Raw genomic sequence first — 55900 nt, 5'->3', positions numbered from 1 at the left:
TCTCATGCCAGTTGGCCGCGTCCCGGGCCCCGAAGAACTCGCCGATCCCCGCGACCACGAAGGCGGTGGTCACCGTGTCGCTGGTGATCACGGTACGGCGGTACCGCTGCTCCCAGCCGTTCGCCGACTGGCCTGCCGCCCCATCCGTCAGACGCTCGTGCGCCGACGGAAGGGGCCTGACTATTCCCCCCTCCCGCACAGAATCCCCCCGGTCCCCAGTGGTACGACGTGGTTGCCAGACACCGTTCCTCCCCCCGGGAGGCCCCCGCCTCCCGCAAAAAGTTCCTCCCCTTGCGGGACCCCCGCCCCGCGCCGCGCTGTTCCTCTCCCGGGAGACACCGCCCCGCGCATGACATGCCTACGTCAACGCCGCGTAAGCAACTCGCCCCTGGCAGCAGCAGACTTACACGTTTCGCCAGACACTTGAGTTGCGCGGGAACTCACTGAAACCTCGGATGCTCCCCGCACCCGAAGCCCCCCTCGGCTTCGAAGAACTGATTACCCCCGAGCCTGGCGCCGAGACGTTTCTGCTCAGTGTCCGCAGCGCCGGACCCATAGATCACTATTTGTCGCCCCGTGTCCCACCATGGGCAGCAAGGTCAATCTAGACCATCGAGACCCGTCTGCAAGGGGGGATGTGTGGAATATGTGCTTACGATTTGAAGATGGGGCAGCGGAGCCATCACTTCAGCGTGTGTTTCGGCCACAAAGACGGGCCTGGTGACCTGCGATGACGCGAGTTTCGTTTGCAGAGATGGTGTCCCGCGGGGGTGACCGCCGGGTGGCACAGCCGATCAAGACGGCCGGAATCCGCAAGCCGGGTCGGGCGGCTCTCCGCTGGGTGGACTTGTCCAACTCGCCTCAGCGGGGGGCCTCGTGGACGGCTTCACACGACTCGGGCTGCGTAGGTCGGTCTGGCGCAGCCGGCCGCCGGAGCGCGCGACGAGGCCGACCTTGGTCCCGCCGGGCACAAACAGGTCGAGCCCCTCGAAGAGCAACTCCGCGCCGCGTTGGAGTAGTCGGTGAAGGCGCGAGAGTTCGCGACGCGAGAGCGGCGCTCGGCGCCGAACACCGCAGCCTCGACGATCAGGCCACCCGGTTCGGCAACAGGACCGTCGCCTACGCCCTCCCCGCCGAGGGCAAGGCCGGCATCAGCGACCTGTGAAGCGCCCCGGCCGACGGCACGGGCAAGCCCCGGCTGCTGATCGCGGGGCCGTCTTCTCCGGCACCGCTGTGACGGACGGCTACCTGTCGGTCGGGGCGGCTGCGGCCGGCAGCTCCACCGTGATGCGGAGACCGCCGCCGGAGCGCGGGGCGAGAGCGAGTGTTCCGTCGTGTGCCTGGGTGATGGTCTTGACGATCGCCAGGCCGAGGCCGACGCCCGCGTGGTCGGTACGGATGCGTTCGGTGCCGCGCCGGAACGGTTCGGTGAGAGTGGCCACCAGTTGGGGGGCGAGTTCTTCGCCGGTGTTCTCGACGGTGAGCAGCACGGTGCGTGGACGGATGCCGGTACTGACCCACACCGTGCCCGGTCCGGGCAGGTTGTGGACGATCGCGTTGTGCACGAGGTTCATGGTCAACTGCAGCAGAAGCGCGGGCGATCCGGTCGTCGAAGCGATGTCGCCGCGGGTCTCGATGGTGACGCCGTGCTTTTCCGCGAGCGGGAGAAGTGTCTCGGTGGCCTCCTCCGCCAGGAGGGACAGATCGACGTCTTCGCGACTGAAGGACCGCTGGTCGGCGCGGCTGACCAGCAGCAGGGCCTCGGTGAGATCGATCGCCCGGGTGTTGACGGCGTGAAGGCGTTCGACGAGTTCGCGCGGGTCGTGGTCCGGATCGGCGCGGGCCACGTCGAGAAGTGACTTCGAGACCGCCAGCGGGGTGCGCAGTTCATGGGAGGCGTTGGCGGCGAACCTCCGCTGTTCGTCGACGTGTGCTTCCAGCCGGGCGAGCATCTCGTCGAAGGCGTCGGCCAGTTCGCGGAACTCGTCCTTACGGCCCGACAGCCGGATCCGGTGGGAAAGTGATCCGTTCGCGGCGATGCGCGTGGCGTCCGTGACACGGGTCAACGGGGCGAGCATCCGGCCGGCGAGAACCCACCCTCCGACAAGTCCGAACACCAGCAGAAACGCCAGGACCGCGGCCGCCCTCGGAGCGAAGACCTGCAGAAGGACGGACCGGATGGGAAAGACACCGCCCGTGGGCCTGTCGTCGGGGTTGATGAGCATCGCGCGGTCGGGGACGTAGCGCAGGAGGAACGCCCACACCGCCGCGAGCAGCAGAACACCGGCGACCATGAGGAATCCGGCGTAGCTGAGGGTGAGCCGGAAGCGCACGCTCAGCCCGGGCTGCCTATCCACGCCCTCCTCCTCCGTGTCCGGCCTCCGGTTGCGTGTCGATGCGATAGCCGACGCCCGGCACGGTGGCGATGAGCCCGGGTTCGCCGAGGCGTTTGCGCAGTGCGGAGACGGTGATGCGCACGGCGTTGGTGAAGGGGTCGGCGTTCTCGTCCCACGCGCGTTCCAGAAGTTCCTCGGCGCTGACGATCCCGCCCTCGGCCGCGACGAGTACGTCGAGCACGGCGAACTGCTTCCTCGTCAGCGCGACATAGCGGCCGTCCCGGTAGACCTCTCGGCGGAACGGGTCGAGGCGCAGCCCCGCGATCTCGCGTACGGGAGGCCTGCTGTGGGCACGTCTGCGGTCCAGTGCCCGGAGCCTGAGCGCCAGTTCCCGGAGTTCGAAGGGCTTGGTGAGGTAGTCGTCGGCGCCCAGTTCGAACCCGGAGGCCTTGTCGTCGAGACGGTCGGCCGCCGTGAGCATGAGGATCGGCATGCCGCTGCCGGAGGCGACGATGCGTTCGGCGATCTCGTCACCGGAGGGCCCGGGGACGTCACGGTCGAGGACGGCGATGTCGTAGGCGTTGATGCCGAGCAGTTCCAGAGCGGTGTCGCCGTCCCCTGCCAGGTCGGCCGCGATCGCCTCCAGCCGCAGGCCGTCGCGGATGGCCTCCGCCAGATAGGGCTCGTCCTCGACGATCAGCACACGCATGTCATCGATGCTACGAGTCGGCGCATATCGTCGGCATATCGAAAACCGCATACACGCGGGCAACACCTCGCTGCCTTGACTGGCGGAATGACTCGAATCCCACCGTCGACACGGACGGGTTCCCGCCGAATCCACTACCTCTTAGCCGTCGGACTGGTCGCGGTCCTGGCAGCGATCGTCGTCACCCTCGGCCCCCAGGTGCTGAAGTCCGCCTCGGCCCCGGCGACCTTGAACTCCCTTCCGCTCGGCAAGGCCGACGGCGTCGTCCCCGAAGGCGTGACGGTCTTCGACGACGACTTTCCGGCTGTCGCCGGACTCGACCAGGATCTCCTCGAAGCCCTCCGCGAGGCCGCGACGGACGCCGGAGTCGAGTTCCACGTCAACAGTGGCTGGCGTTCCCCGGCCTACCAGAACCAGCTTCTTCGCGAGGCGGTCGCCAAGTACGGCTCGGCACAGGAGGCCGCCCGCTGGGTGGCCACCGCGACGACGTCACCTCATGTGTCGGGGGACGCGGTCGACCTCGGCCCCTCCGCGGCGACGGCGTGGCTGTCCGACCACGGTGCCGAGTACGGACTCTGCCCGATCTACCGCAACGAACCCTGGCACTACGAACTGCGCCCCGCGGCGATCGCCCACGGCTGCCCGCGGATGTACGCCGACCCCACCCAGGATCCCAGGATGCACCAGTGACCGACTGTGAACGAGGACGGACGATGACGCAGGTGAAGCCCGCGGAGACCGGACAGCTGGGCGCCGACCGCCGGGACACCGGCTCCGGGACCCTGCGCGCAGGCATCCACCGGGCGGTCCGCGTCGTCTCCCGGCCGGAGCCCTGGAAGCGCGGCCCGGTGCCCGCGGCGCTGGCGCTGCTGCTCGGCCTGCTCATACTGCTGCACGCGCGGATCCCGGACGGGTCCAAGAACCTCGGCAGTCTGGTGGAGACCTTCCTCCCGTGGTTCGGCGCCTTCGTCCCGCTACTGCTGGCCGCCGCACTGTGGCGGCTCTCCGCCTCGGCGCTGGTCGCGCTGCTGCTGCCGGTCACGGCGTGGCTGAACCTCTTCAGCGGTCTGCTCACCGACAAGTCCCACGCGGGCGGCGACCTGACCGTGGTCAGCCACAACGTGGGCGCCGACAACCGGGATCCGGTCGGCACCGCACGCGATCTGACCGCTTCCGGGGCGGATGTGCTGGCCCTGGAGGAGATCACCACGCAGGCAGCGGTCACGTACGAGAAGACGCTGGCGAAGGCGTACCCGTATCACGTGCTGCGGGGCACGGTCGGGCTGTGGAGCAAGCTGCCGCTGTCGGACACGCGGACGGTCGACGACGGAATGCGGGGCATGGCCGGACCGCTGGCGGCGCACCTGTCGGCCGAGGAGAGAGCGGGCACACCCCGCGCGCTGCGCACGACCGTGGCCACGGACCAGGGGCCGTTGGCGGTGTACGTGGCCCACCTGGGATCCGTACGCGTCAATCCGAGAGGGGGCATGTCGTCGGGCGAACGGGACGCCGGCGCACTGGCCCTCGGCAAGGCCGTGGCCGCCGAGAAGAACGAGCGGGTGGTGCTGCTCGGCGACCTGAACGGCACGATGGACGACCGCAAGTTCGACAGCCTCACCTCCCAGCTGGACTCGGCCCAGGTGGTGGCCGGGGACGGCTTCGGGTTCACCTGGCCGACGGAGTTCCCGGTGGCACGGATCGACCAGATTCTGGTCAGGGGCGTGCGGCCGGACAGCGCCTGGGTACTGCCGGCCACCGGCAGCGATCACCGGCCGGTGGCCGCCCGCATCAGTTGGTGAACACCCCGTCATCCACTCACCGATAGCGCTGTACCGATGTCTCCCCGAGGCCGATCACCTCGTCCTCCACCGGGTCGTCGTCGAGGAAGCCCCCCGACTGGTGGTGCCACAGCTTCGCGTACGGGCCTTCCAGCGCGAGCAGTTCCTGGTGACTGCCCTGCTCGACGATCCGCCCGCGGTCGAGGACGACGAGCTGGTCCATGCCCGCGACCGTGCTCAGCCGGTGCGCCACCACGAGCGCCGTCCGCCCCTCCATGAGCCGCCACAGCGCTTCCTGGACCAGGAGTTCGCTCTCCGAGTCCAGGGCGCTGGTCGCCTCGTCGAGCAGCAGGATCGGCGCGTCGCGCAGGATCGCCCGGGCGAGCGCGACGCGCTGGCGCTGCCCGCCGGACAGCTTGACGCCCCGCTCGCCCACCAGGGTGTCGAAGCCGTCGGGCAGGGCGTCGGCGAACTCGGTGACATGGGCCGCCTCGGCCGCGCGACGGATCTCGGCGTCGGTGGCGTCCGGCCGGGCGAAGGCGATGTTGTCCCGCAGGGTGCGGTGGAACATGGCCGGGTCCTGCGGGACGTACGCCATCAGGCTGCGCAGGTCGGTCTGGCGCAACCGGCTGATGTCCTGGCCGCCGACGAGGATCCGGCCGCCGTCGATGTCCTGCATCCGCAGCAGCAGCCGGGTGAGCGTGGTCTTGCCGCCGCCGGAGCGTCCGACGAGGCCGACCTTGGTCCCGCCGGGCACGAAGAGGTCGAGCCCCTCGAAGAGCAGTTCCGCGCCCGCGTGGGCGAAGTTCACCTGCTCGAAGCGGACGTCGGCGGCCCCGGGCAGCAGTGGCTCCGGCGACGGCGGGTCGAGTACGGTCGGCGGGGTCAGGAGCAGTTCGGTGAACTGCGCGGCCTCCGTCATCGAGCTCTCCAGACGACGGTAGATCTGGTTGAACTCGAACATGATCCGGGTCGCGTTGGAGTAGTAGGTGAAGGCGACCACGACCGCCTCCACGCCGTGCTCGCCCCCGCCGAGGGTGACCGCGAGCAGCAGGCCGAGCGCGTTGGTCAGCACGGACATCGGCGCGACGAAGGTGTCGATGCGCAGGTTGCCGTAGTCCCACGACCGGAGCATGAGCCGGCGCGAGGTCGCGACACGGGAGCGGTGCTCGGCGGCCTCGCGTTCCTCGGCGCCGAACGCCCGGACCGTGTCCATGTTCATCAGGCTGTCGGCGACGTGCCCGGACACCCGGGCGACCGCTGCCTCGCGCTCGGCGACCAGCCTCTGGCGGTGCCGGATGAGGGGAGCCGCGCACAGCGCCGTGACCGCGATCATCGTCAACAGCCCGACGACGAGCAGCGGTTCGTAGCGCCACAGCACCACCGAGCCGAACAGCAGCGGCACGACGTTGCCGACGACCTGGAAGCACAGGGTGTCGACGAACGGCTCGAAACGGGTGGCGAAGCTCAGGACGCGCTTGGTGAGCGACCCGGCGAAGTTGTCGTGGAAGAACGTGGCGTCCTTGGCGAACAGTTCGTCCATACCGATGACGTAGAGGTGCTCGATGCCGAGGGCGTCGAGGCGGTTCATGCAGTGGAGGGCGACCCGCCACAGTGTCTCCGCGAGCAGCAGGACACCGGCGAAACCCAGGACGTACGGCAGTGCCGACCTGACGGTGAGTTCGCCGCCGTCGGCGATGTCACCGGCAAGCTTCGCGACGATCAGCGGGGCGATGTAGTTGAGGCCGATGCCGCCCAGCGCGAACAGCAGCATGGCGGGAGCCGTCAGCCGGCGAAGCCGGGCCAACTCCCGTCCGTAGTAACGGAGTGCGAGGAGCACCGCGCCCTTGCGCGGCGTGACTTTCTCTAGCTCAGGCGTCTGCATCCTAACCCTGTGTGTATGGGGAGTAGCGGTCCGGGTTCGGCAGTGTCCCGTGACGGCGGCCTCGCGGTCCACGTGTTTTTCGGCAGGTCACGCCTATCGAGGACCGTCAAATCTCAAGTGACGCAAGGGGATTGACGTAGAAAGCGCTTGCCACCTACGGTCCCCCGAATGGGTATGCAGCGAAGACTCGGCTGGGCGTCGCTCGCCGCGGCGACCACGATGGCACTGGCGGCAGGAGTGATCACGGCACCGGCCGCGCACTCCGCGGACGAGCCCGTGACCGTCGTGGTCGACGGTGACGACGTACGGGCCGACAACGTGAACGGCCTCACCTACAAGGGCCTCGGCCTGCTCAGCTGCAACAGCACGAGCAATCTGCTGATGGACTACAAGGCGGAACATCCCGACCGCTACTGGCAGCTCGTCAGGGTGCTGTTCGGCGGCAGGAACCCCCTCATCAACCACGTCAAGGTCGAGATGGGGTCGGACACCAACACCTCGACCGGTTCCGATCCGGCGACCATGCGCACGGCGGACGAACTCGCCGACGCGTCCCGCTCCCCCGGCTTCCAACTCGCCGCCGACGCCAAGACGGTGAACCCGGACCTCAAGGTCTCGATCCTGCGCTGGGTCATGCCCCAGTGGGTGCAGACCGAGTGGAACAAGGGCACCGGCACCGACGAGATGTACAAGTGGTACAAGGAGACGATCCTCGACGCGTACGAGAAGTACGGGTACATGGTCGACTACGTCAATCCGGACACCAACGAGACCACGAAACCGGACATCTCCTTCGTCAAGTGGTACAAGAACGCCCTGGCGAACGACACCGAATTCGCCGACCCCCGTTACGGTCTGACGCCCGCTCAGCAGAAGGCGGCCGCGAAGGCGTACCACGACATCAGGATCGTCGCCTCGGACGAGAACACCACGAAGAACATCGGCCCGGCGATGCTCACGGACACCGAACTCTTCGGCATGGTCGACGCGGTGGGCTACCACTACACCACCGAGGACCGGCTCGACGGCGCTCCCGACAGCGCCACCTACCAGCCGTACACGAAGCTGGCGACCGGTGACAACGCCCGGGGCCAGGACAAGGAGGTCTGGTACAGCGAGGGCGTCGGCTCCTTCGGCTGGACGGACTACCGGGTGGCCAACACCGAGGGGCCGGGCGGCGCGAGCACCGGGATCGGCGGTGTGCAGAGCGCGCTCGACCTCGCCAACCGTTCCGTGAAGAGCTACGCCAACTCCAAGCGGACGCACTACATCTTCCAGCCGGCGATCGGCTCCTTCTACGAGGGCGCCCAGTACAGCCACAAGGAGCTGGTCAGCGCCCGCGACCCGTGGTCCGGGAGCATCCACTACGACGCCGCCGTGTACGTGATGCAGCACTTCACCCAGTTCGCGAGGACCGGCTGGGAGAACGCCACCAACACGGCCGGCATCTGGCGCACCGTGCCCGAGGCGAGCTACAGCGGGGTGAGCGGCACCGAGAACGTCGACGGCTCGAACGGCGCCCCCAGCTACATGACGCTCGCCGACCCGAAGAAGAAGGACTTCTCCACGATCGCCGTCAACGACAGCGACCGGACGAAGAGTTACCGGATCAAGGCCGAGAACATGGCCCTGGGCGCCGACCCCACCATGGAGGTCTGGGAGACCCGCGCGGCCGACCCCGGCCAGGCCTACGACGCCAACTTCAAGCACCTGGCCGCCGAGATCCGCCCCGACGGCGACGGCTACTACACCTACACCGTCCAGCCGCGCTCGATCGTCACGTTCACCACGCTCGACCGCAGCCACGACAAGGCGACGCAGCAGCGCCTGCCCGACTCGGCGGCCCGCACGGTGCTCGACACCGACGCGACCGGCAAGCGGCACGACACCCGCGACAGCGTCCTGTACGCCGACGACTTCGGGTACGAGGAGGAGGGCAGGGTCCAGGTCGGCACCGACAACGGCGCCCGCAAGGTCTCCCAGCCGTACCTCAAGTCCCGTGGCGACCAACCGCGTTACCTGGTCGACCAGACCGGAGCGTGGGAGGTCGGCGAGGACACGAGCGGTGACAACGTGCTGTACCAGTATCTGGACCAGTCCATGAAGGCCACCGGTGCCTGGAACCGGAACACCCCCAACACCACGGTGGGTGACTTCCGTTGGGAGAACTACCGGGCCTCGGTCGACGTGTCCTTCCCGGACCCGGCCGGCGGACTCGCCACCCTGGGCGTGCGTCAGCAGAAGGGGATGGCCGCGACGGACGCGGCGTACAGCATCGGCATCGACCCGACGGGGAAGTGGACCTTCTACCGTTACGGCACGGCGATCCGGACGGGGACGGTCGCCGCGGCGGACGGCTACCGTCTCGCCGTCGAGGCCAAGGGCGCGACCGTCACCGTGGACGTCGACGGACAGACTGTCGCCACCTATCAGGACCCGACACCGACGAGCGGGGGCCGCGTCAAGCTCGGCACCGACTTCCACACGACCGCGTTCGACAACCTGAAGGTCGAGAAGGTCGCCGGATACACCCCGTACGCCACCACGCTGACCGACAACATGGACAGCTCGGTCGGCTACGAGGGCACGTGGAGCCGGAACGCCTCCCTGGGCGACGCGATGAACTGGTACCGCTCGACGTCGACCAGCAGCACGGCCGGAGCGACCTTCACCGTCCCGTTCTCCGGTACGGGCATCGACGTCATCGGCGGCAACGACGGCAGCGCCGTCCTCGACGTCGAGGTCGACGGCCGGCCGGTCGCCCGGGACGCGAGGACCACCGCCACCGACAAGCGTCAGGCGACGTACTCCCTGCGCGGCCTGCGCGACGGCAGGCACACCGCGACCTTCACCCTGAAGTCCGGGAAGCTCGTACTGGACGCGTTCACCACGCTCTCCGGCGATGTGGACGGGCAGGTCGACACCACCCCGATCCGCAGCACCCTCAAGGCGATCGGCCGCCCCGCGGAGGCCGACCACACGGCAGACTCATGGGCCCTGTTCGCGACCGCGCGTTCGGCCGCCAGGTCTGCGGTGGGCGGCCAGAAGGGCCTCGACACGATCGGGGTCGAGCAGATCACGAACAGACTCGAGAAGGCGTACGGAGGGCTGGTGCGCAAGGAGGCCTGAACGACCGAAGGCCGTTCCGAGACACCTCGGAACGGCCCCGGGAGTCACGCGCCGCGGAGCTGAACGGTCTGGAGCCGTCGGCCCTGGTCCGACACGAAAAGGGCCCCCACAGGCTCTCGCCTGCGAAGACCCTTCGCACCGTCGGGACGACAGGATTTGAACCTGCGACCCCTTGACCCCCAGTCAAGTGCGCTACCAAGCTGCGCCACGTCCCGGCCGCGTCTCCCACGGGTGTTCCGTGTGATCGCGCAGGTAACCCTACCTCACGCGCGCGGCCGGACCGACTGGCGGGCGTCAGCCCCGGGTGACCACGGTCTCGCGGACCTCCGTCGCCCCCGCGACGACCCGGCGCGCGGCCCGCCGTACCGGAACGAGCAGGGCCGCCAGGGCCGCCGCGAGGCAGAGCACGGCCAGCAGGGTGAAGCCGTGCGTGTAGCCGGACTCGTACGGCAGTCCCGAGGGCTGCAGGTGACCGGTGACCAGGACGCTGGTGACCGCCGCGCCGATGGAGCCGCCGATCGTGCGGATGTTGGCGTTCATACCGGTCGCGGCGCCGGTCTGGTCGGCCGGGACACTGCCCACGATCAGGTTGGCCATGGAGGCGAAGGCGAGCCCGATGCCGAGCCCGAACAGGCCCGCGACCACGGCGATCTGCCATTGATCGTCGTGCCAGAGCGCGAGGAAGCCGCAGGCCACCGCGCCCAGCGCGGCCCCGGTCACCAGCAGCGGCTTGGCACCGACCACCGGCTCCAGCCGACCGCTGAGCACCCCGGAGAGGAACATCGCCACCAGCATCGGCAGCATGAGCAGTCCGGCCGCGGTGACGCTCGCGCCGAAGCCGTACCCGGCCGACGACGGCGTCTGGACGAAGCCCGGCAGGAAGGACCAGATCGAGTACATCCCGGCACCGAAGAGCAGCGCGACGGTGTTCGTGGTCCAGACGGCGGGCAGGCGCATCACCTTCAGGTCGATCAGCGGGGTGCGGGAGCGGGCCTCGGAGTAGAGCCACAGCGAGAACAGGACGACGGCCATGGCGAAGAGTCCGAGGACCCGGGCCGAGCCCCAGCCCCATGTGCCCGCCTGGCTGAGCGGCAGCAGCAGCGCGACCAGCCATGCGGAGAGCAGCACGGCACCGAGCCAATTGACGTTCCCCTGCGCCCTGTTGGGCGACTCGGGCACATAGCGTACGGCGATCAGGGTGGCGGCGATCACGATGGCGACCGGGATCCAGAACAGCCAGCGGTAGTCGAGCGCGGTCACGATGGGACCGGCGGCCACCATTCCGACGCCACCGCCGGCGGCGATCACGGCGGACAGGTTGCTGATGGAGCCGCTCACCTGGGACGCCTCGAACTCGTCCCGGATGATGCCGAAGGAGAGCGGGAGCAGGGCGCCGCCGACACCCTGGACGACGCGGGCGACGATCATGAGACCGATCGAAGGCGCCAGCGCGGCGAGGAGACAGCCGACCGCCACCGCCACCAGGACGGCGACGAGCGTGCGCTTCTTGCCGACCAGGTCGCCTACCCGGCCGAGGATCGGCGTGAAGATCGAGGCGGACAGCAGATACGCGGTCATCACCCAGGTCGCGGTGGACTGCGAGGTGTGCAGCGCGTGCTGGACGGTCGGCAGGGCCGGCGCGATCAGCGACTGCAGCATGGCGAACACGCCGGCACCGGTCGCGAGGACCGCGAAGGTGAGGCGGGTGGACTTGCGGGGCATGAAGAGCCTCTCCGAACGAACGGGGTGCGGCCGGGGCCTCGTGGGAAGCGGTCGCGGAAAGGAGGATGGGCACCTCGACTGCTAAAGTGGAGGTACGCCTCCACTCTAGCGGAGGCACACCTCCGCTTCAACGCGTACCGGAGGACTACCTCCGTTTCATCGTCCGGGAGGCAAATCGTGACCGCCCCGTCGTCGTTCCCCGTCAGCGAGATCGTCGCGTCCCGCCGACCGCACCGGAAGGACGCCGCCCGCAACTACGACGCGCTGCTCGCCGCCGCGCGTGAGGCGTTCGCCGAGCATGGGGCCGAGGCGTCCCTGGAGGACATCGCGCGGCGCGCGGGCGTCGGCATCGGCACGCTGTACCGGAACTTCCCCACCCGCCGCCATCTCTTCGAGAGCGTGTACGCGGACGAGGTGAACACACTGGTGGAGGCGGCCCAGGAGCTCGCCGACCAGGAGCCCTGGCAGGCCCTCACGGCCTGGCTCGACCGGTTCACGGGCTACATGGTGACCAAGCGGGCGGTGCGCGAGGCGCTCAACGACGAGTCGGAGATCTTCGCGGCATGCCGGGATTCCCTGTACGCGGCGGGCGGACCGTTGTTCGAGCGGGCGCAGGAGGCGGGGCAGGCGCGTCGGGACATGGACTTCGTCGATCTGCTGCGGATGGTTGCCGGTATCACCGCCACGGCGTTCGATGACGACGTCCAGCGCGATCGGGTGTTGTCGATCGCGCTGGACGGGGTGCGTGCCGTGCGCTGAAGGGGGAGCGCCTCCGAGCGCGGGGCGACCGGCCGTGGGGCGGGTGCGGGTCATGGGAGGTTGATCGCGCGGTCGGCCAGGTCCTGCCGGAGGACCTCCACGCCGAACGCCGGCCCCGCGTCCTCGCGGTGGCCGGCGTCCGCCCTGTTCTCCCGGGAGCAGGCCGCGATCGCGCCCGCGGTCAGCGCGCCGATCAGCATGCCGAAGGTGGCGTAGCCAGGTCTCCAGCAGGTGGGGCAGCTCAGGCCACCGGTGGCGTCCCGTGGGTATGGAACGACTCGATGGTCTTCAGACCCCAGGCCTGCCCCTTCTTCCGCTCCTCCTCGGTCCAGGTGATCAACGGCCAGTCGGGCGCGAGGACCAGCCGGGTCAGCGGGTTGCACAACTCGATGCGGTTGCCGCCGGGTTCGTAGACATAGAGGAAGAACGTCTGCTGGATGGCGTGCTTGTGCGGGCCCGTCTCGATGAACACACCGGTGTCGATGGCGAGATCGGCCGCGCGCAGGATGTCCTCACGTGTGTCCGTCGCGAAGGCGATGTGGTGCAGCCGGCCCTCGCTGCCGGTCCAGTCCGAGGTGTAGACGACGTCGTACGACTTGTTGGTGTACGTCAGCCAGCGCGCCGCGATCTTCCCGCTGTCCAGCCGGATCTGCTCGGTGGGCCGGGCACCGAGCACGTTCTGCTGGAACTCGGCGTTGGCGAGCACGTCGGCGGCGAGGAAGTTGATGTGGTCCAACCGCCGTACGCCGACTCCCCTGTTGGGCTTGGCCTGTGGCTGGTTCTTCAGCGCGGGCTTCAGCTCGTCCGGCGCCCGGTAGTGCTCGCTCTCCCAGTAGAGGGCGTGTTCGTGGCCGTCCGGATCGGTGGTGACGTAGAGCTTGCCGAGGCCGAGTTCGTCCTCGACCCACTTGCCGGTGCCGCCCGACTCCTCAACTGCCTTGATACGGCGGTGAAGTGCCTTCTCGCTTGAGGTGCGCAGGGCGAGCCGGCCGAGGCCGGGCTGTTCGCGGGCGGTGAGGACCAGGCTGTGGTGCTCGTAGTCGTCGTAGGTCCGCAGACAGACCGTGTCGCCGTCCTGGCCGTTGACCGTGAGGCCCAGGTAGTCGGTGAAGAAGGCGACGCTGGCGTCCAGGTCCGGGGTGTAGAGCTGGGTGTGGCCGATGTGGGCGATGTCGCCGAGCGGCGGAGTCACCGGTGACCTCCTGTGGGTCGGTCGGCGGCCCGGGGGAAGACGGTGCCGTCGAAGATCTTGCGGGCCGTACGGACCACGGCGGTACGGCGGGCGGACGGGAGGCCGTCGGGGGTGGCTCCGAGGCTGCTTTCGATGTCCAGGAATCCCGTGGGATGTTCTATGCGAATCCGGTCGCTTTCCGGATCGATCACCGCGAGCTCGGCGCCCACACCGCCCTCGATCCGCAGCCCCGCGGCCACGCCGGCCGCGCCCAGGACGCCGATGGAGGGGTGACAACGCACGGGGATGAAGGTGCGGGTGGTGACCGCGCCGCCGTCCCGGGGCGGGGCGAGCAGGGTGAGCTTGGGGACGGTGGCGTCGGACACGTCACCGAGGCCCATCAGCCGGCCCGCCTCCAGTCGGACGGTGCGCAGGCGGTCGGCCAGGGCCACGTCCTCCTCCAGGTCCCGGGGCGGCTCGTAGCCGGTGACCTTGAGCGAGGCCGCCGCCATGAGGACGGTCGGCATGCCGTTGTTCACGCAGGTCACCTCGACGCCGTCGATGACGTCGACGGCGTTGCCGGTGGGGAGCAACTGCCCCCCGCTCGGCGGGAACTCGATCACCACGGGCGCCGCCGTTCCCGGCACACCCGAGATCTCCGCGTTCCCCGTGTAGTCCACGCGGCCGCCCGGGGTCGGGAAGGTCGCGGTGGCGTGGTCACCGGAGTTGACCATGCGGATCCGGACGGCGGTCTCCTGCTCCCCCGCCGGGACGAGTCCGCGCTCGACGGCGAACGGGCCGACTCCGGCGAGGATGTTCCCGCAGTTCTGACGGTCGCTCACCTCGGGCCGGTCGACGACGACTTGGAGGAAGAGGTAGTCGACGTCGGCGTTCGGGTCGGCGGACGGGGAGATGACGGCGACCTTGCTGGTGAGCGGGTGCGCACCCCCCAGTCCGTCGATCTGCCGTTCGTCGGGGCTGCCCATGATGCGGAGCAACAGGTCGTCGCGCAGGGCGGGTTCGGCGGGCAGGTCGCCGGCGAGGAAGTAGGCACCCTTGGAGGTGCCGCCTCGCATCAGCATGCAGGGCACCTCCTCCGGAAGCGAGGTCACGACCGCTCCCTCTCGTACTCCTCGTACGTCCGGTACGCCACTCCGAGCCGCTTCAGCGTCTCCCTCAACCCGTAACGGTCCAGGCCGAGTTGGCCTTCGATGAAGGCGGCACGGGTGGCCGCCTCCTTGGCCTCGCGGGCCTCCGACTTCCCGACCGTCTCAGGCACGCGCTCGCGCGGGACGACCACGACACCGTCGTCGTCGGCGAGGACCACGTCGCCCGGGTTGATCACCTGGCCGTCGATGGCGATCGGCACGTTGACCGAGCCACCCGTGGCCTTGACGGTGCCCTGCGAGGAGACCGCGCGGGACCAGGCGGCGAAGCCCATCTCCCGCAGCTCCCGGGTGTCGCGGATACCGGTGTTGGTGACGACTCCGCGCACCCCGCGCTGCTTCAGAGCGGTCGCGAACAGCTCGCCGAACAGACCGTCCGTGCACGGGGAGGTGGTGGTGACGACCAGGATGTCGCCCTCGCCGCACTGTTCGACGGCGGCGTGGATCATGAGGTTGTCGCCGGGCCAGCTGAGCACGGTGACGGCGGTGCCGGCGACCCGTACGCCCTGCTGGACGGGACGGACGTCCGGGCCCAGCAGACCCGTTCGGCCCATCGCCTCGCTGACGGTGGCCACGCCGTACCGCGCGAGCGCGTCGACGTCCTTCAGCTCCGCCTTCGGCGGGTTGGTGACGATCACGCCGCTCACGCCAGCTCCTTCGCGATCTGCGGGTACGGGCGCATGTACGCCTCGGCCATGGTCTTGTGGGCCAGGCCCAGGTTCGGGCCCGCGTTGCGCTTGAGCTGGACGCCCCGGCGCACGGCGAGGTCGGTGTAGTAGTCCCACAGGTGCTGCTGGGCGCCGAGGCACTCCATGGCCTTGCGCTTGGTCTCCCAGACCTCGGTGATGTCGAGGAGGACCTCGGGCCTGAAGCCGCTCATCTCGGGCTGGTGCGGCTCGAAGTAGAAGACGGGCGGGGCGCCGATGATCTCGCCCTCGCCCGGATAGCCGATGGCCTGCGCGAGGACCCGGGCCTCCAGGGCCATGCGGTTGGCGGCCGGGTGGTCGCCGTTGTACGGGTCCTCGACCGGGTGGGTCAGCACCACGTCGGGCTGGGTGGCCCGGTAGACCTCGACGAGTTTGTCGGTCAGTCCGGCGGTGGCGACCAGCGGGTAGTCGCCGGCGTCGAAGAAGCGGACCTCGCCGCCGAGGGTGACGGCGGCCCGCTCGGCCTCGTCCCGGCGTATCGCCTTGATCTCGTCGAGTTTCTTCCCCTCCCGCCAGGCCTTGGCGGACTCGCCGCGCTCACCGAAGGTCAGACAGGCGATGGTGACCTTCTCGCCCCGGGAGGCGGCCAGGGCGATGGCACCGCCGGCGCGCCACACGAAGTCCCCGGCATGCGCGGTGATCACAAGGGTCGAACGTGGAGTGGCGGGCGCGCCTGACTGCGTCATTGCTCGAATCTCCTTGGAGTCGACACATGTGCGCCCACCCCGCGCGACTCAGTCGCGCAGCGCCTCGATCACGCTGGTGAGGTGGGCGCGGACGGCCTGTTCGGCCGCCTGCGGGTCCCTGGACCTGATCGTCTCGATCATCGCCAGATGTTCGTTCAGGGAGTGCTGCGGACGTCCCGGCCGCAGCGCCAACTGGAAGCGGTGCCGTACCAGTTGGGCGTTGAGCCGCTCCAGCAGATCCACGGCGGTCTGCTGGCCGGAGAACTCCCGCACCCTGGCGTGCAGCTCCTGGTTGAGCTCGGAGTAGGTCATCGGCTCGCCGTCGGCCACGGCCTTGGTCATCGCCGTGCCCAGTTCGGTGAGTTCGGCGAGCTGCTCGTCGCTGGCCAGGGTCGCCGCCTTGGCCGCGCACAGTCCTTCGAGAACCATGCGGCACTCGGTGATGGCGACCGCCTCCTCGACGGTCACCACCCGCACCCGGGAACCCCGGTTGCGGATCCGCTCGACGAGGCCCTGGGCCTCCAGATCGATGAGCGCGGCCCGGATGCTGGCCCGTGTCACACCGAACTGCTCGGCGAGCTCGTTCTCCACCAGCCGCTGTGCCGGTGCCATCTCGCCGTGCAGGATCGCCTGCCGCAGCTGCGCGAGCGCATGCTGCTTGGCCTGCTCTCCGGTGCTCGGACGGGCTTCTTTCGGCATCGTTGCCCTCCCTGAGTGAGTGCCTGTCGAACCTAAATCTAGCGAACAAGATTGTCAACAATTTTGTCTGCCGGACCCGTCAGAGGAAGGCGAGGGTCCAGGAGATCGCAGCCCGGGAGACGCCGAGCGGCGCCGCGGCATCGGTGAAGGTGCCCTCGTCGACGATCGCGACGAGACAGCGCAACCGCCCGAGACGGTGTTCTCTTCAGCCGTCCCCGCGGCCCAGCCGGTAGCCGAAGCCCCTGCGCGTGTGGATCAGCGCCGGGTTCTCCCGGTCGACCTTGCGGCGCAGGCGGGAGACCAGCTTCTCGATGGCCTGGTCGCCGCGGTACTCGCCCCAGACGTACCGGGAGATCTGCTCCTTGGACAGCACATGGTCGGCGTTGGCCAGCAGGTGGCGCAGCAACCGGTACTCGGCGGGCGTCAGGTCGAGCGGGCGGGCGCCACGACTGGCCCGGCAGGTGGCGTCGTCCAGGACGAGGTCGCCGTAGGACGGCCGTGTCGGGTGCCGCCCGGGACGGCCGCGCAGCAGGACCTGGGCCCTCGCCAGGACCTCGGCGATCCGCAGGGGCCTGGTGACGTAGTCCTCCGTCCCGGGACCGAGTTCGGGGAGGAGGGCCTGGAGCGCGTCGCAGGTGGTCAGGAAGAGCATCGGGGGCCGGTCCGCGGCGGGCAGTCTGCGACCGCGCGCGAGGCTCTCCTGGCCGGGCAGCCCGGCGTCCCAGACGATCAGGTCGAACCGGTGCCGGATGAGGCGGGCCATGCCCTCGGCGCCGGTGTCCGCCGTGCCGACCCGATAGCCGGCCAACCCGAGGGTCGTGGAGAGCAGTTCGGTCTCGCGGGGGTCCGAGACGACGACCAGGACGTGCTGTCCGGCGCCACGGGGCGACGAGCGGGGCTGGTCGATGACGTTCGCGTACAGGGCGTGATCGTTCATGCGGGGCTCGCTCCGGAGGCCGGGCCGGGAAGACCGAGCGGTGTCTCGGTGTGGGCGACGAAGTCGTCGACCAGCCTCCGGAAGAGCGCGGCGAGCTGTTCCAACTCGTCGGGCGCCCAGTCGGCCAGGGCCACTTCGACGCCGCGCCGGCTCGCCTCCCGTATCCGCTCCACCGCCGCCAGTCCGGCGTCCGTGAGCTGCACGCGCTGCGCCCGCCGGTCCTCCGGGTCCGCGACCCGGACCACGTAACCGCCCTGCTCCAGCTGTCGCAGCTGGCGGGTGACATGGGAGGCCTCCACGGAGAGCCGGACCGCCAGGACCCCGGGGCGCACCGGGTCGCTGGCCGCGATGTTGCGCAGGATGGCCACGGCGGCCCGGTCCAGGTCCAGGCCGGCCACCGCCATCAACCGCTCGTGCTGCCGGGCCCTCCCGGCCAGATAGGTCATGCGACTCAGGACGCGCTCGATCTCGATCACGTTCGCCGACACGCACGCTGCCGACGCGGGATTGTGTGCGGGCATGGCACCACCTTAGAGGTAGTTGCCTAACTTAAGCAATATGGGGATGATTGCTTGACTTAAGTAACTCGCACGTGCTTGCCTAAGTCAAGCAAGACGTCACCAGGCGAAGCGCCGCTGAGAGTGCCGCGATGCGTGGCTCGTCGCGCAGTTCCTCGCGCCCCTTCGGGGGCGCGGTAGTGCACGGGATTGAACAGGGACCCCCACCCCATGATCGACAAACCGGCGGATCTCCCCCGCATCCGTCCACGGTTCTCCGATACGGCACTCCCCCTCACCCTCTTCGTCTGCTCCGTTCCCGGAAGTCTCATCACGCTGCCAGGCGACGACCCCGCGGTCAGCTGGTGGCCCGGGGTGCTGTTGACCGGGTCGGCCTGTGTCGGGCTGCTGTGGCGTCGGAGTCGGCCCCGCCTCACGACCGCCGTGGCCATCGCCTGCGCGACCGCCGTGGCCGCGCTCGGCTACATAGTGACCGTTCTGTTGCTCGGCCCCCTGATGACCGCCCTCTACTGTCTGGCCCTGCGCACGGACCGCAGGACCGCGAACACCTTCGCCGCCGCAGGCATCGCGTGCCTGGTCTCGGCCACTCTGCTCGCCGGCCCCCGTGACGAACCCCTGGTTCTCAAGCTGCTGGAGCCCGCCGCCTGGCTGCTGCTGCCGGTCGCCCTCGGCACCACGACCCGGCTGCGCGGCGCCTACCTGGAGGCCGTGCAGGCCCGTGCCGAGCACGCGGAGCGCACCCGGGACGAGGAGGCACGACACCGGGTCACCGCCGAGCGCATGCGGATCGCCCGCGATCTGCACGACGTGGTCGCCCACCACCTCCTCCTGGCCCACATCCAGGCCGGCGCGGTCGGCCGGATGCTGCCCGAGCGACCCGACGACGCCGGGAGGATCGCCGCCGAACTGGCCGGCACCACCTCCGCGGCGCTGCGTGAGCTCAAGGCCACCGTCGGCCTGCTACGGCACGACACCGGCCCCGCCGGCCCCGGCAAGCCGCCGGAGCCCACCCCGGGCCTTGCCCACCTGCACGAACTCGCCACGTCCTTCCGGCACGCCGGGCTCACGGTCACCCTCGCCTCCGAGGGAACGGCACGGCCCCTGTCCGCCGGTACGGACCTCACGGCCTACAGCATCGTCCAGGAAGCCCTCACCAACGTCACCAAGCACGCGGCCGTCGGCACGGCGGAGGTACGGCTCGTCCATCGCGCCGACAGTCTGCTCGTGTCCGTCACCAACGGCGGCAGCGCGGCCGACTCCCGCTCCCCCGACGGCGGTTACGGCCTGATCGGCATGCAGGAGCGGACCCGTTCCGCCGGCGGCCGGGTCCGGACGGGGCACCTGCCACAGGGCGGCTACGAGGTCGTCGTCGAGCTGCCGTACCGCACGGAGGAAACGGCCGTCTGAGCCGTGTCGTCCAGCCCACACCCGATTCAACTTGCTTAAGTCAATCAATTACGATTCACTTGAGTAAGTCAAGCAACCCCCTTGTTTCCTGATGGAGGCCCCTGCCATGTCCGACGCCCTTGCCCAACCCGCCGAAGCGGGGGCTTCCACGCCGCCGAAGCCGAACGCCGTGGTGGCCGTGCTGGCCCTGGCCGGAATCGTCGTCTCGCTGATGCAGACCCTGGTCATCCCGATCGTTCCCGAGCTGCCAAAGCTCCTGCACGCGGAGGCCTCCGACACCGCCTGGGCGGTCACCGCCACGCTCCTCGCCGCTTCCGTGGCCACCCCGGTCGTCGGACGGCTCGGCGACATGTTCGGCAAGCGCCGGATGCTGCTGCTCAGCATCGTGCTGCTGGTGTCCGGTTCGGTGGTCTGCGGCCTCGCCGACTCCCTGGCCCCGATGATCGTCGGACGGGCCCTGCAGGGCCTGGCCGCCGCGGTGGTGCCGCTCGGCATCAGCATCATGCGGGACGCGCTGCCCGCCGACCGGCTGGCCGGGTCCACCGCGCTGATGAGCGCCTCGCTCGGCGTCGGTGGTGCGCTGGGGTTGCCCGCCGCCGCGTTCATCGCCGACAACTGGAACTGGCACATCCTGTTCTGGGTCTCCGCCGCTCTCGGCGTCCTCGCCTTCGTGCTCGTCCTGCTGATCATCCCGGAGTCGAAGGTGCGCGCCGGCGGCCGTTTCGACCTGGTCGGCGCGCTGGGTCTGTCGGCCGGTCTGGTCTCGCTGCTGCTGGCCGTCTCCAAGGGCGGTGACTGGGGCTGGACCAGCGGCTCCACGCTGGGCCTGGGCATCGCCGCGATCGTGGTCTTCCTGGCCTGGGGCTTCTGGGAGCTGCGCAGCACGCAGCCGCTGGTCGACCTGAGGACCACCGCCAAGCCGCAGGTGCTGTTCACCAACCTCGCCTCGGTCGCCCTCGGCTTCTCGATGTTCGCGATGTCCCTGGTGCTGCCGCAGCTGCTCCAGCTGCCCTCGCAGACCGGCTACGGTCTCGGCAGGTCCATGCTGACCGTCGGTCTGGTGCTGGCCCCGCAGGGTCTGGTGATGATGGTCATGTCCGCGGTCTCCGCGGGCGTCACCAAGGCCAAGGGCCCCAAGGTCACGCTGATGATCGGTGCGCTGATCGTGGCCGTCGGCTACGGCCTGAACATCGTGCTGATGTCCGAGGTCTGGCACCTCGTCCTGGTCTCCTGCGTCATCGGCGCCGGCGTCGGCTTCACCTACGGCGCACTGCCCGCCCTGATCATGGGTGCCGTGGACCCCTCCCAGACGGGCGCCGCCAACAGCCTCAACACCCTCATGCGGTCCCTGGGCACGTCCTTCGCGAGCGCCCTCGCCGGGGTGATCCTGGCCCAGATGACCACCGACTTCGGCGGCACGGCACTGCCCTCGGAGAACGGCTTCAAGGTCGTGATGGCCATCGGGGCGGGGGCCGCGCTGCTCGCCTTCCTGGTCGCGACGTTCATCCCACGCCAGCGCCAGACCGCGTCGCAGGCTCCGGCGGACGGGCCGTCGGAGCCCGCGGAGGCCGCCGCCAAGTCGTGAGCCGAGCGGGTCGGTATCGGCCGAGCGGCCGTCGCTCCCTTGTGGGGGTGGCGGCCGCTCGGTGTGGGTGGAGTCCGCGACGGAGTGTCCTCACACCTGGGCCGACACTCCACACTCTGTCGACGGACGGCCCGGGAACGACCTCGCTAGGGTCGGCCCATGGACCACAGTTTCGTACTCCACATCCCCGACGCCGAGCTCGAGTCCGAGCCCCTCGCCCGGGAGCAGATCGTCTCCGGAACGCCCGAGGTGACCGGGAAGGTGGTCTGGGAGTCGGAGGACGGGCGGCAGATCCGGGGCATCTGGCAGATCACCCCGGGCGTCGTCACCGACACGGAGGCGGACGAACTGTTCGTCGTCGTCAGCGGTTCGGCGACCATCGAGGTCGAGGGCGGACCGACGCTGGAAGTGGGGCCCGGCGACATGGCCGTACTGCGTGAGGGCGACCGTACGACATGGACGGTGCACGAGACGCTGCGGAAGGCGTACGCGATCAACCTCTGAGCGGGCCCTCGTCAATTCGCGTCCGGCGGACCCGCCGTCGTCCCCCGGATCTCCAGCACCGGCACGGCGAGATCCGTACGGCCCTGCCCCCCGCGCCCCTCGAACCGGTCGAGCAGACAGCGTGCCGCCCGCCGGCCGACCTCGTGGCTGGCGTTGTCGACGGTGGTGAGCCAGACGTGGCGCAGCCGGGCGATGCTCGTGTTGTCGTAGCCGACGACGGACAGGTCGCGCGGGACGGCGAGGCCCAGTTCCTCGGCGGCCGACACGGCGCCGATGGCGGCGATGTCGTTGAAGGCGAAGACGGCTGTCGGCCGGTCGGGGCGGCTCAGCAGCCGGACCGTCGTACGGTAGCCGCCCTCTTCGGTCATGTCGCTCGCCTCGACGACCGCCTCGCCCGCGAGACCCTGCGCCCGCATGGTCGCCTCGAAGCTCTGCCGGCGCAGTTCGCCGACCGCGCCGTAGCCCGCGATGTGCGCGATGCGCCGGTGGCCGAGGCCGATCAGGTGCTCGGTGACCAGACGGGCGCCGCGCTCGTCGTCGTTGGCGACGACGTCCACCCCCGGCAGCCCGGGCTCGCGCGCACCCGCGACCACCACCGGGAGGCGTTCGGCGACCGCTCCGAGCGCGGCGGGGTCGGGCAGGGTGCCGACCACGACCAGGCCGTCGACCCCGAGGTCCAGGAAGGGACCGGCGGCGTCCTGTCCGGTACGGCGGTTGAGGCGGGCGTCGGCCAGGAGCATGCTCAGACCGTTGTCGTGGAGCAGTGAGCCCAGGCCGTCGAGCAGGTCGACGAACCAGGGATTGCGCAGGTCGTTGAGGAGGACGCCGACCGTGCGGGTGCGCTGCTCGCTGAGGCTGCGGGCGGCGGCGTTCGGCCGGTAGCCGAGCTCGCGCACGGCCCGCAGCACGGCCTCCCGCTTCTCCGGGCGCACCTGGTCCGAGCCGCGCAGGACGAGCGAGACCAGCGACTTCGAGACTCCGGCCCGGTCGGCCACATCGCGGATCGTCGGCGGTCTCATGGGTATGGACCGTTCCATGAGGGGGCGCGGCCTGTCAAAGGGTTGACAGCTTGCGGAAACGGAACCCAAGGTGACCTGGACAGATTATGGACCGGTCCAAAGAAGGGCTCCCCAATGGTCGATACGCTCGGTGTCGCCGTCGTCGGATTCGGCTGGATGGGGCGGGTGCACACCCAGGCGTACGCCCGTGTTCCGCACCACTATCCCGGGCTCGCCCTACGTCCCGAGCTGGTGACCGTCGCGGAGGAGGTGCCGGGGCGGGCCGAGGAGGCCGCCGCGCAGTTCGGGTTCGCCTCGACGACCCGCGACTGGCGCGAGGTCGCGGCCGACCCGCGGGTCCAGGCCGTCAGCATCACCGCGCCGAACTTCCTGCACCGCGAGATCGGCGTGGCGATGGCCGAGGCCGGCAAGCACATCTGGATCGAGAAGCCGGTGGGCCTGTCCGCGGCGGACGCCCGTGCGGTGGCCGACGCGGCGGCCGAGGCCGGGGTGCGGAGCGCGGTCGGGTTCAACTACCGCAACGCGCCCGCCGTGGAGGCGGCCCGCGAGCTGATCGCCTCCGGTGAGATCGGCACGGTCACCCATGTCCGTGTCCGGCTGTTCAGCGATTACGCGGCTCACCCGCAGGGCGCACTGACCTGGCGCTACGAGCGTGAGCGCGGCGGAAGCGGAGTGCTCGGCGACCTCGCCTCGCACGGCGCCGACCTGGCCCGCTTCCTGCTCGGCGACATCGTCTCCCTGACGGCCGACACCGCGATCTTCCTGCCGGAGCGCGCCCGCCCGACCGGCGCCACCGCCGGGCACACCCTCGCGACCGGAGAACTCGGGCCGGTCGAGAACGAGGACTACGTCAACTGCCTGCTGCGCTTCGCCTCCGGCGCCCGTGGCGTCCTGGAGGCCTGCCGGGTCTCGGTCGGCGAGCAGAACAACTACGGCTTCGAGGTGCACGGCACCAAGGGGGCGGTGTTCTGGGACTTCCGCCGCATGGGCGAGCTGGGCATCAGCCGCGGCACGACCTACCAGGACCAGCCGGTCAGCACCGTCCATGTCGGCCCGGGCGACGGCGAGTTCGGCGCCTTCCAGCCGGGCGCGGCCAACGCCATGGGCTACGACGACCTGAAGGTGGTGGAGGCGTACCGCTTCCTGCGTTCGGTGGCCGAGGGCACGTCCTACGGGGCCACGCTGGCGGACGCCGTGCACAGCGCGACCGTGCTGGACGCCATGTCCCGGTCCGCGGAGAGCGGTTCCTGGGTGGAGGTGTCGGCATGACGGTCCGGGTGGGGTGATCGGGGCCGGGTGATGGGCGCCGACCCCCGCGTGGACGCCGTCGCCCTCGCCTCGCACGACTCGACCCACGCGGAGCTGACCGTGGCCGCCTCGACAACGGTGCGCAATTGCGTTGCCGGGCGAGTGACGCGCCCCTCCAGGGGCGCGGGGAACTGCGCGACAAGCCACCACGGACCCGCACCCGAAAGCCGACCTAGTACGGCATGTTGTAAGGCGTCACCACCTGAATCGCCGAAGGCACCGTCACCCCCGCCGGCGGCAACGCCCCATGCGCCCGCATCACGATGTGACACGCCTCCCGCATGTCCTGCCGCAGGTCATGGTGCAGCACGGCGGACAACCGATGCTCCCGCAACAACCGGTCGTTGTCATGATCGAGATCGTGCGCCACGAACACGGCACACTCCCGGCCCAGATCCTCGAACGCCTGCAGTGTGGCGATGTTGCCACCCCCGATCGAGTACACCGCCCGGATCTCCGGATCACGCTCCAGCGCGGCCTTGACCAGGTCGTACTGCGTGGCGTCCAGCCCCTGCCCCTCGGCGATCTCGACGACGGCGCGCTCGGGGTGCCGGGTGCGCATCGCGCTGCGGAACCCCATCTCGCGCTCCTCCTCGTTGCGGAAGAAGCCGCTGCTCAGGCTGGCGAGGACGTTCCCGGGGCGGTCGCCCAACCACTGGCCCATGAGATACGCGGCCGTCGCGCCCGCCGCCCGGTTGTCGATGCCGACGTAGCCGAGGCGGGCAGTCGAGGGCAGGTCGGTGACCAGGGTGACCACGGGGATGCCCGCCTCCGCGAGCCGGCCGACGGCGGCCGCGACCTCGGGCACGTCCGGCGCCTTGAGGATCACGCCCTGGGAGCCGCGCCGGGCTATCCGGTCGAGCGTCTTCGTCAGTTCCGCCACCGGCCCGGTCTCGCGGAAGTGGAAGCGGGAGCGCACGACGGCGGGGTGCAGGGCGGGCAGCTCGGCCTCCAGGGCGGCACGCACCGCCGTGGAGAAGCGTTCCGGTGTCTGCATCACTATGTCGATCATGAAGGTGCGGCCGACCAGCCGGACCTGGGTGCGCTGCCGGTCGAGGTCGGTGATGGCCTGGTGGACCTCACGGGCCGTGCTCTCCCGCACCCCTCCCCTGCCGTTCAGGACCCGGTCGACGGTGGCCTCGCTCAGACCCGCCTGACGTGCGATTTCCCGGATCGGGAACGGGTGTCCCACGTGACTGCTCCTTGAGGGGTTTTTGATGGCCGCCTGCTGGTTGTTCGACGCCTTTGTCATGACAAGAATGACAGCGCTGAGTCGCCCCTGTCACCGAGAGGACGTCGATGTCCTTCACCGCCGTACACCGCCGTGCCTGGCTGTCCGAGCAGGACTGCGACCTCGACTCGTTCCGCGTACTCGTCGAGCGGACGGCCGACCCCGCCGACTATCCCTACGCCTCCGACGTGCAGCGGAACGTCCTGCTGTACGACGCCGAGCGCGTCCTCGGTGCCGAGGACCGGCGGGAGGTGCAGGAGGAGCTGGTGCGGGCCCTGACCGACGGCCCGGGGGTCGTGGTCTTCCGGGGTGCCTTCCCCGAGACCGCTGTCGTCGACCGGTTCACCGCCGTGTTCGACTCGCTGATCCGCGAGCAGTACGCGGCCGGTGCGACCGCCGGTGACCACTTCGCCAAGCCCGGCGCCAACGAGCGGGTGTGGAACGCGCTGGAGAAGGCGGCCCTCTACGACCCGTCGGCGTTCGCCGACTACTACGCCAACCCGGTCCTCGCCCTGGTCTCCGAGGCCTGGCTGGGCCCCGGCTACCAGGTCACCTCGCAGGTCAACGTGGTCAACCCGGGCGGCCTCGCGCAGTCCGTGCACCGCGACTACCACCTGGGCTTCCTCAGCAACGAGGCCGCGGCCGCCTACCCGGCCCATGTGCACCGCCTCTCCCCCGTGCTCACCCTCCAGGGCGCGGTCGCGCACTGCGACATGCCGGTGGAGTCGGGACCGACGCTGTACCTGCCGTTCTCGCAGCTGTTCGAGCCCGGGTATCTGGCGTGGCGGCGGCCGGAGTTCCAGGCGTACTTCAAGGAACACCACGTCCAGCTGCCGCTCGCCAAGGGCGACGCCGCCTTCTTCAACCCGGCGCTGTTCCACGCCGCGGGGACCAACCGCACGACGGACGTGCGGCGGATGGCCAATCTGCTCCAGGTCTCCTCGGCCTTCGGACGCGCCATGGAGACCGTGGACCGGGAGGCGGTGTCGAACGCGGTCTACCCGGTGCTGCTGCGGCGCAGGACCGAGGGCGCCGATCCGCGGTGGCTGGAGAACGTGATCGCGGCGAGCGCCGAGGGCTACCCGTTCCCGACCAATCTGGACAGCGACCCGCCGGTCGACGGACTGGCCCCGCCCTCGCAGGCCGACCTCGTACGGCAGGCGCTCACCGAGAACTGGAACCCGCGCGTGCTGCGGGACGCACTGCGGGCCTGCGCCGACCGGCGCACGAGCTGAATAGGACTTCGCAATCATGGGACTTCTCGACGACAAGATCGTCCTCGTCAACGGTGGCAGTCAGGGCGTCGGTGCCGCCATCGCCCGGGCTGCCGTCCGTGAGGGGGCGGTCGTGGCCGTCACCGGCCGACGGCCGGAGCCCGGTGCGGCGCTGGTCGCGGAGCTGGAGGCGGCCGGCGGCAAGGCGCTGTTCGTCCGGGCCGACCTCGCCGACGCCGAGCAGGCCAAGGGGGCGGTGAAGCAGGTCGTCGAGGCGTACGGGCGGGTCGACTGCCTGGTGAACTCCGCCGGGCTCACCTCACGGGGCACGCTCCTGGACACCACACCCGAACTGTTCGACCAGCACATCGCGATCAACCTGAAGGCACCTTTCTTCGCCATGCAGGCGGCGGTCGCGGACATGGTCGGCCGGGGGGCGCCCGGCACGGTCGTCAACATCATCACGTCCTCGGCGCACGGCGGACAGTCGTTCCTCGCGCCCTACGTCGCCGCGAAGGCCGGTCTGATCGGCCTGACCCGCAACGCGGCGCACGCCCACCGCTGGGACCGGGTCCGGATCAACGGCCTGAACATCGGCTGGACCGCGACCGAGGGCGAGGACGCCACCCAGAAGACCTTCCACGGCGCCGGTGACGACTGGCGTGAGGAGGCCGCGGCGAAGCTCCCCATGGGCAAGCTGGGCCAGCCGGACGAGATCGCCGACTTCGTGGTCCTCCTCCTGTCCGACCGGTCGGGCGTAGTGACCGGATCGGTGATCGACTGGGACCAGAACGTCCTCGGCGGCCTCGACTGACCTCCCCTCCCCGCTCGAAAAACCCCGCTCGAAAAGCCCCGCTCACCAGAAACGCCCCCAAGGAGCTGCACCCCCATGCGCATCGGAATCCTCGGCCTCGGCCGCATCGGCGCCTTTCACGCCGAGACCCTCTCCGGACTCGACGCGGTCGAGTCGCTCGTGCTCACCGACCCCTTCGCGGAGGCCGCCAAGGCGGCCGCAGACCGGTTCGGCGGCGAGGTCGTGGACTCGCCCGAGGCCCTGCTGGCCGCAGGCGTGGACGGCATCGTCATCGCGGCGGCCACGGACGCCCACCCCGGGCTGATCCTGGCCGGCGTCGAGGCGGGCATCCCCGTCTTCTGCGAGAAGCCCGTCGCCAAGCACATGAGTGAGGGCGTCGAGGTCCTCAAGGCCGTCGCGGGCAGCGAGGTGCCGATCCAGATCGGCTACAACCGCCGCTTCGACACCGGTTTCGTCAACGCCCGGGCCGCCGTGCAGAGCGGTGAGCTGGGCAAGCTGCACACGGTGCGCTCGACCACGCTGGACCCGGCCCCGCCGCCCGCCGCCTACATCGCCGCCTCCGGGGGCATCTTCCGCGACTGCTCGGTGCACGACTTCGACATCATCCGCTGGGTGACCGGCCGCGAGGTCGTCGAGGTGTACGCCGTCGGCGGCAACCGGGGCGCCGAGTACATCAAGGAGGCGGGCGACGCCGACACCACCGGCGCGATCCTCACCCTCGACGACGGCACCATCGCGGTGATCTCCAACTCCCGCCACAACGCCCGGGGTTACGACGTCCGCATGGAGATCCACGGCTTCCAGGACTCCATCGCCGTGGGCCTGGAGGACAAGCTCCCGCTGCGCTCGGTCGAGCCCGGGGTGACCTTCCCCGCGGGCACCCCGCACGACTTCTTCATGGACCGCTTCACCGCCGCCTACCGCGCCGAACTCACCGCGTTCACCGAGGTCGTGGCCGGCACCCGGCCCTCGCCGTGCACGATCGCGGACGCCCTGGAGGCGGGCTGGATCGCCGAGGCGTGCACGCTGTCCCTGCACGAGCACCGCCCGGTGACGATCGCCGAGGTCCGCTCCGCCTGAGCACTCCCTGTGTCCCGGACGCCTGAACCCCCGGGACACAGGGGTGAACACCGTGCCTCCCGCGCCCGTTTACGGTCACGTGATCTCTCCGTACGACCATGAGAGCCTCCCACGCCCGACCGATCCAGGAGGCACGACCATGCAGGAGTTACACGAGAGCGCCCGAACCGTGGCCGTCGTCGGCGCCGGACCGAGCGGCCTGGCCGTCGCCCGCGAACTGGAGCGCGCCGGACACCGGGTGACCGTACTCGAAGAGCAGGACACAGTGGCCGGGAAGTGCCGGAGCGTGCACGTCGACGGGCGCGCCTATGACCTCGGCGGCCACATCTGCACCAACAGGTACGAGCGGACGGCTCAGTTGCTGAGCGAACTGGACGTGGAGACGGAGCGCACCACCCGCTATCGCGTTCTCGACGCCGAAGGAAAGGCCGTGCGGCAGTCGATGGCGTTCCTGCGCGACGACGCCCTCCAGCGCTACCGGGCGCTGCGCGAGCGGGAGTTCCCCCGCATCGCCGAACCCGGGCTCGCCCACTCCGCGCGGGCGCTCGCCGCTCCGGTCGCCGAATGGCTCGCCGAGCACGGACTCCGGTCCATGGCCGACTCCTTCGGCACCGGGTACACGGCGGCCGGGTACGGCCATCTCGACGAGGGCATACCCGCCCTGTACTTCGTCAAGTACGTGGAGATGACGGGGCTGTTGGACCCGGGCCCCGAACTCCTCGGCCACTCGGGCGACTTCACGGTCGTGGGCGGGTTCGGCACGCTGTGGCGGCGGGTGGCGGAGGAGTTGAAGGACCTGCGGTGCGGGGTGCGGGTGATCTCGATCGAGCGGCACGCCGACGGAGTGCGGGTGCACACCGACGCGGGCCCGGTCGAGGCGGACGACCTGGTGCTCGCTGTCACCCCTGACCGTGTACTGCCGGTCCTGGACGCCACCGACGAGGAGCGCGACCTTGCCGGACGGATCCGCGGCAACGCCTACCACACCACCCTCGCCACCGCGTCCGGCCTGCCCGGCGACGCCTTCTACTTCCTCGCCGGCCACACCGCGAGCCGCGCGACGGCCGGCCACTGCGTCTCGTACCACCACCGCTACCCGGGCAGTGATGTGCGGACCTTCTACTCCTACGGCCGCCCCGAGGACGTCACCGCGCTGCTGCGGGAGGACGTCGAGGCGCTCGGCGGGCGCCTCACCGAGGTGCATCTCCAGCGTGCGTGGGCGTTCATGCCGTACTTCGGCGGCGCCGACCTCAGGGACAGGGCCCTGGACCGGCTCGACGCTTTGCAGGGCCGCAACCGCACGTACTACGTCGGCGGCCTTCCCGCCTTCGAGCTGGTCGAGTGCGCCGTGGCCCACGCCCAGGACCTCGCCCGCCGGCACTTCCCGCCCGCGCAGGGCACACTGACCCGGCAGGACCACCGTCCCGCCACCATCGAGGAGGAACCCCTGACATGAGCGAACCGCTGCGCATCGGAGTGCTGGGAGCCGCGCGGATCAGCGGGAGCTCGCTGATCGGCCCGGCCCGGGCGACCGGCCACCGGGTCGTCGCGGTGGCCGCGCGCGACCGGTCCCGCGCCGAGGCCTACGCGGCCGAGCACGGCATCGAGCGGGTGGCGGGGTCGTACGCCGAGCTGATCGCGGACCCCGAGGTGGAGGTCGTCTACAACCCGCTCGCCAACGGTCTGCACGGGCCGTGGAACCTCGCCGCGCTCGCCGCCGGCAAGCACGTCCTGTCGGAGAAGCCGTCGGCGAGCAACGCCGAGGAGGCCGCGGAGGTGCGGGACGCGGTCGCGAAGGCCGGCACGGTCTTCATGGAGGCCTTCCACTACCTGTTCCACCCGGTCACCCGGCGGCTGCACGAGATCCTCGCGAGCGGTGAGATCGGCGAACTGCGGCACGTCGAGGCCCTGGTGGCGATTCCCGCGCCGCCCGCCACCGACCCGCGCTGGTCACTGCCGTTGGCGGGCGGCGCGGTGATGGACCTGGGCTGCTACAGCCTGCACGCGCTGCGCATGCTGGCCCCCTGGGCGGGCGGCGCGCCCCGGCTGGTCTCCGCGCGGGGCGGCGAGCGAAGTGAGATGGGGGTCCCCCCGGACGGAGTCTGGGGAAGGGCGGCGGCACCGGGGGTCGACGAGTGGCTCGACGCCGATCTGGCCTTCCCGGGCGGTGCGACCGGGTCGGCGCGCTGCCACATGGCGTACGACTCGCTGGAGATGAGCTGCCGGATCACCGGGTCCCGGGGCGAGGTGTTCGCGCCGAACTTCGTGCTGCCGCAGCGCGACGACCGGGTCGTGGTGCGTACGGCGGACGGTGAGCGGACCGAGCGGCTCGGCACCCGGTCGTCGTACACCTACCAGCTGGAGGCGTTCGCGGACCGGGTGCGCGGGGGTGCGGCGCTGCCGCTGGACGCGGAGGACGCGGTGGCGACGATGTCGCTGATCGACGCCGCCTATCGCGCCGCCGGTTTCGAGGCACGGCCCCGGTCGGCGGCGGTTCGGTAACTACGTCCTGCGCAGGTCCGCCAGCTCGCGCCGGGTACTCAACTCCTTGTCGGTCTGCCCCAGTTCACCGAGTACACCGGCGAGACAGTCCAGGGCCGACGGCAACGCGTTCGCGCCGTGCGGCCTGCGGGCCTCGGCCACCGCCTCCACGGCGCAGGCGCGGGCCTCGGCGGGGTCGCCGGTGGCGCTGTGGCAGCGGGCGAGGTCGATCAGGAGCCGGATCCGCAGCGGCACCACGATCCCGGGCACCGACCAGGCGACGGCACCGCGCGCCGCCTCCCTGGCCTCGGGGCCGACGCCCAGCGCGTCCTCGTACCGCGCCAACCGCGTCAGCCCGCCGACCAGTTCGGCCAGGACCCGCGGCCGCACCAGCGCGACGCGCGCCGACTCCCTGAGCGACAGGGTGGCGAGGAGCGCGGCGCACTCCTCGTACACGGCCACGGACTCCGCCGTGCGGCCGGCCGCGGCGAGTACCGCCCCGTACGTCCGCAGCGCTCCGGGCAGCGTGCCGAACGACCGCTCCCGGCGCCCGGGTTCGGGGTGGGCGCGGTACAGTTCCACGGCCTCCCGGGCCGCCGCCACGGCCTCCTCGATCCGCCCGGCCTCCGCCAGCGCCCGCGCCCGCAGATGTACGGCGAACGCGGTCAGCGCCGGTGAGGGACGCGCGTCCGGTACCGACAGCGCGGCGTCCACCGCCGTGCACGCCTCCTCCTGGCGGTCGTTGAGGAGCAGCGCGTAGGCGCGCAGGGCGTGGGCGCGACCGAGCCCGTCGGCACCGTCGGGGAGCGAGCCGTGCATCGCGACCGCCTCCTCGGCCCAGGCCAGCCTCCGGCCCGCCGACGGCAGCCACCATGACACCCAGCCGGGCATGGCACCGTGCAGCAGACCGGCCCCGAGCAGCACGGCCCCCTTCTCCGGTGCCAACCGGGCCGCCGCGCGCGGCAACGGCAGCAGTATCCGTACGAGTCCCATACGCACCCCCCTCGCCGCCCCGCCGAGGACAGCCGCGCCATGGTTGCACAGAGGGTCACGCCGAGGACGCGATTCGTGAGGTACGTAGCGAGCACGGGGGAACTTCGCCGAACTCCCTCCGTACGGCAGGGAGTCAGCCGTACAGCGCGGGCCGTTCCACCAGCTCCACCGGCACCCGGCCGCCCTCGTTCAGCGACCGTACGCCCGCCTCGCACACGGCCGCCGCGGCGTAACCGTCCCAGACGCTCGGGCCGGTGACCTCGCCGCGGCGGGTGGCGTCGGCCCAGGCCTGGACCTCGCTGTCGTAGGCGTCGGCGAAGCGTTCGACGAAGTCCTGGGCGATGGTGCCGCCCCAACGCCCCGCCATGTTGGTGACCATGGCGTGGCCGTCGCCGACGCGGGCGGTGCCGCGTTCGCAGACCACCTCCGCCTGGACCTGGTAGCCGAAGCCGCAGTTGACGAAGATCTCCACATCGGACAGGGCCCCGCCGTCGGTCTCGAAGACGACGAACTGCGGGTCCTGGAGGTCGTCCGGGGCGTTCACCGACGGGGTCGGCCGCAGCACCGTGACCGCCGTGATCTCCTGTCCGAGCAGCCAGCGGGTCACGTCGGTCTCGTGGGCCACGGAGTCGCTGATCAGCATGTCGCTCGTGAAGAAGGGCGGACTCGCCGCGTTGCGGTGCCGGTTGTGCAGCATGAGCGGCCGCCCCAACTGGCCTGTCTCCAGCAAGGACTTGAGCTTCATGTACTCGGCGTCGTAGCGCCTCATGAAGCCCACCTGGACGCGCCGGCGCCCGAGTCGCCGCTCGGCCTCCAGGACCCGCAGGGCGGAGGCCGCGTCCGGGGTGAGCGGCTTCTCGCACAGCACCGGCAGGTCGTGCTCGAGTGCCTGGAGCAGCGCCGCCTCGTGGGCGGGCCCGGACGAGGCGATGAGGACGGCGTCGACGTCGGCCGCCGTCATCGCGGAGGCCGGGTCGGTGTAGGCGGTGCAGCCGTCCACGCGGGCGGCGACCTGTTTGGCGCGTTCCGCGTCGATGTCCACGACGGCGCTCACCCGGGCGCCGCTGATGGCCTCGCCGATACGGCGGACGTGGTCGGCGCCCATCTTGCCGGTGCCGATGACGGCGACGCCCAGGGTGCCTCGCTCGGTCATGGTCATCCCCTTCAGGCGCCGCAGGACCTCAGGAACTTGCGGGTGCGCACCGCGATCGGCAGCGGCTTGTCCGGCTCGCACGGGTACATGTCCTGCTCGACGATGGCGAACAGCTCCACGCCGAGCTTCTGCGCCGCGACCAGCACCGGCTCCAACTCGGGGACACCGGACGGCGGTTCGCACATCACCCCGCGCTGCACTGCCGGACCGAACGGGACCTCGTTCTTGACGACGTCCGCGAGGATCTCCGGGTCGACCTGCTTGAGGTGCAGATAGCCGATGCGTTCGCCGTACGTCTCGATGAGCTTGACGCTGTCGCCGCCGCAGTAGGCGTAATGACCCGTGTCCAGGCAGAGGTTGACGAGATCGGAGTCCGTCGAGTCGAGGAAGTGCTCGACGTGGTCCTCGGTGTCGAGGTGGGTGTCGGCGTGCGGATGGACGACGATGTCGAGTCCGTACGCCTCCTTGACCTCGTGGCCGAGGCGTTCCATGCCCTTGGTCAGGTGCGCCCACTGCTCGTGGGTCAGCTCCGGCGGCTCCAGGATCTCGGCGGTCTTGTCGTCGCGCCAGAAGGACGGGATGACCACGAGATGCTTCGCTCCCATGGCCTGGGTGAGCGCGGCGACCTGGCTGACGTGCTCCCAGGTCGACTCCCAGACCGAGGGGCCGCGATGGAGTCCGGTGAAGACCGTGCCGGCCGACACCTTGAGCTCGCGCTTGGCGATCTCGTCGGTGAGCCGGGCCGGGTCGGTCGGCAGATAGCCGTACGGCCCCAGCTCGATCCAGGAGTAGCCCGCCTCGGCGACCTCGTCCAGGAAGCGTTCCCAGGGCACCTGCACCGGGTCGTCGGGGAACCAGACGCCCCAGGAGTCCGGGGCCGAGCCGACGCGGATGCGGTCGAGTGGGGCCCCCATCTCAGGACTTCCCGTCGCTCGCGGTCGCCACGGGTGCGGTGAGGGCGTCCTCTTCGGGGAGGGCTTCGGTGTCGACACCGCGGACCTGGGACAACTCGTGCTTGAGGGCGGCGAGTTCGGCGCCGCCCGCCATGTGGTTGGTCAGCTCCTCCAGGGTGATCTGCTCGCGGGAGGCGGACAGTTCCATGGTGCCCAGGCGCAGCACGCTGAAGTGGTCGCCGACCATGTAGGCGTGGTGCGGGTTGTGGGTGATGAAGATGACCCCGAGCCCGCGGTCGCGGGCGGCGGCCACGTACTTGAGGACGACACCGGACTGCTTGACACCCAGCGCGGCGGTCGGCTCGTCCAGGATCAGGACGCGGGCGCCGAAGTAGACGGCGCGGGCGATCGCGACACACTGGCGCTGGCCGCCGGACAGGGTGCCGATGGGCTGCTCGAGGTCGTCGAGCACGATGCCCATGTTGCGCAGTTCCTCGTCGGCGGTCTTCTTCATCGCCTCGATGTCCAGGCGGCGGATCGGCCAGGGACCCTTGGTCATCTCGGAGCCGAGGAAGAAGTTGCGCCACACCGGCATCAGGGGAACGACGGCGAGGTCCTGGTAGACGGTGGCGATGCCCTTGTCGAGGGCCTCGCGCGGGGTGGAGAAGCGTACGGGCTGTCCGTCGACGAGGAACTCGCCCTCGGTGTGCTGGTGCAGCCCGGAGATGATCTTGATGAGGGTGGACTTGCCGGCGCCGTTGTCCCCGAGCACACAGGTGACCTGGCTGGGCCGGACCTGGAGGCTGACCCCGTGCAGGGCACGGATGTTGCCGTACGACTTGCCCGCGTTGCGCAGCTCGACGATCACTCCGTCGGTGCCGGGGGCGGTGTCGGGGGTGTCGGCGAGGATGGCGCCGTGGGTGCCGGCTTCTTCGTTGCTGTTGGTCATGGGGTGGGTCACCTCCGGGTCGCCGCGCGGCTGACCCACAGATTGATCAGGACGGCGCCGAGGAGCATCACGCCGAGGAAGGCCTTGAACCAGTCCGGGTTCCAGTTCGCGAACACGATGCCCTGCTGGACCATGCCGAACATGAACGCCCCGAACACCGGCCCGATCGCCGAGCCCGCGCCGCCGGTCAGCAGGCATCCGCCGATCACCGCGGCCGAGATGTAGATCAGCTCCTGGCCGACGCCCTCGCCGGACTGCACGGTGTTGAAGGAGAACAGGTTGTGCATGCCGACGAACCAGGCACCGAAGCCGACCAGCATGAACAGCGAGATCTTCGTGAACGTCACCGGCACACCGACGGCTCGCGCGGAGTCCTTGTTGCCGCCGACGGCGAAGATCCAGTTGCCGTACTTGGTGCGCAGCAGCACCCAGGTCGCCAGCGCCGCGAAGACCAGCCAGTACACGATCGTGATCTTGATCTGGACCCCGCCGACCTCGAAGGAGTTCGCGAACACCTTCTTCGCCCCGGCGAAGCCGTCCATGTTGCTGATGTCGTCGGTGGCGACGTTGTCCGTGACGAGCTTGGTGACGGCGAGGTTGGCGCCCTGGAGGATGAGGAACGTGCCCAGGGTGATCAGGAAGCTGGGCAGACCGGTCTTCACGACCAGCCAGCCGTTGAGGAAGCCGATCGCCAGCGACACCAGCAGGGCCACGAACACGCCGGCCCACACGTTCAGGGTGAGCTGGAAGGCGAACATCGACGCGGTCAGCGCCGAGGTGATCACCGCGACGCCCGACGACAGGTCGAACTCGCCGCCGATCATCAGCAGGGCGACCGGCAGAGCCATGATCCCGATCGTCGACGACTGGTACAGGATCGTCGCCATCGAGCTGCCCTCGCGCACCGGCGGCGCGGCGATCAGGAAGAACACCCACACCGCCACCGCACCCAGGAACACACCCACGTCGGGACGGGCCAACAGGCGTATGGCGAGGGGGCGTTCAGCGGTCCGCCCGTCCTTGACCTTGCCGGGGCCGGAGGCCGGCGGTGTGGTCACCGCCGGCTCGGCGTGCTGGGTCATACCCATCACCTGGTGCCCTTCGCCGCGTACTTGGCCACGGTGTCGACGTTGGACTTGTCGACGAAGGCCGGACCGGTCAGCACCGGCTGCTCACCGCCGCCCATGTAGTTACCGTTGTTCTTGTAGAGCCACAGCGAGTCGATCGCCAGGTAGCCCTGGAGGTAGGGCTGCTGGTCGACGGCGAACTGGATGGTGCCCTTGCTGATGGCGCCCGTCAGGTCCTTGTTGAGGTCGAACGTGGCGATCTTGGCCTTGCTGCCCGCGTCCGACACCGACTGCACCGCGGTCAGCGCGAAGGGCGCGCCGAGGGCGACGACGTAGTCGATGGACTTGTCCTGGGAAAGCTTGGCGGTGATCGTCGACTTCACGGACGGCATGTCGGTGCCGTTGACGTTCAGCGTCTGGAGCTTGCCGGTGAAGGTCTTCTTCACACCGTCGCAGCGCTGGGTCAGACCGATGTTGCCCTGCTCCTGGATGACACAGACGGCGTTCTTGGCGCCCTCGTCGTTCAGCCGCTTGCCGAGCGCCTCACCGGCGACCGTCTCGTCCTGGCCGAAGAACTCCATCAGGCCGAGCTTCTGCCACTCGCTGACGCCGGAGTTCAGGCCGACGACGGGTATGCCCGCCGCCTTGGCCTTGGAGACGACGTCCTTGAGGGCGTCCGGCTTGGCCAGGGTGATCGCGATGCCGTCGACCTTCTGGTCGATCGCGTTCTGGACCAGGTTGGCCTGGGCGGCCGCACTCGGGTCGGCCGAGTAGACCAGCTTGACGTTGTCCTTGGCGGCGGCCGCCTGGGCGCCCTTGCGGACGATGTCCCAGAAGGTGTCGCCGGGCGACTGGTGGGTGACCAGCGCGATGGTCATCCGGGGGGTGGTGGCCTTGCCCGCAGAGGCGCCGTCTGCGCTCTCCTCGGACTTCTTGCCGCCCGAGCTGCTGGAGCAGCCGGCGAGCGTGAGGGCCGCGGCCGCAGCCAGGGCCACGGCGGGGGCGAATCTCCGCGAACGGGAGAGAGAAGAGCGGTCCATCTTTCCTTGCACCTCACTGTGCGACGGGGAGAACGTCGGGAAAGGGGCGGATCATCGAGAACGCGGCAGTTGCGTTGGGACGGAATCCAATCCCCGGGGCGCGTCCGCTGTCAATACTTTGTTAAGACATCATTTCACAATCAGGTCCGAATGTAAGTACAAACTATTGACAGCGTTGCCCTTCGGGTCCTACACCTGGGGAAGCAGTGGGCCCTTCGGGCCCCACGTCCCAGGCCGGATCCGAGGAGCGTCGCGCATGGCCGAGTCAGTCCAGCACTTCGACGTGATCAGTATGGGCCGGATCGGAGTTGATCTCTACCCGCTCCAGTCGGGGGTGCCCCTGGCGCAGGTCCGGTCCTTCGGCAAGTTCCTCGGCGGTTCGGCCGCGAATGTCGCGGTCGCCGCGTCCCGGCTCGGCCGCTCCACCGCGGTCATCACCCGTACCGGGGCCGACCCGTTCGGGACGTATCTCCACCAGACCCTCACGGAGTTCGGCGTCGACAACCGCTGGGTGACACCGGTGGAGGACTGTCCGACCCCGGTCACCTTCTGCGAGATCTTCCCGCCGGACGACTTCCCGCTGTACTTCTACCGCCGTCCCAAGGCCCCTGACCTGGAGATACACACCGACGAGCTCGACTACTTCGCGATCCGCGCGGCCCGGATCTTCTGGATCACGGGCACCGGTCTGAGCGAGGAGCCGAGCCGCTCGGCGACGCTCGCCGCCCTCAAGTGCCGCGACAAGGCGGGCACCACGGTGTTCGACCTCGACTGGCGCCCCGCGCTCTGGAGTGACACAGCCTGGCAAAACCCCGACGAAGCCCGCCCGTACTACACCGAGGCCCTGCGCCATGCGACCGTCGCGGTCGGCAACCTCGACGAGTGCGAGATCGCCACCGGCGTCCGTGAACCCCGGGCCTGCGCCGAGGCCCTGCTGGCGGCGGGCGTGGAGCTGGCCGTGGTGAAGCAGGGCCCGAAAGGCGTCCTGGCCGTGCACCGCGACGGCACCACGGCCGAGGTCCCGCCGATCGCCGTCGAGGTGGTCAACGGCCTCGGCGCGGGCGACGCGTTCGGCGGCTCGCTCTGTCACGGCCTGCTGTCCGGCTGGGACCTGGAGCGGACGGTCCGGTACGCCAACGCGGCCGGCGCCCACGTCGCCGCCCGCCTCGCCTGCTCGTCCGCGATGCCGACCCAGGCGGAGGTCGACACTCTCCTGAACGGCGTCTCGCCGTGACCCGCCGTATCGCCGAACAGTTCACCGATCACCCCCACCTCCTCCTCCACACCGCACCGGAGAAGTCCTGATGAGCAGCACCACCCGCCTGACCGTCGCCCAAGCCCTGGTCCGGTTCCTGTCCGTGCAGTACACGGAGCGGGACGGCGTACGGCACCGGCTGATCGCCGGGACCTGGGGCATCTTCGGCCATGGCAACGTGGCGGGGATCGGGCAGGCCCTCCTGGAGGCGGGTGAGGACGCGATGCCGTTCCACCAGGGGCGCAACGAGCAGGCGATGGTCCACGCGGCCGTGGGCCACGCCCGCCAGCTGAACCGCCTGTCGGCCCAGGCGGTCACCACGTCGATCGGCCCGGGCGCCACGAACCTGGTCACCGGCGCGGCCCTGGCCACGATCAACCGCCTCCCGGTCCTGCTCCTGCCCGGCGACTACTTCGCCACCCGCGCCGCCGACCCGCTCCTCCAGCAGCTGGAGCACCCGACGGAGGCGGACCTGTCGGTGAACGACACCCTGCGCCCGGTGTCCCGCTACTTCGACCGCGTCCACCGCCCCGAGGCCCTGATCCCCTCCGCCCTCCAGGCCATGCGCATCCTGGCCGACCCGGCCGAGACCGGCGCGGTCACCCTCGCCCTCCCCCAGGACGTGCAGGCGGAGGCGTACGACTGGCCCGAGGAGTTCTTCGCAGAGCGGGTGTGGCGGGTACGGCGGCCCGCGCCGGACCCGGTGGAGCTGGCGGAGGCCGTACGGGTGATCCGGGCCGCCGCCCGCCCCCTGATCGTGGCGGGCGGCGGAGTCCACCACAGCGAGGCCGAGGCGGCCCTGAAGGCCTTGGTCGACGCCACCGGCATCCCGGTCGCCTCCACCCAGGCGGGCAAGGGCTCCCTGCGCCACGACCACCCCGCGGACCTCGGCGGCATCGGCCACACCGGTACGGCGGTCGCCGACGACCTCGCGCGCACCGCGGACCTGGTGATCGGAGTGGGCACGCGCTACTCCGACTTCACCACCGCCTCCGGCACCCTTTTCCAGAACCCGGACGTGCGCTTCCTCAACCTGAACATCACCGCCTTCGACGCCCACAAGCTGGCCGCGCGGACCGCCGTATGCGATGCGCGGGCAGGTCTGGAAGCGCTCGCGTCGGCGCTCGAAGGCCATCGCGTGGACGCGTCCTACGAGGCCGAGTACGGCACCGGCAAGAAGCACTGGGAGCAGGTGGTGACGCAGGCCTACGGCGCCGCCGACGACAACGCTGTCCCCACCCAGACCCAGCTGCTGGGCGCCCTGGACGCGGTCGTGGGCGACGAGGACGTGGTGATCAACGCGGCGGGCTCGCTCCCCGGCGACCTGCACAAGCTGTGGCGGGCCCGCAGCCCCCGCCAGTACCACCTGGAGTACGGCTACTCCTGCATGGGCTACGAGATCCCGGCGGCGATCGGCGTCCAGCAGGCGACCCCGGACACGCCGGTGTGGGCGCTGGTCGGCGACGGCACCTATCTGATGATGCCGACGGAGCTGGTCACCGCGGTCCAGGAGGGCCTGCCGATCAACCTGGTCCTCATCCAGAACCACGGGTACGCCTCGATCGGCGGCCTGTCGGAGTCGGTGGGCGGCGAGCGGTTCGGCACCGCCTACCGCTACCGGGCCGCCGACGGCACCTTCAGCGGGGCCCCGCTCCCGGTGGACCTCGCCGCCAACGCGGCGAGCCTCGGCATGGACGTACTGCGCGCCAAGACCGTACGGGAGCTGCGCGAGGCCCTGGCCACGGCCCGCGCCTCGGACCGCCCGACCTGCGTGTACGTCGAGACGGACACCGCGACCCCGACCGCTCCCCCGGCGGAGGCGTGGTGGGACGTTCCGGTGGCCGAGACGGCGTCGCGTGAGGCCGCCACGGCGGCACGGACCGAGTACGACCGTCAGGTCGCCACCCGCCGCACCCATCTGTGACGCCCCGCCCCCGACCCCCACAGGGAGGTACCTCCATGGCGAAGACCGGCGACAGGTCCCGTGCCGCGTCCGCCCCCGCGCTCGACTGCCTGGACTTCGCCCTGGACCGGGGAAGCCCGGTGCCGCTGTACTACCAGCTCGCCCGGCAGCTGGAGGAGGCGATCGAGCACGGGGTGCTCGCCCCGGGAAACCTCCTGGGCAACGAGATCGACCTCTCGATCCGCCTCGGCCTGTCCCGCCCGACCGTCCGCCAGGCCATCCAGACCCTGGTGGAGAAAGGCCTGCTGGTCCGCCGGCGCGGGGTGGGCACCCAGGTGGTGCACAGCCAGGTCAAACGCCCCCTCGAACTGAGCAGCCTCTACGACGACCTGGAGGCGGCCGGGCAGGGTCCGGCGACCCGGGTCGTGCGCAACGCGACGGTGCCGGCGTGCGCCGACGTGGCGGCCGCGCTGTCCGTCCCGGAGGGCAGCCCGGTCACCCAGCTGGAACGCCTGCGCCTGACCCACGGCGAGCCGGTGGCGTTGCTGTGCAACTACCTCCCGACCGACCTGCTCGACCTCGACAGCGACCGTCTCGAGTCCACCGGCCTCTACCGCATGCTGCGCACCGCCGGTGTCACCCTGCACAGCGCCCGCCAGACCATCGGCGCCCGTTCCGCGACCGCGGAGGAGGCTGCCCGTCTCGACGAGAAGGAGGGCTCAGCGGTCCTGACCATGCAGCGCACGGCCTACGACGACACGGGCCGCCCGGTCGAGTACGGCACCCACATCTACCGCGCCTCGCGGTACGCGTTCGACTTCCAGCTGCTGGTCAGACCCTGAGGAACGGCGGGATCAGTGGGCCGCGTCCAGTCGGGCCCGCTGCTCCCGCGTCAGTTCCAGGTCCACCGCGGCCAGGTTCTCCTCCAGTTGGGCCACGGAGGACATCCCGACGAGCGGGACGATCGGGAGCTCGGCGCCGATCTGCCAGGCAAGAACGACCTGGTTGACGGTCGCGCCGATCTCCTTCGCCACCTCGCCCAGAACCTTCAGGCGGGCCGGGGTGCCCGGGTGGTCGAAGTCGGAGGGCAGCCGGTCCGGGTGGGTGTAGGCGCCCTTCAGCAGCGGTGAGTAGGCGACGAGGGTCAGGCCGGGCTCGGCCCGCAGATAGTTCAGCAGGTCGGGGCCGGCGTGGCCGAGGCTGCCGTCGGGGAACAGGGCCTCGGGGATGTCGGTGCGGGGCCGCAGATGGCTGTGTGCGTACTGGAGGACCTCATAGCCGGCCAGCCCGGCCGCGGCGGCGAGCGCACGGGCGCGTTCGACCCGCCAGATCGCGTGGTTGCTCGCGCCGAGGAGGCCCACCGTGCCCTCGGCCACCAGCTCCGCGAATCCTTCCACCGTCTCCTGGAGGGGGACCTTGTGGTCCTCGATGTGCGCGTAGAGCAGGTCCAGCTTCGCCACGCCCAGGCGTTCCCGGCTGCGTTCCGCGGACTCGCGGATCACCTTCGCCGACAGGCCCTCGGCGTTGTCGATGTAGCTCGTGCCGGGGGCCAGGGGGCGGGCGCCGAGCTTGGTGGCGATGAAGATCTCGTCGCCGATGCCGCGGCTGCGGCGCCACCGGCCGAGCAGTTCCTCGCTCTGGCCGCCCTGGCCGCCGTCCTCCCAGAAGGCGTAGTTGTCGGACGTGTCGACGAAGTTGCCGCCGGCCTCCACATAACGGTCGAGGACGGCGAAGGAGGTCTCCTCGTCGGTCCGTGAGCCGAACAGCATCGCGCCGAGCGCGAGGACGCTGACCTCTCGACGGGTCGCCGGGGCGGTGCCGATGGTGCGGTACTTCATGGTGATTCCCTCCCGTGTGTACCCGTCTTCGGGGCACACACGGGAGTCTTCATCTTGAAGCGCACTTCAAGTCAAGGGCCCGCGCACTCACTGGCACTCACCTGCGCTCACTTGGCGAACGGCCCCTCCAGAGCCGCCCATTGGAGCAGCATGATGGTCTTCGCGTCATTGATCTCGCCGGTGCGGATCATCTCCAGGGCCCTGCGGAAGGGCAGTTCGAGGATCTCGATGTCCTCGCCCTCCTCGTCGAGTCCGCCGCCTTCGTGGGTACGGGTCGAGGGGCCGTAGGCCGCGGCGTAGAAGCTGACGCGCTCGGTGACCGAACCGGGGCTCATGTAGACGTCGAAGACATGCCGGACCTCCCCGATGGTGTGCCCGGTCTCCTCGACGACCTCGCGCCGCACGGCGATCTCGGGGTGCTCGTCCTCGTCGTCGAGCAGACCGCCCGGGGTCTCGATCAGCAGTCCGTCGGGGTGCCCGTTGACATACACCGGGAAGCGGAACTGGCGGGTGAGCAGGACGGTTTCGCGGTACGTGTCGTACAGCAGCATGGTGGCGCCGTTACCGCGGTCGTGGGTCTCGCGCTGCTGGGTGCTCCAGGTGCCGTCGGCGCGCTGGAGGTCGAAGGTCGTGGCCCGCTCGACGTACCAGTGGCTGGACAGCAGTTTCACGTCCCGGACCTTGACGCGCGGGTTGCCGGTCAGGTCCAGGCCCGTGCGGTCGAGTCCGGTGCGGCCGCGGCGGTCGGGGGTGTCGATGCCCTCGGTCATCGGACACCCGCAGGGCTGGGGCGGAAGCGGGGGAAGAGCGAGTTGGTCATAACCCGCTTCTACCATTTCGAGCTCGGCCGCGTCGCACACGGCACCCCTTCCCCGGCGGGCCCCACTGTGCCTAACGTGCGCGTATGGATCATCCGCGGCAGCCGTCCGCACGGCACTTCGACCACTGTCCCTGGCTCTTCACCGAGGAGGCGACGGAGGAACAGCGCGCCGCCCAGCGGGAGGTGCAGCGGGCGCTCGGCGGCGACACGGAGATCGGTGAGCGGTGTTACGTCGCCGAGTCCGCGGCGGTGTTCCCGGACCGGCTGCGGCTCGGGGACGACTCGTACATCGCCGCGCACGCCTACATCACCGGGGAACTGAGCGCCGGTTCGGACTGCACGCTGAACCCGTTCACCACGGTGCGCGGGAACGTCGTCCTGGGCGACGGCGTCCGCGTCGGCGCCCACACCTCGCTGCTCGGCTTCAACCACACCATGGCCCCCGACCGGCCTGTCTTCCGGCAGCCGCTCACCACTCGGGGCATCCGGGTCGGCGACGACGTCTGGATCGGCTCCCATGTGGTGATCGTGGACGGCGTGACGATCGGCGACCACTGTGTGATCGGCGCGGGGTCGGTGGTGACGAGGGACCTGCCGGCATGGTCGGTGGCGGCGGGGAATCCGGCTCGGGTGCTGCGGGACCGGCGGGAGGGGCGGACCGCGGGGGCGGGGGCGGCGGTTGCGCCCGGGACACGGTCCGGAGGTGGTCGTACGTCCGTGAACCACCCGGCGAGCGCCCTGACCGCCTTCGCCGACACCGCCCGCGCCCAGGCCGCCGCTCTCCTGGAACGGTGCTGGGACGGCGAGCGGTACGTCGACCGTCCGGGTGTCGCGCCCACCGTGCGGGCCCACTGCGATGCCGTGGAGATCGCCGACCTGTTGCTGGGATCCGTGCCGGGGCAGCTGTCGGCCGAGGAGCACGTGCGACGGCTGACCGGGCTCCAGGATCCGAAGAGCGGTCTGGTGCCGGAGTTCGGCGAACCGTCGCCCGCGGCCGAGGCCGACGGGTTCATCGGTGAGGGAGCCGCGCTCTATCATGTGCTGTGCGTCGGCTACGCGCTCGATCTGCTGGGCGGGGAGTTCCCCCATCCGGTGTCCGGCGTACGTGACATGACGGCACGTCAACTAGTGGCCCGACTGGAGGCGTTGCCCTGGCGTACGGGTGCCTGGGGTGCCGGGGCCTGGGTCGACTCCTGGGCCACGGCGGCCCGTTGGAACCTGCGGCACGGCCACGGTGGTGACGGGGCGCCGGAGTCGTTGTTCGGCTGGCTGCTCACCAGGGCCGACCCGTGGACCGGGATGTGGGGCAGCCCTTCGGCCGAGGAGGGGCGGCTCCAGGTGGTCAACGGCTACTACCGGCTGACACGGGGATCGTTCGCGCAGTTCGGGCTGCCGGTACCGCATCCGGAGCGGGTCGTGGACGCGGTCCTGGACCATGCGCGCGATGCCCGGCACTTCGGTTCAGGCCGGGAGAACGCCTGCAATGTGCTCGACGTCGCCCACCCGCTGTGGCTGTGCACCCGACAGCTCGGTGGAGGCGCCGCGGGCTACCGTTCCGCCGAGATCCGCGACTGGGCCGCGCGGCAGCTGGCCGCGGTCCTGCCGCGCTGGCAGGACGGCCGGGGCTTCGGCTTCGGCCCGGGCACCGTCGGCCCCGGCCCCGAGCCCGGACTCCAGGGCACGGAGATGTGGCTGGCCATCATCTGGTACCTCGCCGACCTACTCGACCGCTCCGACGAACTCGGCTACCGCCCCCGCGGCATCCACCGCCCGGAACCGGCCCGAGAGGGGATTCGGGTGCCGGACTGATCCGGCGGGGCATCGGTGGCTCAGTGAGTCCGGCGAGCTTCGGACTCTCGGCGAGCCTGTGCTGCCGGTCCAGCTCGGACAGCAGCCCCTGACCGGCCGGGCCGAGCCCGACGACGACCGCGATCTCATCCCCTCGCGGGCGAGACGCTCCACGACCCTGTGCGGTGTGGTCCCGCCCGCGAGCCGGACGACCGCGATCAGGTCGAGCATCTGGGACAGGCGGCGTCGGGCCAGAAAAGCCTCGGTCAGAGCCCTGACCACGCCGGACACGTCGGGCAGCGGACCGGTGCACTGCTCCAGCGCCTGCGGGCCCAGGGTGAGGTCCGCCCGGACGCGCTCCTCGCTCCGCTCCACGAGCACCTCGAACATCCGGCGGCACGCCTCGGGGGTGTAGCAGCCGACGGTCCCCGGTGGCGCGCTCGACCGCGTGGGCGAGCCGCGCCGACGGCTCATCGGCGGACAGGCGCACGGCGTGGGCCTCCGGCAGGAGCGTCCCGAGTTGCTCGTCGGACAGCTGCGACAGCTCGTCGTGCGGGATCTCGATCGCGAGGTCCGGGCCGGTCAGCGCACGGGTCAGCCGGCCGACGAGGTCCGTCTCCAGGGTGTCGTAGAGCATGGACGGATCATGGCACCCGGCACTGACACCGCGGCCCGTCCGCTTCCGCCGGACGTCCACCGGACCCATACGAAAGGGCCCCCACAGGCTCTCGCCCGCGAAGACCCTTCGCACCGTCGGGACGACAGGATTTGAACCTGCGACCCCTTGACCCCCAGAAGTGCGGGTCACCTACATTATCGGCACATAACAGACGTAATTCGGCCGTGTGTTGTGCGCCGATAGCCCTTCCGTGCACCATCGCGCACACCGTGTGGTCCCCAACTGGTCCCCAAGCCGCTTCAGAAGAGCGCCTTACACCGGCCGCCGGTGGCGCCTGACACCACGCGCCACCCACACAGGGAACCCATCCTTTCCGGACGCCTGCGCAGTCGACAAAGACCAGCCGCCTCTTGAGTCGCCGGGTGCATGGCTGCGGATCGCGCCCTGTGATGTGCATCGTCAGTCCGCCCTCACTGGATGCGTAAGGTTCGCTCCGGTCGCCGGGTCGAACACGTGAGCCTTGGCCATGTCGACCTGCAGCTCTACCGGTTCGCCCTCGCGGGCACGCGTGGCGGCGTCCAGGCGGGCCACGATGTGTTGGGTGTCGGCGCCGGTGTCGCGCAGGCCCGAGTCCTTGGCGAGCTCCTCGAGTTCGGTGGTCGTCGCGGGCCCGCCCTCCGCGGTGAAGTAGACATACACATCGGAGCCCAGCGACTCCAGTACCTCCACGGTTGCGGTGAAGACCGGGCCCGTCCGGGCCCGGTCGTGTGACAGGCCCACGTCCTCGAATGCCTCCGGTCGCAGCCCGACGATGACCTCGCGGGGTGCGTTCTGCCTTTCCAGCGCCTGCCTCGTACGGTCGTCGAGGGTCAGGTCGCCCAGGGGCGAGCGCAGGGCGCTGGCCTCCAAAGTGGCGTTCAGGAAGTTCATCGCCGGGGAGCCGATGAAGCCCGCGACGAAGATGTTGCGTGGCAAGTCGTACAGTTCGGCAGGTGTGCCGATCTGCTGGACCAGGCCCTGTCTCATGACCACGACGCGGTCGCCGAGCGTCATCGCCTCGGTCTGGTCGTGGGTGACGTACACGGTGGTCGTGCCGAGGCTCCGCTGCAGCCGGGAGATCTGAGTGCGCATCTGTACCCGGAGTTTGGCGTCCAGGTTGGACAGTGGCTCGTCCATCAGGAACGCCTTGGGATCACGGACGATCGCGCGCCCCATGGCCACCCGCTGGCGCTGACCGCCCGAGAGGTTGGCGGGTTTGCGGTCCAGGTGCTCGGTGAGGTCGAGGATCCGGGCGGCTTCCGTCACCTTGGCGTTGATGGAGTCCTTGTCCACCTTGGCCAGGCGCAGCGGGAAGCCCATGTTCTCCCGGACGTTCATGTGCGGGTAGAGGGCATAGCTCTGGAACACCATGGCGACGTCGCGGTCCTTGGGAGCCAGGTCGTTGACGACTCGGTCTCCGATGCGCAGGGTGCCCTCGGTGATGTCCTCAAGTCCGGCGATCATGTTCAGGGTGGTGGACTTGCCGCATCCCGACGGGCCGACCAGGATCACGAACTCGCCGTCGGCGATCTCGAGGTCCACGTCCTTCACGGCGAGGGCCCCGTCGGGAAAACGCTTGGTGACTCCCTCGAGGATGATCTCGGCCATGGATGGTGCCTCCTTGCCTTCATGCCTTCCGGCTCCGAGCACTGCGGTCGGTGTCTCGGACCGGTGGCCTGTCTGCCGCGGTCGGCCCGTTCACCCCTTGACCGCCCCGGAGGTCAGTCCGGCGACGATCCGCCGCTGGAAGAACAGGACGAAGACGATGATCGGGATGGTGATGACCACAGCGGCGGCGGCGATCGACCCTGTGGGCTGCTGGAACTGGGAGCTTCCGGTGAAGAACGCGATCGCGGCCGGCACTGTGCGCGCGGACTCGGTGGACGTCAGCGAGATCGCGAACAGGAAGTCGTTCCAGCAGAAGATGAACACGAGAATGGCCGTGGTGAACACGCCCGGCGCGGCCAGCGGCACGATGACCATCCGGAATGCCTGCGCGGGCGTCGCCCCGTCGACCTTGGCGGCCTTCTCCAGATCCCAGGGGATCTCCCGGAAGAAGGCCGACAGGGTGTAGATCGCGAGCGGCAGGGAGAAGGTCATGTAGGGGATGATCAGCCCGATCCAGGTGTCGAAGATCCCGATGATCCGCTCGATGTTGAACAGTGGTGACACCAGGGAGATCGGGGGGAACATGGCGATCAGCAGTGACATGCCGATGAGCACCCGCTTGCCGGGGAAGCGCAGCCTGGCCACCGCATAGGCAGCCATGGTGCCCAGCGCCACCGCGATCACCGTGGCGATCAGGGCGATACCGATCGAGTTGATCAGCGCGCGGGTGAACTCGGCGGTCTCGAAGATGCCCCGGTAGTTCGCCCAGGTCCAGTCCGTGGGGATGTAGTTGCCGTCCGTCAGGGTGGTGGGGTCCTTGAACGACAGCGCGGCGATCCACCACACCGGGAACAGGGCGTACAGCACCACCACCACGTTCATGACACCCCATCGGGCGGCATGCGTCTTTCCCGCCGCAGCCATCAGCGCTTCACCTCCGCGCCCGGTGCTGCAGTGCCGAACATTTTGACGAAGGCGAAGGCGATGATCCCGACGCAGATGAAGATCAGGACCGAGATCGCCGACCCGATACCCAGGTTCAGCGCGGTGAACAGGTTGTCGTACCCGAGGATCGACAGGGAGCCGGTCCCCTGGGCGCCCGCGGTCAGGATGTAGATGTTGTCGAAGATCCGGAACGCGTCCAGTGTGCGGAAGAGCAGTGCCACCAGGATGGCCGGTTTCATCAGCGGCAGCATGACCTTGGTGAAGCGCTGCCAGGCTGTGGCACCGTCCACCATGGCCGCTTTCAGGGTCTCCTCGGGGACCAGCGCGAGGCCCGCGAGCAGCAGCAAGGCCATGAACGGCGTCGTCTTCCACACCTCGGCGAGGATGATCAGCCAGAGGGCGGGCCACTGCTCGGTCAGCGGGGCCTCTCCGCTGGGCAGCAACTCGGCGAGGTACCCGAGGTCCGGGGTCCAGGCGTACTGCCAGGAGAAGGCGGCGACCACGGTGACGATCCCGTACGGAATGAGGACCGACGTGCGGACGACGCCGCGCCAGAAGATCGTGCGGTGCATCACCAGGGCGAGCCCCATTCCGAGGACCAGTTCGATCGCCACGGACACGGCGGTGATGAACAGCGTGACCCAGAAGGCGTCCCACCAGAACGGGGAGGACAGCACCGCCCCGTAGTTGCTCAGGCCCACGAACTCCGCCTGTCCGGGAAAGCGCAGGTCGTACCGCTGGAGGGACAGATAGACGGCGTACCCGATGGGGTAGGCGGTCACCGCGATCATGACGACGACCGCGGGCGCGCAGAGCAGCCAGCCGAGCCGCCGCTCCTGCCTGGCGCCCGCCGAGAGTGCCGCCCGGTCCGGCTCCGCCTGCTCCGTCTCCGCCTCGGGGGGCGGCGGGGCTCCGGCCGGTTGCGCCCGCGTGCTCATCTCAGGCCGTCCGAGGACGAGGCCCGCGCGCTGCGGCGCCGGCTGACGGAGTGGTGCGGGATGAGGTGGTTCACGGGATCACACCCTCGGATCGCAGGGCATCGTCGATCTGCTCCCTGATGGTGTCGACGGAGCTCTCCGGTTTGATCCCCGACGGCGGAGACAGCGTGTGGGAGACCGCGATCGACACGTTCTGGTAGACCGGAGTGATCGGGCGCACGCTCGCCGACTCCAGGGCGGCCAGCACCTCCCCGGAGAAGGGGTACTCCTTCATGAACGCGGGCTCGTCGTACAGGGCGCGCAGGGTGGGCGGCAGACCGCCCTCGAGCGCGGCGGTGAGCTGGTTGTCCCGGTTGCGCAGGCACAGCGCCGCCTCGAAGGCCAGGTCGGGGTGGCGTGAGTAAGTACTCACGGCCAGATCGATGCCGCCGATGGTGGGCCGTGCCGGGCGGTTCGCGTCGACCCGGGGGTACGGCGCCCAGCGGAAGTTCTTGAACAGTGCGGGGTTGTTCGCCTTCATCGACGGATAGACGAACGGGTAGTTGAGTTCGAACGCCGCCGCCCCCGACTCCATGGCGAGGCGGTTCTGGTCCTCCATCTGGTTGGACAGAGAGGGGTCCGCGGCCGGGGACTTCGCCAGATCACGCATGATCCCGGCGGCCCGCACGGCAGGAGGACCGAGGGAGGGTTCGGTCGCGCTCGCGTTGAGGATGGAGCCGCCCGCACTGTTGATCAGCGTGTTGAACCAGACGGTCAGGCCCTCGTACTGGGCGCCCTGGATCTCCACGAAGTGCGGTTTGCCCTGCCGGGCGAGGGCGCCGGCCATGTCCAGCATCTCGGCCCAGGTCCTGGGTGGGGTGGGCACCAGGTCCTTGCGGTACCACAGGAGCTGGGTGTTGGTGTTGTACGGGACGGCGTACAGATTGCCTTTCCAGGTCGAGGTCTGCAGCGGCACGCGCAAAGTGCCCTCTACGGCCTGCCGCCTCGCCGTCCCCGTCCATTCCCGGATCCAGCGTGCCTCGGCGAACTCCGCCGCCCAGGTGACGTCCAGGCCCAGGATGTCGAGCGAGTCGTCCTCAGCGGCAAGTCTGCGGACAAGCTGCTGGCGCTGGCCGTCCGCAGCACGCGGGAGCTTGTTGTAGCTGATCCTGTAACGGCCGCCCGACGCCTGGCTGCACCGGTCGGCCGCCTTCTGGAGCGCACCGGAGTCGTCGGGGAAGTTGTACCAGTTGAGGGTGGGCCTACCGGAGCCCTCGTCACTGCCACAAGCGGCGAGCACCGACGCCAGCAACGGCAGTACGGCGAACACCCGCAGCCATCGTGTCCTTCTGGGACGTCCCTTCTGACCCGAAACGGGCCGGCAGCCGCACCTCGCGTGCACGCGCTCCACACCTCGCTTCCGGACGGTGGCACGGGACTCGGACCTCGCAGCGTTTCCCTCCCAGCGAACACTAAAGGCCACATAAAGCAAGATCAAGCACATATCGGCTGTCCCGACGTGCGGCTTCGCACGCTGGCGGATGTCTTCGCCTATGCCGCGGCTGAGGGCGTCGAGCTGCGGATGGATGGTACGGAGGTTCGGGTGCGCCGTCCACGGGCGAAAAAGCGCGCACGTCAACGGACCGCTTGGCGCACCTTGACTGGGTCAATGTGCGCTTCACCCCCGGTCAGGTGCGCTGATCCCCAACTGGTCCCCAAAAATGATCAAGGGGCCGTTCCAGATCTCCTCTGAAACGGCCCCTGACCTGCGACTTCGAAAAGTCGGGACGACAGGATTTGAACCTGCGACCCCTTGACCCCCAGTTGCGGAGCCCCTGAGCGGCGTGCGACGGGTCGTTCTTCGAGGTCGGTGTTCAGGGTACTCGGCCGAGTAAAAGAGTCGGTGCACTCAGGCCGCCATGCGGCGGCGGGGCCCACGGCATCTGTACCCGTGCCTCAACAGCCCGTTTCCGCACACCAGCGGACATCACCAGATTCCTCGCCGCAGACAACACCAAGATCAAATCGGCGTGTTGGTTCCCGGCAAGCCCTTGACTTGGCGTTTGTCGTCCGCCGTCGAACGAGCCTCGAACTTGTCTTGGGTTGTGTCTGTTCGCCGGACATGGGGGCGGCCTCCGTCTGATGCCGTGCTCCGTCACAGAGGCACTTGATCAGCGCGAAGGCCGTGACGATGAGTCTGCCGCAGCGAGGCGCCTGGCAGGGTGCGTTCGCGGAACTGTCTTACTTCCGGTCGGAGTCCGTGGAGCACTTCGGGAGCTGCCGCGCGCTCTGCGCCGAGATGCAAGGCGGCGCCTACGGGCTCGTACGCGCCGTCTGATCAGCCACCACAGCACGAACGGCCTGACGGCAGACGTGCCGCCAAACCGTTCACTTCAGCCGCCGTCACCCACTGCCCATCTCGACCGGTGCGCCCACGAGCGAGCCGTACTCGGTCCAGGAGCCGTCGTAGTTCTTGACGTCCGAGTAGCCGAGCAGTTCGTGCAGCGCGAACCAGGTGTGCGAGGAGCGCTCGCCGATACGGCAGTACGCGATGACCTCGCGGTCGGAGACGATGCCCTTGGTCTCGTACAGTTCGCGCAGCTGGACCGCGGACTTGAAGGTCCCGTCGTCGTTCGCGGCCTGCGCCCAGGGGATGTTCGCCGCGTGCGGGATGTGGCCGGGCACCTGCGCCTGCTCCTGCGGGAGGTGCGGGGGCGCCAGCTTGTCGCCCCGGTACTCCTCGGGGGAGCGTACGTCCACCAGGCCGATGCCGGTGTCCTCCTTGGCCAGTACCTCGTCGCGCAGCGCGCGGATCTCCGGGTGTTCCGGCCCGGTGACCTCGAAGGCGGTGCGCGGGTGGTCCGGCACCTCCTGGGTCATCGGACGGTTCTCCAGCTCCCACTTCTTGCGGCCGCCGTCGAGCAGCTTCACCCGGTTGAAACCGCGCAGCCGCAGAAGCCAGTACGCGTACGCCGCGAACCAGTTGTTGTTGCCGCCGTAGAGCACGACGGTGGTGTCGTCCGCCACGCCGACCGCGCCGAGCAGCCCGCCGAGGCCGGCTCGGTCCAGGTAGTCCCGGCCGACCTCGGTGTGCAGGTCGGTCGTCCAGTTCCAGCCGACGGAGCCGGGGATGTGGCGGTTGTCGTAGGCACCGGTGTCCTCGTCGACATCGATGATCCGCACTGTCTTGTCGTCGAGGTGGTCGGCCAGCCAGTCCGTGCTGACCAGTGTCTCCGGGTGTGCGTAGCCGTCGGTGCTCATCATTCTCTCCTTTCGGATGTCACTGTCATCCGTGTCAGCTGTGCCATCTGTTCATCTGTTTCATCAGGTCCCGTGCTCCGCCCCTGATCACCGCCGTCACCGGGATTCCCGCCCGGTCGAGCAGACTGGCCGCGACGGCCGCCCGCCGCCCGCGCCCGCAGACCGTCCACACCTCGCGGTCCCTGGGGATCTCGGCGAGCCGCCAAGGCAGTTCGCCGACCGGAATGGCCAGTGCCCCCGGGATGGTCCCGGGCTCGTGCGGGGAGCGGACGTCGAGGATCCGCACCTGTGGGCGGGGCACGAACAGTTCGCTCACGTCTGCGGCACGGAAGGAGCCGACCGGGCGGCCCTCGGTCTGCCAGCGTTCGATTCCGCCCTCCAGGTAGCCCTCGACCTGCTCGTAGCCGATCCGCAGCAGCTGGGTCAGTGCCTCGTGCGCCGCGTCGGCGACGGGCTCCGACAACACCAGCACCAGCGGCGTGCCGAAGGGCACGACCTGGCCGATCAGGGCGGCGAAGCTGTCGTCCAGCTCGTTGCTGAGCGAACCGGGCAGGTGGGCAGCGGCGAAGGCCCGTCGGTCGCGGGCGTCGACCACCAGCGCCCGGCCCGCGGCCAGCCGGGCGACGCTGTCCGGCGTGAGCGGCCGGGCACCGGGCGGCGGACCGCCGAGCACGGTGGGCCCAGTGCGGTTGAGGGGGGCCATGTGCCGGTAGTACGCCGGGTACGCGGGCAGGTGGGTCCGCTCGCTGACGAACTCCTCCTCGTCCGCCGCCAGCGCCGGGTTGACGCGCCGCTCGGCGCCCACGGTCGTCGTCCGGTCGGCCGAGGCCGGGCCCGCGGCGCAGGAGCTGCCGGCTCCGTGCGTGGGCAGCACCCGGGTGGCGTCCGGCAGTAGTGCCAGCCGCCGCAGTGAGCGGAACTGCGCGTGGGCGAGGCTCTCGGTGCGGTCCGCGCCCGACAGGTCGGTGCGGCCCGAGCCGCCGACGAGCAGGCTGCCGCCGGTGAAGACGGCCTCCGGCGCGAGCCGGCCGGCGCCGAAGACCAGGTAGGAGGTGTGCTCGGCGGTGTGCCCGGGCGTCTCCATGGCGCGCACGAGCAGGTCACCGACGGCGATCTCGTCGTCCTCGGCCATCGGCAGGTGGTCGAAGGCGTATCCGGCCCGGGCCGGAGCGGCCACGGTGGCGCCCGTGACGGCCCGGACCTCCATGGCGCCGGAGACGTAGTCGTTGTGCACATGGGTCTCCAGGACGTACCGGACGCGTACTCCGCGGGAGTCGCAGTCGGCGAGCAGGCCCCAGCAGTCCCGCTGGGGGTCGACCAGGGCGGCCTCGTCGCCACTGACCAGCAGGTAGCTGGTGTCGCCGAGCGGGGCGGTGGTGATGATGCCGATCTCGTACTCGTCCATGTCAGCCTGCCTGTCCGGCCGTCGTTCCCCGGGCGTTCCCCGGTGGTCGGACGACCACTTCCACGCTCGCCGCCGCGTTGCACCCGTACCCCAGGGCGTTCCACTGCGGCGTCAGCGGCTGTGTCTCGCCGTGGGCGTCCGTCGCGCGGGCCAGGAGCCGGTGGTGCCCGGGCCGCCGCGGGGTCCAGCGCAGCGACCATCCCGTCCAGGCGTACGGTCCGCTCGGCGAGGCGAGTTCGGCCTCGCGCCAGTCGGCGGCGTCCGTCCGGATCAGGACCAGCCGCACCGGGGCGCCGCCCGACCAGGCCCAGCCCCGGATGGTGAGCGGAGCACCGAGCGCCGGGGCCGCGTCCGGTCGCGGAGCGGTGATCAGGGATTTGACGCGTAGGGTCGCGACCGGGCGGTCGGGGGTGCCGAGCGCCTCGCGGTAGACGTAGTCGTCGGTCTGGAACACCCCGGTGAACGGCTCGGCCACGGCCCGCGCCCCGACCAGCCACTTCACGTCCGCCACCCCGTATCGGCCGGGGACCACGAGCCGTACCGGAGCTCCGTGGCGTGGGGTGAGCGGCACGCCGTTCATATGGGTGGCGAGCAGCGTGTCCGGGTGCAGCGCGGCATCCAGCGGCAGGCTGCGTTCGAAGGCCACCGGGTGGCCGTGTGCCTGACCGGAGTCCGCGCCGGTGAACACGAACTCGACCGCCCGCGGATCCACCCCGGCCCGTGCGGTGACCGCCGGGAACGGCACGCCCGCGAACCGGGCACAGCCCACCGCCCGCTCGCTCCAGGGCAGCCCCGGCGTCGGCGGGGTCATCAGGGTGCGTCCGTTGCCGGCGCATTCCAGTACGAGGTCGAGTTCCCGCCGCTCCAGCGTGAGCAGTTCGTCGTAGCCGAGTTCGTAGGGCTCCTGCACCAGGCCGCCGATACTCAGCCGCCACCGGCTCGGCTCCAGTCGGGGGATGCCGAAGTGGTCGCGGACGAAGAACGCGTCCACGGGCGTGATCCACTCGGTGAGCGCGGCCGGTGGCGTCTGGGCGTTGTAGGGATCGGCGGTCAGGGTATCGGGCTCCCGTGGCAGCAGGGTTCCGGTCATCTCGCTCACCTCCGGCCGACGTGCTGTGCTCCCCCGGTGAGCGCCCGCAGCCGCCGCTCGGCGCCGAGCGCCTCGAAGGTGGCGGCCGCATCGGCCGGCAGCCCCCGGTCCGCCGACGGCCGGGGATCCGCGAGCGCGGCCCTCACCTTCGATCGGGCGGCCCAGCACGGCTGCCGGGCTGCCGTACAACCGCGCCGCCGCCAGACGCCGCGCCGGGCCTTGGTCGCCTCCCTCTCCCCCGCCTCGGCCGGCGCACCGGAGGCGGTCTCGGCCATCGCCCTCCCCGCGGAGCTCTGGAACAGGCCCGCCACTCGCTCGGCGACGCGCGTGCTCCGCCGCCGCGTCCTCGTCGCGGAGCGCCGCGTCCTCGAATGCCTCGAAATCGACCCAGGCCGCAGCCCGGTACAGCCCCAGCCGCTCACCGGATTCCAGGTAGCGATACGTGGCCGCCGGATCGGAATCGAGGGTGTGGCGGACCTCGTGGAGCGCCTTACGCAGCCGGCTGTCCCCGGTCGCGGCATCGAACTCCGGCCACAGCAGGTCCAAGACCTGGTCGCGGTGGAGCCGATGGCCCGGCTCCAGGGCGAGCAATTTGACCAGAGTCTTCGCCTTCCGCAGCCGCCACTCCTCGTCGGCGATCTCCCGTGGGCCCACCTGCACCCCGAAACCTCCGAGCAACCAGATCCGCAGTTCGAACATGCTTCACCGCCTTCGCGGCCGGTACTTCGAACCTACGCCCGGGAACCTCTCCCCGCGCGGCGTCCTCCTTGCGCACCTGCCGCATGTGCCGCAGCACGGCGCGGTCACCCGGACGGAGGACCGCAGCGCCCGATCGGGGGCGGGCAAGAGGTACGGCCTGAACCGTGGCAGCGTCTTCCCATGACTGCACGTCGCACCCCGAGTGATACCCAAACGACGGAGGACAGGAGTATCAGGGTGGATGGTGAACATCACGGATGAGAAGCGGCGCGGGGGGGCCGGACGGCGCCTCTGAAGGTTGATGCGGCCATAGACGAGCTGATCGCCGACGGTGCGCACTTCCTCGGCATGACAAAGAAGGACCTCGTCGCCGAAGCCGTGCGCGTCTACCTGGAGATCCGCCGCGAAGAGGTCCGGGCGAACATGCTCGAGAAGATGCGCAGGCTCGACGGAGGGCTGGAATCGAGCGTCTCGCTGCTGACCGGGCTGTCGCCCGAGCGCTTCAAGGAGCTCGGCGGAGTGGGCGAGGACGACTGATCCGTGCATCCCGCCCGCCCCGCCCTCCGCACGCTGCGCGAGGACCTCAAGCTACCGCTCCCCTCCGCCCGCCAGCCCCTCGACGAGATCGACCATCCCATCCTGGCCAAGGCCCGGGATCAGTTCGATGAGGACGAGACCGGCCATTGGGGGTCCCCCCGGACGCAGTCTGGGGGAGGATCCGGTCGATCGACGGCGAGGTCCTGTTCAAGGTCAAGGTCCAACGCTGGCGAGGC

50 protein-coding genes, 1 tRNA gene and 2 pseudogenes (1 of these 53 running past the window's edge) are annotated in these 55900 nt (G+C 70.1%); 20 read left to right on the top strand and 33 right to left on the bottom strand.

Annotated features, from left to right (window positions below; all coding sequences use genetic code 11):
• The 3 genes from AB0D34_RS25960 to AB0D34_RS25950 all read right to left on the bottom strand — a co-directional run.
• Positions 1–199 carry the start of a sugar transferase gene (locus AB0D34_RS25960; protein WP_362665264.1) on the bottom strand. The gene continues 1280 nt to the left of window position 1, outside the view, so only the first 199 of its 1479 coding nucleotides appear in the window; its start codon is at positions 197–199; its stop codon lies off the left edge, out of view.
• Between the two features lie 1045 nt (positions 200–1244).
• Positions 1245–2357 carry a HAMP domain-containing sensor histidine kinase gene (locus AB0D34_RS25955; RefSeq protein ID WP_362665262.1) on the bottom strand — a complete coding sequence of 371 codons (1113 nt, stop codon included), beginning with the start codon at positions 2355–2357 and terminating at the stop codon, positions 1245–1247.
• Positions 2350–3045, bottom strand: coding sequence for a response regulator transcription factor (locus tag AB0D34_RS25950; RefSeq protein WP_362665260.1), 696 nt, complete (start codon positions 3043–3045; stop codon positions 2350–2352). Before AB0D34_RS25950 ends, AB0D34_RS25955 begins: the two co-directional genes overlap by 8 nt.
• Positions 3046–3132: 87 nt before the next feature.
• Between AB0D34_RS25950 and AB0D34_RS25945 the strand changes: the two genes are divergently transcribed.
• Both AB0D34_RS25945 and AB0D34_RS25940 read left to right on the top strand, forming a co-directional pair.
• Positions 3133–3735 carry a M15 family metallopeptidase gene (locus AB0D34_RS25945; RefSeq protein WP_362665258.1) on the top strand — a complete coding sequence of 201 codons (603 nt, stop codon included), beginning with the start codon at positions 3133–3135 and terminating at the stop codon, positions 3733–3735.
• A gap of 23 nt (positions 3736–3758) precedes the next feature.
• Positions 3759–4844, top strand: a complete 1086-nt coding sequence (locus tag AB0D34_RS25940) for an endonuclease/exonuclease/phosphatase family protein (protein ID WP_362665256.1) — start codon at positions 3759–3761, stop codon at positions 4842–4844.
• A 16-nt stretch (positions 4845–4860) separates the two neighbouring features.
• Here AB0D34_RS25940 and AB0D34_RS25935 read toward each other — a convergent pair whose 3' ends face one another.
• On the bottom strand, positions 4861–6708 hold the full coding sequence (locus AB0D34_RS25935) for an ABC transporter ATP-binding protein (RefSeq protein ID WP_362665254.1): 1848 nt from the start codon (positions 6706–6708) through the stop codon (positions 4861–4863).
• 168 nt (positions 6709–6876) lie between these two features.
• Here AB0D34_RS25935 and AB0D34_RS25930 point away from each other — a divergent pair, with 168 nt between their 5' ends.
• Complete coding sequence (locus tag AB0D34_RS25930) at positions 6877–9837, top strand: GH59 galactosidase (RefSeq protein WP_362665252.1); 2961 nt, start codon at positions 6877–6879, stop codon at positions 9835–9837.
• Positions 9838–9978: 141 nt separating this feature from the next.
• Here AB0D34_RS25930 and AB0D34_RS25925 read toward each other — a convergent pair.
• A tRNA-Pro gene (locus AB0D34_RS25925) sits at positions 9979–10052 on the bottom strand.
• Positions 10053–10131: 79 nt separating this feature from the next.
• Complete coding sequence (locus AB0D34_RS25920; protein WP_362665250.1) at positions 10132–11559, bottom strand: MFS transporter; 1428 nt, start codon at positions 11557–11559, stop codon at positions 10132–10134.
• Positions 11560–11736: 177 nt separating this feature from the next.
• Between AB0D34_RS25920 and AB0D34_RS25915 the strand changes: the two genes are divergently transcribed.
• Entirely contained in the window at positions 11737–12318 is a 582-nt protein-coding gene (locus AB0D34_RS25915) for a helix-turn-helix domain-containing protein (protein WP_362665248.1), read from the top strand.
• 50 nt (positions 12319–12368) lie between these two features.
• Here the strand turns inward: AB0D34_RS25915 and AB0D34_RS25910 are convergent, their stop codons facing one another.
• The 9 genes and pseudogenes from AB0D34_RS25910 to AB0D34_RS25870 form a co-directional block, all read right to left on the bottom strand.
• Positions 12369–12518 (bottom strand): hypothetical protein, encoded by a 150-nt coding sequence (locus AB0D34_RS25910; protein WP_362665246.1) that lies wholly within the window; start codon positions 12516–12518, stop codon positions 12369–12371.
• A 41-nt stretch (positions 12519–12559) separates the two neighbouring features.
• On the bottom strand, positions 12560–13510 hold the full coding sequence (locus AB0D34_RS25905; RefSeq protein ID WP_362665244.1) for a catechol 2,3-dioxygenase: 951 nt from the start codon (positions 13508–13510) through the stop codon (positions 12560–12562).
• On the bottom strand, positions 13507–14571 hold the full coding sequence (locus AB0D34_RS25900; RefSeq protein WP_362665439.1) for a 4-oxalomesaconate tautomerase: 1065 nt from the start codon (positions 14569–14571) through the stop codon (positions 13507–13509). Before AB0D34_RS25900 ends, AB0D34_RS25905 begins: the two co-directional genes overlap by 4 nt.
• A 26-nt stretch (positions 14572–14597) precedes the next feature.
• Positions 14598–15302, bottom strand: coding sequence for a 4-carboxy-4-hydroxy-2-oxoadipate aldolase/oxaloacetate decarboxylase (locus AB0D34_RS25895; protein WP_362665242.1), 705 nt, complete (start codon positions 15300–15302; stop codon positions 14598–14600).
• Entirely contained in the window at positions 15299–16048 is a 750-nt protein-coding gene (locus AB0D34_RS25890) for a PIG-L deacetylase family protein (protein WP_362665240.1), read from the bottom strand. Before AB0D34_RS25890 ends, AB0D34_RS25895 begins: the two co-directional genes overlap by 4 nt.
• Positions 16049–16096: 48 nt before the next feature.
• A complete protein-coding gene (locus AB0D34_RS25885) occupies positions 16097–16747 on the bottom strand; it encodes a GntR family transcriptional regulator (protein WP_362665238.1) in 651 nt (216 codons plus the stop codon).
• A gap of 82 nt (positions 16748–16829) precedes the next feature.
• Positions 16830–16931 (bottom strand): annotated as a pseudogene (locus tag AB0D34_RS25880) (LysR family transcriptional regulator); the annotation flags it as partial.
• Positions 16932–16952: 21 nt separating this feature from the next.
• Positions 16953–17684 carry a response regulator transcription factor gene (locus tag AB0D34_RS25875; protein ID WP_362665236.1) on the bottom strand — a complete coding sequence of 244 codons (732 nt, stop codon included), beginning with the start codon at positions 17682–17684 and terminating at the stop codon, positions 16953–16955.
• Positions 17681–18205, bottom strand: a complete 525-nt coding sequence (locus AB0D34_RS25870; RefSeq protein ID WP_362665234.1) for a MarR family transcriptional regulator — start codon at positions 18203–18205, stop codon at positions 17681–17683. Before AB0D34_RS25870 ends, AB0D34_RS25875 begins: the two co-directional genes overlap by 4 nt.
• 207 nt (positions 18206–18412) lie before the next feature.
• Between AB0D34_RS25870 and AB0D34_RS25865 the strand changes: the two genes are divergently transcribed.
• The 3 genes from AB0D34_RS25865 (at position 18413) to AB0D34_RS25855 (ending at position 21698) form a co-directional block, all read left to right on the top strand.
• Positions 18413–19609, top strand: coding sequence for a histidine kinase (locus AB0D34_RS25865; protein ID WP_362665232.1), 1197 nt, complete (start codon positions 18413–18415; stop codon positions 19607–19609).
• Between the two features lie 106 nt (positions 19610–19715).
• On the top strand, positions 19716–21194 hold the full coding sequence (locus tag AB0D34_RS25860) for an MFS transporter (protein ID WP_362665230.1): 1479 nt from the start codon (positions 19716–19718) through the stop codon (positions 21192–21194).
• 159 nt (positions 21195–21353) lie between these two features.
• A complete protein-coding gene (locus AB0D34_RS25855; RefSeq protein ID WP_164422498.1) occupies positions 21354–21698 on the top strand; it encodes a cupin domain-containing protein in 345 nt (114 codons plus the stop codon).
• 11 nt (positions 21699–21709) lie between these two features.
• Here AB0D34_RS25855 and AB0D34_RS25850 read toward each other — a convergent pair whose 3' ends face one another.
• Positions 21710–22717, bottom strand: coding sequence for a LacI family DNA-binding transcriptional regulator (locus AB0D34_RS25850; RefSeq protein ID WP_362665228.1), 1008 nt, complete (start codon positions 22715–22717; stop codon positions 21710–21712).
• A 114-nt stretch (positions 22718–22831) separates the two neighbouring features.
• On the opposite strand from AB0D34_RS25850, the gene AB0D34_RS25845 reads away from it, so the two are divergent.
• Positions 22832–23986, top strand: coding sequence for a Gfo/Idh/MocA family oxidoreductase (locus tag AB0D34_RS25845; protein WP_362665226.1), 1155 nt, complete (start codon positions 22832–22834; stop codon positions 23984–23986).
• Between the two features lie 211 nt (positions 23987–24197).
• Here AB0D34_RS25845 and AB0D34_RS25840 read toward each other — a convergent pair whose 3' ends face one another.
• Positions 24198–25217, bottom strand: coding sequence for a LacI family DNA-binding transcriptional regulator (locus tag AB0D34_RS25840; RefSeq protein WP_362665224.1), 1020 nt, complete (start codon positions 25215–25217; stop codon positions 24198–24200).
• A gap of 107 nt (positions 25218–25324) precedes the next feature.
• On the opposite strand from AB0D34_RS25840, the gene AB0D34_RS25835 reads away from it, so the two are divergent.
• The 5 genes from AB0D34_RS25835 (at position 25325) to AB0D34_RS25815 (ending at position 30866) form a co-directional block, all read left to right on the top strand.
• Positions 25325–26491 (top strand): phytanoyl-CoA dioxygenase family protein, encoded by a 1167-nt coding sequence (locus tag AB0D34_RS25835; RefSeq protein WP_362665222.1) that lies wholly within the window; start codon positions 25325–25327, stop codon positions 26489–26491.
• 16 nt (positions 26492–26507) lie between these two features.
• Positions 26508–27284, top strand: a complete 777-nt coding sequence (locus AB0D34_RS25830; protein ID WP_362665220.1) for an SDR family oxidoreductase — start codon at positions 26508–26510, stop codon at positions 27282–27284.
• 75 nt (positions 27285–27359) lie between these two features.
• Positions 27360–28364: a Gfo/Idh/MocA family oxidoreductase gene (locus tag AB0D34_RS25825; protein WP_362665218.1), complete on the top strand. Its 1005-nt coding sequence runs from the start codon at positions 27360–27362 to the stop codon at positions 28362–28364.
• Between the two features lie 139 nt (positions 28365–28503).
• Positions 28504–29820: an FAD-dependent oxidoreductase gene (locus AB0D34_RS25820; RefSeq protein ID WP_362665216.1), complete on the top strand. Its 1317-nt coding sequence runs from the start codon at positions 28504–28506 to the stop codon at positions 29818–29820.
• The gene (locus tag AB0D34_RS25815) at positions 29817–30866 is read left to right on the top strand and encodes a Gfo/Idh/MocA family oxidoreductase (protein WP_362665214.1); all 1050 of its coding nucleotides are present in this window, start codon (positions 29817–29819) and stop codon (positions 30864–30866) included. The genes AB0D34_RS25820 and AB0D34_RS25815 overlap by 4 nt, the downstream gene beginning before the upstream one ends.
• On the opposite strand, the gene AB0D34_RS25810 is transcribed toward AB0D34_RS25815, so the two are convergent.
• The 6 genes from AB0D34_RS25810 to AB0D34_RS25785 all read right to left on the bottom strand — a co-directional run bounded on the left by AB0D34_RS25810 (position 30867) and on the right by AB0D34_RS25785 (position 36940).
• Complete coding sequence (locus AB0D34_RS25810) at positions 30867–31838, bottom strand: hypothetical protein (protein WP_362665212.1); 972 nt, start codon at positions 31836–31838, stop codon at positions 30867–30869.
• Between the two features lie 133 nt (positions 31839–31971).
• Entirely contained in the window at positions 31972–32991 is a 1020-nt protein-coding gene (locus tag AB0D34_RS25805; protein ID WP_362665210.1) for a Gfo/Idh/MocA family oxidoreductase, read from the bottom strand.
• A gap of 11 nt (positions 32992–33002) precedes the next feature.
• Positions 33003–33905 carry a sugar phosphate isomerase/epimerase gene (locus AB0D34_RS25800; RefSeq protein WP_362665208.1) on the bottom strand — a complete coding sequence of 301 codons (903 nt, stop codon included), beginning with the start codon at positions 33903–33905 and terminating at the stop codon, positions 33003–33005.
• A gap of 1 nt (position 33906) precedes the next feature.
• Positions 33907–34833, bottom strand: coding sequence for an ATP-binding cassette domain-containing protein (locus AB0D34_RS25795; RefSeq protein ID WP_362665206.1), 927 nt, complete (start codon positions 34831–34833; stop codon positions 33907–33909).
• An 8-nt stretch (positions 34834–34841) separates the two neighbouring features.
• The gene (locus AB0D34_RS25790; RefSeq protein ID WP_362665205.1) at positions 34842–35921 is read right to left on the bottom strand and encodes an ABC transporter permease; all 1080 of its coding nucleotides are present in this window, start codon (positions 35919–35921) and stop codon (positions 34842–34844) included.
• Entirely contained in the window at positions 35921–36940 is a 1020-nt protein-coding gene (locus tag AB0D34_RS25785) for a sugar ABC transporter substrate-binding protein (RefSeq protein ID WP_362665203.1), read from the bottom strand. Before AB0D34_RS25785 ends, AB0D34_RS25790 begins: the two co-directional genes overlap by 1 nt.
• A gap of 256 nt (positions 36941–37196) precedes the next feature.
• Between AB0D34_RS25785 and iolC the strand changes: the two genes are divergently transcribed.
• The 3 genes from iolC to AB0D34_RS25770 all read left to right on the top strand — a co-directional run bounded on the left by iolC (position 37197) and on the right by AB0D34_RS25770 (position 40940).
• Positions 37197–38174, top strand: a complete 978-nt coding sequence (gene iolC, locus AB0D34_RS25780) for a 5-dehydro-2-deoxygluconokinase (protein WP_362665201.1) — start codon at positions 37197–37199, stop codon at positions 38172–38174.
• A gap of 70 nt (positions 38175–38244) precedes the next feature.
• Positions 38245–40119: a 3D-(3,5/4)-trihydroxycyclohexane-1,2-dione acylhydrolase (decyclizing) gene (iolD, locus tag AB0D34_RS25775; RefSeq protein ID WP_362665199.1), complete on the top strand. Its 1875-nt coding sequence runs from the start codon at positions 38245–38247 to the stop codon at positions 40117–40119.
• A 35-nt stretch (positions 40120–40154) separates the two neighbouring features.
• Positions 40155–40940: a GntR family transcriptional regulator gene (locus tag AB0D34_RS25770; protein ID WP_362665197.1), complete on the top strand. Its 786-nt coding sequence runs from the start codon at positions 40155–40157 to the stop codon at positions 40938–40940.
• Between the two features lie 12 nt (positions 40941–40952).
• Here the strand turns inward: AB0D34_RS25770 and AB0D34_RS25765 are convergent, their stop codons facing one another.
• Positions 40953–41936, bottom strand: coding sequence for an aldo/keto reductase (locus tag AB0D34_RS25765; RefSeq protein ID WP_362665195.1), 984 nt, complete (start codon positions 41934–41936; stop codon positions 40953–40955).
• 107 nt (positions 41937–42043) lie between these two features.
• Positions 42044–42706: an NUDIX domain-containing protein gene (locus AB0D34_RS25760; RefSeq protein ID WP_362665193.1), complete on the bottom strand. Its 663-nt coding sequence runs from the start codon at positions 42704–42706 to the stop codon at positions 42044–42046.
• A 134-nt stretch (positions 42707–42840) separates the two neighbouring features.
• Between AB0D34_RS25760 and AB0D34_RS25755 the strand changes: the two genes are divergently transcribed.
• Positions 42841–44565, top strand: coding sequence for an acyltransferase (locus tag AB0D34_RS25755; protein ID WP_362665191.1), 1725 nt, complete (start codon positions 42841–42843; stop codon positions 44563–44565).
• 1057 nt (positions 44566–45622) lie between these two features.
• Here AB0D34_RS25755 and ugpC read toward each other — a convergent pair.
• The 4 genes from ugpC to AB0D34_RS25735 form a co-directional block, all read right to left on the bottom strand.
• Entirely contained in the window at positions 45623–46810 is a 1188-nt protein-coding gene (ugpC, locus tag AB0D34_RS25750; RefSeq protein WP_362665189.1) for a sn-glycerol-3-phosphate ABC transporter ATP-binding protein UgpC, read from the bottom strand.
• Positions 46811–46900: 90 nt separating this feature from the next.
• Positions 46901–47734 carry a carbohydrate ABC transporter permease gene (locus tag AB0D34_RS25745; RefSeq protein WP_362665187.1) on the bottom strand — a complete coding sequence of 278 codons (834 nt, stop codon included), beginning with the start codon at positions 47732–47734 and terminating at the stop codon, positions 46901–46903.
• On the bottom strand, positions 47734–48693 hold the full coding sequence (locus AB0D34_RS25740; RefSeq protein ID WP_362665185.1) for a sugar ABC transporter permease: 960 nt from the start codon (positions 48691–48693) through the stop codon (positions 47734–47736). The genes AB0D34_RS25745 and AB0D34_RS25740 overlap by 1 nt, the downstream gene beginning before the upstream one ends.
• Before the next feature lie 70 nt (positions 48694–48763).
• Positions 48764–50008, bottom strand: a complete 1245-nt coding sequence (locus AB0D34_RS25735) for an ABC transporter substrate-binding protein (RefSeq protein WP_362665437.1) — start codon at positions 50006–50008, stop codon at positions 48764–48766.
• Positions 50009–50185: 177 nt separating this feature from the next.
• Between AB0D34_RS25735 and AB0D34_RS25730 the strand changes: the two are divergent.
• Both AB0D34_RS25730 and AB0D34_RS25725 read left to right on the top strand, forming a co-directional pair.
• Positions 50186–50287 (top strand): annotated as a pseudogene (locus tag AB0D34_RS25730) (IS5/IS1182 family transposase); the annotation flags it as partial.
• A 576-nt stretch (positions 50288–50863) separates the two neighbouring features.
• Positions 50864–51010: a hypothetical protein gene (locus tag AB0D34_RS25725; protein WP_362665183.1), complete on the top strand. Its 147-nt coding sequence runs from the start codon at positions 50864–50866 to the stop codon at positions 51008–51010.
• Positions 51011–51075: 65 nt separating this feature from the next.
• Here AB0D34_RS25725 and AB0D34_RS25720 read toward each other — a convergent pair whose 3' ends face one another.
• Genes AB0D34_RS25720 through AB0D34_RS25705 form a run of 4 tightly spaced genes read right to left on the bottom strand, consistent with a single transcriptional unit; the run spans position 51076 to position 54703 of the window.
• On the bottom strand, positions 51076–51933 hold the full coding sequence (locus AB0D34_RS25720) for a sulfurtransferase (RefSeq protein WP_362665181.1): 858 nt from the start codon (positions 51931–51933) through the stop codon (positions 51076–51078).
• 34 nt (positions 51934–51967) lie between these two features.
• Complete coding sequence (locus AB0D34_RS25715; protein WP_362665179.1) at positions 51968–53338, bottom strand: MBL fold metallo-hydrolase; 1371 nt, start codon at positions 53336–53338, stop codon at positions 51968–51970.
• Between the two features lies 1 nt (position 53339).
• The gene (locus AB0D34_RS25710; RefSeq protein ID WP_362665177.1) at positions 53340–54428 is read right to left on the bottom strand and encodes a sulfite oxidase; all 1089 of its coding nucleotides are present in this window, start codon (positions 54426–54428) and stop codon (positions 53340–53342) included.
• 5 nt (positions 54429–54433) lie between these two features.
• Positions 54434–54703, bottom strand: a complete 270-nt coding sequence (locus tag AB0D34_RS25705) for a hypothetical protein (protein WP_362665175.1) — start codon at positions 54701–54703, stop codon at positions 54434–54436.
• A 772-nt stretch (positions 54704–55475) separates the two neighbouring features.
• Between AB0D34_RS25705 and AB0D34_RS25700 the strand changes: the two genes are divergently transcribed.
• A complete protein-coding gene (locus AB0D34_RS25700) occupies positions 55476–55664 on the top strand; it encodes a hypothetical protein (RefSeq protein WP_362665173.1) in 189 nt (62 codons plus the stop codon).
• Positions 55665–55900 lie beyond the last annotated feature (236 nt).

Origin of the sequence: Streptomyces sp. NPDC048420, assembly GCF_040651535.1 — a bacterium.
GTDB lineage: Bacteria > Actinomycetota > Actinomycetes > Streptomycetales > Streptomycetaceae > Streptomyces.
Note: the sequence above shows the minus strand (reverse complement) of the source record. Positions and strands in the feature narration are given on the sequence as shown.

What these genes read in the sequence shown, in the direction of transcription:
- AB0D34_RS25950 (WP_362665260.1), bottom strand. Translation starts at nt 3,045, where the DNA reads ATGCGTGTGCTGATCGTCGAGGACGAGCCCTATCTGGCGGAGGCCATC.
- AB0D34_RS25945 (WP_362665258.1), top strand. Translation starts at nt 3,133, where the DNA reads ATGACTCGAATCCCACCGTCGACACGGACGGGTTCCCGCCGAATCCAC.
- AB0D34_RS25940 (WP_362665256.1), top strand. Translation starts at nt 3,759, where the DNA reads ATGACGCAGGTGAAGCCCGCGGAGACCGGACAGCTGGGCGCCGACCGC.
- AB0D34_RS25935 (WP_362665254.1), bottom strand. Translation starts at nt 6,708, where the DNA reads ATGCAGACGCCTGAGCTAGAGAAAGTCACGCCGCGCAAGGGCGCGGTG.
- AB0D34_RS25930 (WP_362665252.1), top strand. Translation starts at nt 6,877, where the DNA reads ATGGGTATGCAGCGAAGACTCGGCTGGGCGTCGCTCGCCGCGGCGACC.
- AB0D34_RS25920 (WP_362665250.1), bottom strand. Translation starts at nt 11,559, where the DNA reads ATGCCCCGCAAGTCCACCCGCCTCACCTTCGCGGTCCTCGCGACCGGT.
- AB0D34_RS25910 (WP_362665246.1), bottom strand. Translation starts at nt 12,518, where the DNA reads ATGCTGATCGGCGCGCTGACCGCGGGCGCGATCGCGGCCTGCTCCCGG.
- AB0D34_RS25900 (WP_362665439.1), bottom strand. Translation starts at nt 14,571, where the DNA reads ATGCTGATGCGAGGCGGCACCTCCAAGGGTGCCTACTTCCTCGCCGGC.
- AB0D34_RS25890 (WP_362665240.1), bottom strand. Translation starts at nt 16,048, where the DNA reads ATGACGCAGTCAGGCGCGCCCGCCACTCCACGTTCGACCCTTGTGATC.
- AB0D34_RS25885 (WP_362665238.1), bottom strand. Translation starts at nt 16,747, where the DNA reads ATGCCGAAAGAAGCCCGTCCGAGCACCGGAGAGCAGGCCAAGCAGCAT.
- AB0D34_RS25875 (WP_362665236.1), bottom strand. Translation starts at nt 17,684, where the DNA reads ATGAACGATCACGCCCTGTACGCGAACGTCATCGACCAGCCCCGCTCG.
- AB0D34_RS25870 (WP_362665234.1), bottom strand. Translation starts at nt 18,205, where the DNA reads ATGCCCGCACACAATCCCGCGTCGGCAGCGTGCGTGTCGGCGAACGTG.
- AB0D34_RS25865 (WP_362665232.1), top strand. Translation starts at nt 18,413, where the DNA reads ATGATCGACAAACCGGCGGATCTCCCCCGCATCCGTCCACGGTTCTCC.
- AB0D34_RS25860 (WP_362665230.1), top strand. Translation starts at nt 19,716, where the DNA reads ATGTCCGACGCCCTTGCCCAACCCGCCGAAGCGGGGGCTTCCACGCCG.
- AB0D34_RS25855 (WP_164422498.1), top strand. Translation starts at nt 21,354, where the DNA reads ATGGACCACAGTTTCGTACTCCACATCCCCGACGCCGAGCTCGAGTCC.
- AB0D34_RS25850 (WP_362665228.1), bottom strand. Translation starts at nt 22,717, where the DNA reads ATGAGACCGCCGACGATCCGCGATGTGGCCGACCGGGCCGGAGTCTCG.
- AB0D34_RS25845 (WP_362665226.1), top strand. Translation starts at nt 22,832, where the DNA reads ATGGTCGATACGCTCGGTGTCGCCGTCGTCGGATTCGGCTGGATGGGG.
- AB0D34_RS25835 (WP_362665222.1), top strand. Translation starts at nt 25,325, where the DNA reads ATGTCCTTCACCGCCGTACACCGCCGTGCCTGGCTGTCCGAGCAGGAC.
- AB0D34_RS25830 (WP_362665220.1), top strand. Translation starts at nt 26,508, where the DNA reads ATGGGACTTCTCGACGACAAGATCGTCCTCGTCAACGGTGGCAGTCAG.
- AB0D34_RS25825 (WP_362665218.1), top strand. Translation starts at nt 27,360, where the DNA reads ATGCGCATCGGAATCCTCGGCCTCGGCCGCATCGGCGCCTTTCACGCC.
- AB0D34_RS25820 (WP_362665216.1), top strand. Translation starts at nt 28,504, where the DNA reads ATGCAGGAGTTACACGAGAGCGCCCGAACCGTGGCCGTCGTCGGCGCC.
- AB0D34_RS25815 (WP_362665214.1), top strand. Translation starts at nt 29,817, where the DNA reads ATGAGCGAACCGCTGCGCATCGGAGTGCTGGGAGCCGCGCGGATCAGC.
- AB0D34_RS25810 (WP_362665212.1), bottom strand. Translation starts at nt 31,838, where the DNA reads ATGGGACTCGTACGGATACTGCTGCCGTTGCCGCGCGCGGCGGCCCGG.
- AB0D34_RS25805 (WP_362665210.1), bottom strand. Translation starts at nt 32,991, where the DNA reads ATGACCGAGCGAGGCACCCTGGGCGTCGCCGTCATCGGCACCGGCAAG.
- AB0D34_RS25800 (WP_362665208.1), bottom strand. Translation starts at nt 33,905, where the DNA reads ATGGGGGCCCCACTCGACCGCATCCGCGTCGGCTCGGCCCCGGACTCC.
- AB0D34_RS25795 (WP_362665206.1), bottom strand. Translation starts at nt 34,833, where the DNA reads ATGACCAACAGCAACGAAGAAGCCGGCACCCACGGCGCCATCCTCGCC.
- AB0D34_RS25790 (WP_362665205.1), bottom strand. Translation starts at nt 35,921, where the DNA reads ATGGGTATGACCCAGCACGCCGAGCCGGCGGTGACCACACCGCCGGCC.
- AB0D34_RS25785 (WP_362665203.1), bottom strand. Translation starts at nt 36,940, where the DNA reads ATGGACCGCTCTTCTCTCTCCCGTTCGCGGAGATTCGCCCCCGCCGTG.
- iolC (WP_362665201.1), top strand. Translation starts at nt 37,197, where the DNA reads ATGGCCGAGTCAGTCCAGCACTTCGACGTGATCAGTATGGGCCGGATC.
- iolD (WP_362665199.1), top strand. Translation starts at nt 38,245, where the DNA reads ATGAGCAGCACCACCCGCCTGACCGTCGCCCAAGCCCTGGTCCGGTTC.
- AB0D34_RS25770 (WP_362665197.1), top strand. Translation starts at nt 40,155, where the DNA reads ATGGCGAAGACCGGCGACAGGTCCCGTGCCGCGTCCGCCCCCGCGCTC.
- AB0D34_RS25765 (WP_362665195.1), bottom strand. Translation starts at nt 41,936, where the DNA reads ATGAAGTACCGCACCATCGGCACCGCCCCGGCGACCCGTCGAGAGGTC.
- AB0D34_RS25760 (WP_362665193.1), bottom strand. Translation starts at nt 42,706, where the DNA reads ATGACCGAGGGCATCGACACCCCCGACCGCCGCGGCCGCACCGGACTC.
- AB0D34_RS25755 (WP_362665191.1), top strand. Translation starts at nt 42,841, where the DNA reads ATGGATCATCCGCGGCAGCCGTCCGCACGGCACTTCGACCACTGTCCC.
- ugpC (WP_362665189.1), bottom strand. Translation starts at nt 46,810, where the DNA reads ATGGCCGAGATCATCCTCGAGGGAGTCACCAAGCGTTTTCCCGACGGG.
- AB0D34_RS25745 (WP_362665187.1), bottom strand. Translation starts at nt 47,734, where the DNA reads ATGGCTGCGGCGGGAAAGACGCATGCCGCCCGATGGGGTGTCATGAAC.
- AB0D34_RS25740 (WP_362665185.1), bottom strand. Translation starts at nt 48,693, where the DNA reads ATGAGCACGCGGGCGCAACCGGCCGGAGCCCCGCCGCCCCCCGAGGCG.
- AB0D34_RS25725 (WP_362665183.1), top strand. Translation starts at nt 50,864, where the DNA reads ATGAGTCTGCCGCAGCGAGGCGCCTGGCAGGGTGCGTTCGCGGAACTG.
- AB0D34_RS25720 (WP_362665181.1), bottom strand. Translation starts at nt 51,933, where the DNA reads ATGAGCACCGACGGCTACGCACACCCGGAGACACTGGTCAGCACGGAC.
- AB0D34_RS25715 (WP_362665179.1), bottom strand. Translation starts at nt 53,338, where the DNA reads ATGGACGAGTACGAGATCGGCATCATCACCACCGCCCCGCTCGGCGAC.
- AB0D34_RS25710 (WP_362665177.1), bottom strand. Translation starts at nt 54,428, where the DNA reads ATGACCGGAACCCTGCTGCCACGGGAGCCCGATACCCTGACCGCCGAT.
- AB0D34_RS25705 (WP_362665175.1), bottom strand. Translation starts at nt 54,703, where the DNA reads ATGGCCGAGACCGCCTCCGGTGCGCCGGCCGAGGCGGGGGAGAGGGAG.
- AB0D34_RS25700 (WP_362665173.1), top strand. Translation starts at nt 55,476, where the DNA reads ATGACAAAGAAGGACCTCGTCGCCGAAGCCGTGCGCGTCTACCTGGAG.